At 54.9% G+C, this 57,671-nt stretch carries 45 protein-coding genes (1 of these 45 running past the window's edge); 30 read left to right on the top strand and 15 right to left on the bottom strand.

Translation table 11 applies throughout. The features are described from left to right. The 3 genes from A15D_RS00215 to A15D_RS17105 all read left to right on the top strand — a co-directional run. On the top strand, positions 1–395 hold the end of the coding sequence (locus tag A15D_RS00215; RefSeq protein ID WP_102790287.1) for a ribonucleotide-diphosphate reductase subunit beta. It extends 898 nt beyond the left edge of the window; only the last 395 of its 1,293 coding nucleotides appear in the window; its start codon lies off the left edge, out of view; it ends in the stop codon at positions 393–395. 475 nt (positions 396–870) lie between these two features. Beyond that, positions 871–5,064, top strand: coding sequence for an ATP-binding protein (locus A15D_RS00210; protein WP_158245768.1), 4,194 nt, complete (start codon positions 871–873; stop codon positions 5,062–5,064). 2 nt (positions 5,065–5,066) lie between these two features. Continuing rightward, entirely contained in the window at positions 5,067–6,185 is a 1,119-nt protein-coding gene (locus A15D_RS17105; protein WP_146026820.1) for a DNA methyltransferase, read from the top strand. Between the two features lie 72 nt (positions 6,186–6,257). Here the strand turns inward: A15D_RS17105 and A15D_RS00205 are convergent, their stop codons facing one another. Together A15D_RS00205 and A15D_RS00200 are read right to left on the bottom strand one after the other, a co-directional pair. After that, positions 6,258–7,178 (bottom strand): hypothetical protein, encoded by a 921-nt coding sequence (locus A15D_RS00205; RefSeq protein ID WP_102790285.1) that lies wholly within the window; start codon positions 7,176–7,178, stop codon positions 6,258–6,260. 20 nt (positions 7,179–7,198) lie between these two features. Further along, positions 7,199–7,777 (bottom strand): restriction endonuclease subunit S, encoded by a 579-nt coding sequence (locus A15D_RS00200; protein WP_102790284.1) that lies wholly within the window; start codon positions 7,775–7,777, stop codon positions 7,199–7,201. Positions 7,778–8,031: 254 nt separating this feature from the next. On the opposite strand from A15D_RS00200, the gene A15D_RS00195 reads away from it, so the two are divergent. The 9 genes from A15D_RS00195 (at position 8,032) to A15D_RS00155 (ending at position 16,472) form a co-directional block, all read left to right on the top strand. Then, positions 8,032–8,790: a hypothetical protein gene (locus A15D_RS00195; RefSeq protein ID WP_102790283.1), complete on the top strand. Its 759-nt coding sequence runs from the start codon at positions 8,032–8,034 to the stop codon at positions 8,788–8,790. A 16-nt stretch (positions 8,791–8,806) separates the two neighbouring features. Then, on the top strand, positions 8,807–10,786 hold the full coding sequence (locus tag A15D_RS00190) for a DDE-type integrase/transposase/recombinase (protein WP_102790282.1): 1,980 nt from the start codon (positions 8,807–8,809) through the stop codon (positions 10,784–10,786). 12 nt (positions 10,787–10,798) lie between these two features. Then, the gene (locus tag A15D_RS00185) at positions 10,799–11,770 is read left to right on the top strand and encodes a TniB family NTP-binding protein (protein ID WP_102790281.1); all 972 of its coding nucleotides are present in this window, start codon (positions 10,799–10,801) and stop codon (positions 11,768–11,770) included. Between the two features lie 2 nt (positions 11,771–11,772). Then, positions 11,773–13,839 carry a TniQ family protein gene (locus A15D_RS00180; protein WP_102790280.1) on the top strand — a complete coding sequence of 689 codons (2,067 nt, stop codon included), beginning with the start codon at positions 11,773–11,775 and terminating at the stop codon, positions 13,837–13,839. Next, on the top strand, positions 13,836–14,159 hold the full coding sequence (locus tag A15D_RS00175; protein WP_102790279.1) for a hypothetical protein: 324 nt from the start codon (positions 13,836–13,838) through the stop codon (positions 14,157–14,159). Before A15D_RS00180 ends, A15D_RS00175 begins: the two co-directional genes overlap by 4 nt. Positions 14,160–14,297: 138 nt before the next feature. Beyond that, the gene (locus A15D_RS00170; RefSeq protein WP_102790278.1) at positions 14,298–14,735 is read left to right on the top strand and encodes a hypothetical protein; all 438 of its coding nucleotides are present in this window, start codon (positions 14,298–14,300) and stop codon (positions 14,733–14,735) included. Next, the gene (locus A15D_RS00165) at positions 14,732–15,499 is read left to right on the top strand and encodes a metallophosphoesterase (protein ID WP_102790277.1); all 768 of its coding nucleotides are present in this window, start codon (positions 14,732–14,734) and stop codon (positions 15,497–15,499) included. The genes A15D_RS00170 and A15D_RS00165 overlap by 4 nt, the downstream gene beginning before the upstream one ends. Further along, positions 15,496–16,095 carry a 3'-5' exonuclease gene (locus A15D_RS00160; protein WP_102790276.1) on the top strand — a complete coding sequence of 200 codons (600 nt, stop codon included), beginning with the start codon at positions 15,496–15,498 and terminating at the stop codon, positions 16,093–16,095. The genes A15D_RS00165 and A15D_RS00160 overlap by 4 nt, the downstream gene beginning before the upstream one ends. 2 nt (positions 16,096–16,097) lie before the next feature. Then, positions 16,098–16,472 carry a hypothetical protein gene (locus A15D_RS00155; protein ID WP_102790275.1) on the top strand — a complete coding sequence of 125 codons (375 nt, stop codon included), beginning with the start codon at positions 16,098–16,100 and terminating at the stop codon, positions 16,470–16,472. Positions 16,473–16,704: 232 nt separating this feature from the next. Here A15D_RS00155 and A15D_RS00150 read toward each other — a convergent pair whose 3' ends face one another. From A15D_RS00150 to A15D_RS00135, 4 genes are all read right to left on the bottom strand, one after another. Further along, a complete protein-coding gene (locus tag A15D_RS00150; protein WP_146026818.1) occupies positions 16,705–17,631 on the bottom strand; it encodes a type II toxin-antitoxin system PemK/MazF family toxin in 927 nt (308 codons plus the stop codon). A gap of 21 nt (positions 17,632–17,652) precedes the next feature. Next, positions 17,653–19,104, bottom strand: a complete 1,452-nt coding sequence (locus A15D_RS00145) for a DUF4041 domain-containing protein (protein WP_102790273.1) — start codon at positions 19,102–19,104, stop codon at positions 17,653–17,655. Between the two features lie 3 nt (positions 19,105–19,107). Further along, positions 19,108–19,389 carry a hypothetical protein gene (locus tag A15D_RS00140; protein WP_102790272.1) on the bottom strand — a complete coding sequence of 94 codons (282 nt, stop codon included), beginning with the start codon at positions 19,387–19,389 and terminating at the stop codon, positions 19,108–19,110. Positions 19,390–19,503: 114 nt separating this feature from the next. Continuing rightward, on the bottom strand, positions 19,504–20,376 hold the full coding sequence (locus A15D_RS00135) for a hypothetical protein (protein WP_146026817.1): 873 nt from the start codon (positions 20,374–20,376) through the stop codon (positions 19,504–19,506). 715 nt (positions 20,377–21,091) lie between these two features. Between A15D_RS00135 and A15D_RS17100 the strand changes: the two genes are divergently transcribed. Continuing rightward, complete coding sequence (locus tag A15D_RS17100) at positions 21,092–21,367, top strand: hypothetical protein (RefSeq protein ID WP_146026816.1); 276 nt, start codon at positions 21,092–21,094, stop codon at positions 21,365–21,367. A gap of 124 nt (positions 21,368–21,491) precedes the next feature. Here the strand turns inward: A15D_RS17100 and A15D_RS00130 are convergent, their stop codons facing one another. Together A15D_RS00130 and A15D_RS00125 are read right to left on the bottom strand one after the other, a co-directional pair. After that, positions 21,492–22,901 carry a cytochrome P450 gene (locus tag A15D_RS00130; protein ID WP_102790270.1) on the bottom strand — a complete coding sequence of 470 codons (1,410 nt, stop codon included), beginning with the start codon at positions 22,899–22,901 and terminating at the stop codon, positions 21,492–21,494. Between the two features lie 32 nt (positions 22,902–22,933). After that, positions 22,934–23,254: a 2Fe-2S iron-sulfur cluster-binding protein gene (locus A15D_RS00125; protein ID WP_022983997.1), complete on the bottom strand. Its 321-nt coding sequence runs from the start codon at positions 23,252–23,254 to the stop codon at positions 22,934–22,936. A gap of 123 nt (positions 23,255–23,377) precedes the next feature. Here A15D_RS00125 and A15D_RS00120 point away from each other — a divergent pair, with 123 nt between their 5' ends. Both A15D_RS00120 and A15D_RS00115 read left to right on the top strand, forming a co-directional pair. After that, complete coding sequence (locus A15D_RS00120; RefSeq protein WP_102790269.1) at positions 23,378–24,412, top strand: AraC family transcriptional regulator; 1,035 nt, start codon at positions 23,378–23,380, stop codon at positions 24,410–24,412. A gap of 203 nt (positions 24,413–24,615) precedes the next feature. Continuing rightward, entirely contained in the window at positions 24,616–24,840 is a 225-nt protein-coding gene (locus A15D_RS00115) for a hypothetical protein (RefSeq protein WP_022983999.1), read from the top strand. Positions 24,841–24,957: 117 nt separating this feature from the next. Here the strand turns inward: A15D_RS00115 and A15D_RS00110 are convergent, their stop codons facing one another. Then, positions 24,958–26,682: an amidohydrolase gene (locus A15D_RS00110; protein ID WP_102790268.1), complete on the bottom strand. Its 1,725-nt coding sequence runs from the start codon at positions 26,680–26,682 to the stop codon at positions 24,958–24,960. Positions 26,683–27,000: 318 nt separating this feature from the next. Between A15D_RS00110 and A15D_RS00105 the strand changes: the two genes are divergently transcribed. The 8 genes from A15D_RS00105 (at position 27,001) to A15D_RS00070 (ending at position 38,104) form a co-directional block, all read left to right on the top strand. Further along, positions 27,001–28,641 (top strand): acetolactate synthase large subunit, encoded by a 1,641-nt coding sequence (locus A15D_RS00105; RefSeq protein ID WP_022984001.1) that lies wholly within the window; start codon positions 27,001–27,003, stop codon positions 28,639–28,641. A gap of 130 nt (positions 28,642–28,771) precedes the next feature. After that, positions 28,772–30,202 (top strand): aldehyde dehydrogenase family protein, encoded by a 1,431-nt coding sequence (locus A15D_RS00100; protein WP_102790267.1) that lies wholly within the window; start codon positions 28,772–28,774, stop codon positions 30,200–30,202. A 231-nt stretch (positions 30,203–30,433) separates the two neighbouring features. Next, positions 30,434–30,946 carry a spore coat protein U domain-containing protein gene (locus A15D_RS00095; RefSeq protein WP_158245767.1) on the top strand — a complete coding sequence of 171 codons (513 nt, stop codon included), beginning with the start codon at positions 30,434–30,436 and terminating at the stop codon, positions 30,944–30,946. 56 nt (positions 30,947–31,002) lie between these two features. Then, complete coding sequence (locus A15D_RS00090; protein WP_146026815.1) at positions 31,003–33,486, top strand: fimbria/pilus outer membrane usher protein; 2,484 nt, start codon at positions 31,003–31,005, stop codon at positions 33,484–33,486. Between the two features lie 12 nt (positions 33,487–33,498). Then, a complete protein-coding gene (locus A15D_RS00085) occupies positions 33,499–34,197 on the top strand; it encodes a molecular chaperone (protein ID WP_102790264.1) in 699 nt (232 codons plus the stop codon). Continuing rightward, positions 34,194–35,144 carry a spore coat U domain-containing protein gene (locus A15D_RS00080; protein ID WP_102790263.1) on the top strand — a complete coding sequence of 317 codons (951 nt, stop codon included), beginning with the start codon at positions 34,194–34,196 and terminating at the stop codon, positions 35,142–35,144. Before A15D_RS00085 ends, A15D_RS00080 begins: the two co-directional genes overlap by 4 nt. Before the next feature lie 155 nt (positions 35,145–35,299). After that, complete coding sequence (locus tag A15D_RS00075) at positions 35,300–36,091, top strand: endo alpha-1,4 polygalactosaminidase (RefSeq protein ID WP_102790262.1); 792 nt, start codon at positions 35,300–35,302, stop codon at positions 36,089–36,091. A 60-nt stretch (positions 36,092–36,151) separates the two neighbouring features. Then, on the top strand, positions 36,152–38,104 hold the full coding sequence (locus tag A15D_RS00070; RefSeq protein WP_102790261.1) for a monovalent cation:proton antiporter family protein: 1,953 nt from the start codon (positions 36,152–36,154) through the stop codon (positions 38,102–38,104). Positions 38,105–38,137: 33 nt separating this feature from the next. Here A15D_RS00070 and A15D_RS00065 read toward each other — a convergent pair whose 3' ends face one another. The 4 genes from A15D_RS00065 to A15D_RS00050 all read right to left on the bottom strand — a co-directional run bounded on the left by A15D_RS00065 (position 38,138) and on the right by A15D_RS00050 (position 42,941). Further along, positions 38,138–38,554, bottom strand: a complete 417-nt coding sequence (locus tag A15D_RS00065) for a hypothetical protein (protein ID WP_102790260.1) — start codon at positions 38,552–38,554, stop codon at positions 38,138–38,140. Positions 38,555–38,566: 12 nt separating this feature from the next. After that, positions 38,567–39,850, bottom strand: coding sequence for a porin (locus A15D_RS00060; RefSeq protein WP_102790259.1), 1,284 nt, complete (start codon positions 39,848–39,850; stop codon positions 38,567–38,569). 43 nt (positions 39,851–39,893) lie between these two features. Further along, positions 39,894–40,808, bottom strand: coding sequence for a glutathione S-transferase family protein (locus A15D_RS00055; RefSeq protein WP_102790258.1), 915 nt, complete (start codon positions 40,806–40,808; stop codon positions 39,894–39,896). Between the two features lie 87 nt (positions 40,809–40,895). Further along, positions 40,896–42,941, bottom strand: coding sequence for a M13 family metallopeptidase (locus tag A15D_RS00050; protein WP_158245766.1), 2,046 nt, complete (start codon positions 42,939–42,941; stop codon positions 40,896–40,898). 178 nt (positions 42,942–43,119) lie between these two features. Between A15D_RS00050 and A15D_RS00045 the strand changes: the two genes are divergently transcribed. The 4 genes from A15D_RS00045 to A15D_RS00030 all read left to right on the top strand — a co-directional run bounded on the left by A15D_RS00045 (position 43,120) and on the right by A15D_RS00030 (position 51,863). Beyond that, on the top strand, positions 43,120–44,289 hold the full coding sequence (locus tag A15D_RS00045; RefSeq protein WP_146026814.1) for a helix-turn-helix transcriptional regulator: 1,170 nt from the start codon (positions 43,120–43,122) through the stop codon (positions 44,287–44,289). Between the two features lie 108 nt (positions 44,290–44,397). Continuing rightward, positions 44,398–45,993 carry an AarF/ABC1/UbiB kinase family protein gene (locus A15D_RS00040; RefSeq protein WP_102790255.1) on the top strand — a complete coding sequence of 532 codons (1,596 nt, stop codon included), beginning with the start codon at positions 44,398–44,400 and terminating at the stop codon, positions 45,991–45,993. A 292-nt stretch (positions 45,994–46,285) separates the two neighbouring features. Beyond that, positions 46,286–48,784 carry a membrane dipeptidase gene (locus A15D_RS00035; protein ID WP_102790254.1) on the top strand — a complete coding sequence of 833 codons (2,499 nt, stop codon included), beginning with the start codon at positions 46,286–46,288 and terminating at the stop codon, positions 48,782–48,784. A gap of 37 nt (positions 48,785–48,821) precedes the next feature. Continuing rightward, positions 48,822–51,863: a parallel beta-helix domain-containing protein gene (locus A15D_RS00030; protein ID WP_233191979.1), complete on the top strand. Its 3,042-nt coding sequence runs from the start codon at positions 48,822–48,824 to the stop codon at positions 51,861–51,863. Between the two features lie 74 nt (positions 51,864–51,937). Here A15D_RS00030 and A15D_RS00025 read toward each other — a convergent pair whose 3' ends face one another. Together A15D_RS00025 and A15D_RS00020 are read right to left on the bottom strand one after the other, a co-directional pair. Next, positions 51,938–52,522 (bottom strand): helix-turn-helix transcriptional regulator, encoded by a 585-nt coding sequence (locus A15D_RS00025; RefSeq protein ID WP_102790253.1) that lies wholly within the window; start codon positions 52,520–52,522, stop codon positions 51,938–51,940. Between the two features lie 171 nt (positions 52,523–52,693). Beyond that, a complete protein-coding gene (locus A15D_RS00020) occupies positions 52,694–53,314 on the bottom strand; it encodes a 1-acyl-sn-glycerol-3-phosphate acyltransferase (protein WP_102790252.1) in 621 nt (206 codons plus the stop codon). Between the two features lie 283 nt (positions 53,315–53,597). On the opposite strand from A15D_RS00020, the gene acnA reads away from it, so the two are divergent. The 3 genes from acnA to A15D_RS00005 all read left to right on the top strand — a co-directional run bounded on the left by acnA (position 53,598) and on the right by A15D_RS00005 (position 57,389). Beyond that, the gene (gene acnA, locus A15D_RS00015; protein ID WP_102790251.1) at positions 53,598–56,348 is read left to right on the top strand and encodes an aconitate hydratase AcnA; all 2,751 of its coding nucleotides are present in this window, start codon (positions 53,598–53,600) and stop codon (positions 56,346–56,348) included. A 142-nt stretch (positions 56,349–56,490) separates the two neighbouring features. Beyond that, on the top strand, positions 56,491–56,766 hold the full coding sequence (locus tag A15D_RS00010) for a hypothetical protein (RefSeq protein ID WP_102790250.1): 276 nt from the start codon (positions 56,491–56,493) through the stop codon (positions 56,764–56,766). Further along, on the top strand, positions 56,766–57,389 hold the full coding sequence (locus A15D_RS00005) for a GNAT family N-acetyltransferase (RefSeq protein ID WP_102790249.1): 624 nt from the start codon (positions 56,766–56,768) through the stop codon (positions 57,387–57,389). Before A15D_RS00010 ends, A15D_RS00005 begins: the two co-directional genes overlap by 1 nt. The last annotated feature ends 282 nt before the right edge of the window (positions 57,390–57,671 follow it).

Genomic DNA, 57,671 nt, shown 5'->3' with positions numbered 1-57,671 from the left:
AGCAGTTCCAGTACATTCTGCGTGACGAATCCATGCACGTGAACTTCGGCGTAGACGTCATCAACCAGATCAAACTGGAAAACCCGCACCTGTGGGACCAGGCCATGCGCGACAAGGCCACCCAGATGATCCTGGAAGGCACCGAGCTGGAAATCCAGTACGCCCGCGACACCATGCCACGCGGTGTACTCGGCATGAACGCCGCCATGATGGAAGAGTATCTGCAGTTCATCGCCAACCGCCGTCTCGCCCAGCTGGGCCTGCCGGAGCAGTTCAAAGGCGTGAACAACCCGTTCCCGTGGATGAGCGAAATCATGGACCTGCGTAAAGAGAAGAACTTCTTCGAAACGCGGGTGACTGAGTACCAAGTGGGTGGTGCACTGAGCTGGGATTAAATCACCCTCAGATGTGAGTTGCCATTAGAGAGGGCACGTTTGCCATTAGACGGTAACGTGCCCTCTTTTTATATCAATCACTTACTGATTTCTTGCCATTAGAGAGAGCTCAGTACAGCAAGCCCGTACAACAAACATGACCTTACAGAAAAGGGCCCTGCTGCCTGATTCGCAGACATCCACTAATAATTCTAAACTCGCACTTCACCCCGAAAAACAAATAAGTGCATAATTAAAATTCGAGTTTAACCTTCAACATTGTCGAGGAAGAACCTGGCAACGCCAGCCCCAAGTCAAGAAACAGCGGCAAACAACAAAATCATTTAAGTTTCCCAAAGTACACAGAATGGATATCTGGAGATGGTCGCCCGCTAGAGACCTAACGAGCCACTCACTCCGAGAACAATCAAAAGGATCAAGCTGGATGCCAAACAGCAGAGCGTCACATCGAAAAGTCTCCAAAAGCACCCTGTCAATGTACTTACGCACCCGATGCGATAAAGAATTATATTTTTCTCTACATGAGAGACAAAACATCAGTGCTCTAGGGCTCCCTGAACCAGTTAAAAGGCCCGGGATCGGCACGCTCTCCTTAGCAGGCAAAGAATTAGAGCTCGAAAGAAATGACAAAATTGTGGGCGCTTTCGGCAAAGCGGCGGTATATAGCCGCGGCGAAAAAAAATTCAATAACATTGATCTTCAGAGCGCCCTAACCAACCTTCAAGCAACACCGAGCATCATCATCCAGCCGAAATTTTCAGTTGATTCATTCAGAATAAAAATTCTTAGTAATATTGGTGTGCCGTTGAACGATGCACCTTTAATACCACCTATTGCCGACTTCATACCAGATCTTCTTCTAATCATTCCTCCGCAAAAGGGCGATTATGAAGTTTTAATTAATGGATCCAGAGCCAAAATTGGGGATAACGAAAAAAGACAAGCCATAAAGGTTATGGATATCAAGCACACAAGCGAATCGAACCCCAGCTATTGTGCTGAAATAGCGATGTATAGCCTAATGCTTTCAAATTGGTTGGCTAACAACCCTAATCTGAGGGGCAAGTATTATGTGTCCTCTGATGCCTACCTATGGACACTAAAAAAACAAGGAGATAGCGCCCTGGATAGCGCAATCCATGCGAAAGGATCAACTCAAGACTTATTATCTGGGTTAATTAGTGATTGCGAAGAAACGCACCTTTACTACTATCTAGCAACGGTAAAGCAGTTTTTTGAGGATATTGCTCGGGTAATCAGGATAGGCGATGCAGACAAAGATTCCTGGAAGGATTTGGACTGGCATGTAGTTAGCTCGTGCGCGAACTGCGACTGGCTCGGTGACAAAAGACATCTAGGAACATCTACCCATAGCCTTATTGAAAATAACAGAGCGGGGTATTGCATTACTGCGGCCCAAGACTCAGGTCACTTAAGCTTGATTCCGGGCATTACGCGTGGCGCCAAAAAAACCCTCGAACGAGACGCGATTAACAATGCTGCAGCCCTTTCTAACTCAGCAGGCCACCCAGCCCTCCAGAAACATACATTTCTTAAAAAAGAGGCTGCAACCCTTCCAGCAAAAGCTAACGCAATTCTAAACCAACAGCTTGGGAACGATCCCGATGCAGTAATCGCATCACTTGCTGGCTACTCCAACTTGCAGCTGTTTCTTAGCGTTAATTTTGATGCTAGCGCAGGCTTATTAACTGGAATGTCCATTTCCGGACTTACAACAAGCTACACAACCGGAATCGCCCCAAATAGATTCCCGAACGTCGCTTTTGTTGTAGACGAAAAAACACTTGAAGCCGAATGGATAGCACTTGAAGGTTTTTTGACCCAAATTTCCGACTGCATAGAAATTGCCGAAAACAAGCTTGGTGCGAACAACCTTAAGGGGCAGATTCATATATGGGAAAAAAGACAGTTTATCGAGCTATGCAATGCCATAGGGCGTCACCTCCCCAGGGTTCTGGAACTAAGTAACCGAAAAACGAGAGCTCTTGTTTGGATTTTCACACCAGAAGATTTAGTCACTACTCCCCGCGCAGTGGAGACAGCTACAGTCGTTATAATTGAGGATATTGTAAAAAGGATGGTGTTCACACCAACACCTCACGTCATCACCCTATTTGATACAGCCGAAATATACAACAGATCACAGTACAACCCCTCCGTGAGGGATCCTTATTATAGAGAATATTTAAGCAATGGCATTCCACGAGAAAGAATTTATGAGATATGGAGTAACTCACCACGCATAAATCGCGGGCCGAATGTTATTCCTAGAAACAATCTCATCTCTGACTTCTCGGATGCTCTAAAAAGACAGTCTCGGTCGCTTCAGTCAGTGTGTGAAAAGTTAAGAGAGGATTATAGAGGTTCTTTCAAAGCCGTAGCACCCAAAATACCCACATCCACGCCAAGGGGAGCAACGGGAGTAGCTTTTGATGCAAAGCTTTGGATTTGGTGGGACGAACTTAATTTCTTAACATCACAGCTAGAGTCACATTTTCAACAAGTTCTAGAAGGAGCTAGGCTCGAAGCCACATACGAAGCCATCATCCTTAAGAACGGTCATTACATAGGTGATGAAAAATACCGCTTTGATGTTGCAGCAACGTCAGCCGAAGCAAAATTCAAGAACGATAGCATGCTAACCCTTGGAAAACTTGGACGACCAGGATTCCCCCTGGAAAATGTTAACCAAATTATATCCCCTGACGCACTACCATACACAGGAAACCAACCACCTCAGTACATGCCACTTTGGTCGGTACTGTCTGCTCGCCTAGTTGAATTTGACCGGCTCAACCTAACTGCGACTGTCAAACTATCGTTTTGGAGTGACCCTGATTTCATTCCATATCTGATAGAAAATTGTACAGAGAATTTACTGGATGACGTTTTCTTGCTAGAACCGAAAAGCCCGAAGGCATTCAATTGGGCGAATACCAGCTCCAAAATCCTAAGAGAAATTGGAAACCCTCCAATTGCTAAAAATGACGAGAACGCTGCTGCAGCAATGGGTTTAACCCCCCCGAGAAGACAAACCAGAAATAGCAACAATACGCCCGCTGCGGAAGTCTTATGGGATGCAGCAACCCCATACAATAAATCTATACTCTCAACAGAATCTGCTGCTAAAATTGCGGCCATAGCTGAATCTGCCGGCGCCCTAAATCCTTCTCAAAAAACAGCAGTCCAACGCTCAGCTGAGAAAGGACTAACTGTAATCTGGGGGCCTCCAGGCACAGGAAAAACGAAAACACTGGCATATTTGATTTATGCTATGTCTAAAACATATAGCTCCGCTGGAAAGCCCTTAAAAATTCTTGTCACAGGGCCAACTTATAAAGCAGTTGAAGAGGTTATAGATCGAACATACAGGGCTTTAGTTGAAGACGAAGAGGTTTTCTGCGACATCAGTTTCGGATACTCTGGTTCAAGAACCTCTGGAAGATTAAACTTACAATCATCTGCGAGCCTTGATTTTTCAAGCTTTTCATTTGATAACAATGACCCTGGCTACATACATTGCCTAGAAAACCTAAAGGGCGACTCAGGTGTTCACATCGTAGGATCTCAAATAAGGCAAGCTCGCCGATTATCTAGCGGAACCAGCGAATCAGAAAGATTGATTAATGACGTTTTTGATCTTGTTATCATAGACGAAAGCTCTCAAGTTCCAGTTTCCAATGCGCTTTCAGCACTTTGTGGATTAAAATCTGAGGGTCGCCTAGTAGTTGCCGGTGACGACCTCCAAATGCCACCAATCAGCGCTGTCGAAGCTCCCGCCGATGCAGCCTATTTGATCGGAAGCATTCAAAACTACCTTGTTTCCAGAGATTTCGGTGAAACAATAACACCATGCATTCTAGATCAAAATTACAGATCTGCTGGTGCGATAGTTGATTTTGCAAAAACAATTGGGTACCCAGAGGAACTTACGGCTGTGTACCCAAATACCTCTCTGTCATTCACGCATCCGATTCCGAGCGAATCCGATTACCCCAGCCAACTTCCTTGGTGCGACCAATATCAAGAGTTACTTGACCCAGATAATCAAGTTGTAGCACTGCTACACGATGACGAAATATCATCTCAAGGCAATCACTTTGAGGCGAAATTGGTTGCAGGAATAGTTTGGAATCTCAGGCAAGTTATAAGCCCAAGCTTAAAAGGAAGAGGAAAAGATGAACAACTCGCACTCACGGCCGATACATTTTGGAATGACTGTGTCGGCATTGTTACACCACATAGAGCTCAACGGGCATTAGTAATTCGAGAACTTGAAGAGCTTTTCCCCCAAGAAAAAAACCTCATCTCTGAAGCTGTTGACACAGTAGAGCGCTTCCAGGGCGGAGAGCGCCATTGTATTATCGTCACTTATGGCGTGGCTGACGTTGATGTAATTTCAGGTGAAGAGGCCTTTTTGCTACAACTAGAGAGAACCAATGTCGCCATTTCCCGCGCCATGGCAAAATGCATCGTCGTAATGCCTATGTCCTTAGCGAAACACATACCAGAAGACAAAAAAGCTCTTGAAACAGCACATGCATTAAAAGGATATCTTGATGATTTTTGCAACAGAAGGGTCGATTGCAAATTATCAACTCAAGATGGAGATAGGGCTGGTCAAATTAGAATTCACAACCAACCATAAAGATGAACAAATTATCTAGCTCAGCCCGATACAAGTTAAACGCCGTGTGCCCTTATTACACGATGTTTCCTCTTGAATTCCCGGTCACCATTCTAAAAAATGCCGATAGGGAATCGGTTATCTTTGATCCATTCTGCGGGAGAGGAACAACTAACTTTGCTGCTCAAACTTACGGCATGAAGTCATATGGGTTTGACTCGTCACCCATAGCAATTGCTATTGCAAAAGCCAAACTGTCTGTAACTAATACGGAATCAGTTCTAAACCTGCTTGAGACTATTTTACAGAAACCTGACGTAGACACCCCTACAGGAGAATTCTGGAGCTGGGCATTTCACCCCAAAACACTTCAGGATGTTTGCAAACTAAGACACTATTTAGCCGAAGAGCAGGAAACTGATACATCCGTAATGCTTAGGGCAATTGCTCTTGGCTGCCTGCATGGGCCTTTAACCAAAAACACAAAGTCACCGTCTTATTTTTCAAACCAAATGCCCAGAACATTTTCTTCAAAACCAGCTTACTCTGTAAAATACTGGAAAAACAACAACCTACCTCCAAGGCATGTTGATGTTAGAGTCCCGATCACGAAAAAAGCAGAAATGGTTTTAAGGCACTCCGATAAAAGCGAATCCACCCCCGCAAACATAATGTGCACAGATAGCCGAAAAAGCAGCAGCTACAGCTGCATTGATGAAAATATTGATATTGTCATATCATCCCCGCCCTACTACGGGATGCAGACATATGTTCAAGATCAATGGCTGAGAAACTGGTTGATCGGTGGATCCGAGTATGTTGACTACGACATTAGCACTCAGCTATCCCACGGATCACCTGAAGATTTCTCCCAATCGCTCGCAGATGTCTGGAATAACATATCTCAAAACGCCTCCCCTGACGTAAAAATGGCGATTCGCTTCGGCGGCCTAGGCTCGAGAAAAGGGTGTTATGACACAATCATCAGGCAATCTTTAGAAATGGCAAATGCCCATTGGGCCGTTTATTACAGCCGAAGTGCAGGCTCTTCATTCCAAGGGAAGCGGCAAGCGACGATGATGGGAACACGCGGAAGGTCAAACCCAATCGACGAGAAGGATTACTTTATCAGACTGTCCTGACTACAAGCATAAGTAGGCTCTCGCTATGCGATCCCTTGGCTCGCTCGCCGCCACCCCATAAGAACACACCCCCTAATCCTGAGGAGTAAACAAACCCAAACTTCGCTTGTAATCCTCATCCTTCCCGGCCATTTCGCACAATATTTTCAACCATGAGTCATATCTCTCCGTAGCATATTCAGTTAGATTCGATGCCTGATCTATCACCTCACATCTAGCATCTCTATACCTTAAAAGAGCATCATTAAACATAAAGGCGGGAACAAATCTGATAAATCCTCCTCCACCACAAGACACTATTCCAGCCAACTTACCTTCACCAACATCGTCACCCAAAAAGAAAACTCCTCCCCCGCTCATCCCATTAACCTCATTATGGGATTCATCAACGACCATCGTCCCACCAACTGCATCACCCGTAAAAGAGCCAACCACCACCGACAAATTAAAAGCTGTTGACTGGTTGTAAATAGGATCACCTTCTATGTTGTCATAATAATTGCTGCTCTCCGGGTACCCAAAGCAAGACAAAATCTGCCCCTCATAAAATTCTTCTTCTTTCAAAAAATCATCATCACCCGAAACTTTTACGAAGTTCTCTGGCAGATCCTGGGGGCCTACAGGAGGAAAAAATTCGATCAATGCAATATCCTGAGGATCAAATGTCTCTCTCTCAGCGTCAATCAATTCCCCTATATACCAAACCCTACGAGCCATCAAGAAATCTTGCAGCCCACTGAATTTAGGCGAAAATTCTTTAGGCACCCAAACATGCGACTCATTCCTCATCTCTTCCGGATACATTCTGTCTAGATTATGCCTGGCTGTAAGAAGGAAGAATCTAAAGTCCATATAGACCAGTAAGCCAGAACCAACACCAGACATAAAATCAGAACGAAAGAAACCTCTCTCGACAATGCCTTCATCAGATACGTTGTAGATAATCCTTCGTGTTGCTTTTGCAATTTCACAAAACTCACTTTCTTTACCCATTAGCACTCCAGCCAAAGTTTTTATGCGCTGATGTCGATCTCGAAGCCCTGCCTAAAACGACAGTCGATCATCTCAATTTCAGCCCTCAAGACCTCTATTTCTTCACACCTCTGCCGCCAGCGCTGAACCCACTGCAGCTGTTCCGGCAGAGACAGGCAAGGCACCTCAAAATCCTTCAGACCCCCCTGGTTCACAACCTTGCCAGTTGCACCTGACGCCCTCTCTCGAAAAAAATCCTGGGCCGAATCAGAGTTCAGCACCAGCGCCAGAAACCCTGGATCCAGCCACTCAGCATGCGACCTGATCAGTATGAAATGCTGATGGGCGATAGCTGGCGGGCCTTCAGGCACCCCCTCTACCCGATAGGCCGGGTGCTCCTTGCCTATCGCCTGGAACAGCACATCCCCATCCTGCAGGTAGCGGAGCTTTCGCTTTGGCGGCAAAGACGTACGCACCACGCCCTCCCAATCAATGGACAGCCGCTCATTCCCATTGGCAAGGCGCACTATTCGGACATTTCCATCAGGATCTGGCTTCACCGAACCCTGCACGGCAAATCCCAGCGAGATCTCAGCAAGATCGCCCAGTTTTTGCTTCATATCGCACAACTCATATTTTATATACTAGAAAATATATATTTTTATCTGCCAAATATCCACACGATAACGAACTTTAGAAGAAGTTTATGTTGACAACCAAAGCCGCAAGTGATAGGGTGTGGAAAACTGAGGCAACTATCCCTCGGCATATTAGAGAACTTAAAGACGATGAAGATACGAATACGCGTTAGCTAAAACGCCGTCGTACATCGGCGGCGCTCACTCTGGCATGTAAATGACTTGGAGCCCCGTCGATGACTTTATCGTCAGCGAAGCGCACCCGTGCGCCCAAAAGAAACACCAGCCACCAAAGTGTCTTCCCTGTCGAAGACATTCATAAGGCTATTGAATCCGCTAGGCGCTCGCCGCAGTTTCGCATTCCCCATGGCCGCCAAGGCGGCCCAGCCAAAGTCCTCCACTCCTCTCAAAAAGCCAGGAAGATGCTAGGGGACGAGAAGGACTACCTAAACATCCTAGAAGGTCGACTCGAAGCCGACTACTGCCTGACACTGGAGTTTGACCCCGAAATCGAAGTATATGTCTGCCAGCCCTGCAAACTGCTGGGAGGCTTAGAGCATGGGTTCACCTCATTTACTCCCGATCACATCGTTTTTCCACACAGCGCTCCTGCCTACGTGGTGGACTGCAAACCCAAACAAGTCGCAGAAGCCAGAATTCACCGCGACCGCCATGCGGTTCTGCGGCAGGCACTAGCGGCGCAAGGGGTCGAATTCCGTGTCGTCACCGATGAGGTTATTCGCATTCAGCCACGACTGGACGCCTACCGCTTTCTCTACGGATACCTCTCCGCCCCAGAGCATGACCTAAACAAATCAAAATTCACCCTAGAGCGTGAACTCAAGTTCCTAGGCGGCACAGCACAAATGAAGGAACTAAGACACCTGGGGCAGGACACTGTCCGTCACGGCATGGCCTGCGGCCTCGTTTCAGGCTCAATCGTGGCTTCATTTTCAACCACTTACGGCCCCAATTTCGAAATTTCCCTCGCTTAATTTAAGGAGAATTGCAATGGAAAGCACCAAAGCCAAGATTACCGATATCAGAGTTGGCTCTCGAGTGAACATTGATGGTATCGACTGGGAGTGCACCTACCTGGATGCGGGCGGCGTGGATGCTGTGCGCCTTCGTCAGGTCAATGGCAATCAAACGAGGAGCATTCCACGTTCGCACTTGGCTGAACTACGCGAAGAAGGCCGAGCAACCCTGACTCGCCATGTCGTACCGCATAAGCAAACACTGATGGATGCCCATGATCTTTCACCATCTGAAAGGCGAGATTTCGAACGGTGCTGCGCAGGTGTAAAAATCTCAATCGCACATAGTGGCTGTAGCAAGCAGATGGCCTACAAGGAATTCCTTAAATTCTGCAAGCGCCAGAACAAAAAATTCTTACGTAAGCACAAGCTGGATCCGAAGCCACCCCAAAAGCTTGCCACGGTTGAAAAGTGGCGACGTCAATTCATTCAATGCGGCGATTTCAGCTGCTTTATCCGGAGAGATAGCCGGAAAAACTATCGAGCAAGACAATACCCTAAGCACATCGAAAATCTAGTCACCAAAGTGATTTTAAATAGCTACAGCTGCGATCGCAGGCCACGCATGACAAAAGCCTATCGAACTCTTCTGGCCGAAGCTCAAGCAGAATTCAATGTTGGAGTCGTCGAAGCAAAAGCCTTGATCCCGTCATACCGAACATTCGTACGAAGGATTGAGGAGGCAGATCATTATGCAGTCATGACCAAACGCATCGGCAAACATCAACTTAGAAAGCTAGCCGGATATGGAAAGCATATTGGTTCACCAGATTTTATTGGTGGTCGAGTCGAGATGGACTGTACCAAGGCAGATGTAATGGTAAAGGACGACAGGCTAAAACTCTGCTACCGCCCTTGGCTGATGATCATGATCGACATCCGCACCCGCTGCATCATTGGCTGGGATTTATCCTCTACGGCCCCTAGCGCGGCAAAGTTTACGAGAGTCTTCAGACAAGCCATTGGCGCTGACGGTTACCCATATCGCTGCGTTCCTTCAATGCTTGTGGTCGATAATGGCGCCGAGTTTGTTAACAAAAGCGTCAAGACAGAGATCCAGACATTTGGCACTCGAGTCGAATATGCAGCCCCACGATCGCCAACCATCAAAGCGTTCTGTGAGCGCCATTTTGGAACATTCAATGAGTATTTCTTCCATTTACTGGCAGGCACCACAAAATCCAACCCCAAGGATCGAGGCGACTATGATTCCGCGAAAAAAGCGATTTACACAATCGAAACACTAAATAAACGTTGGGAGCAGGCCCTTAAGGTCTACCACAATGAATATCATAGTGGCCTTGAAGATATTCCTGATCGGTTCTGGCAGGAAGAAGTGAGCACACCAGAATTCGAGCCGCGTACGCTTCCATACGAAGAAGCACAAAAATTTGGAACCAAATCAAAAATGGTTCGAATTAACGGTAGCCGAGTTCGCCTGGACAACCTTTTCTGGACATCTCCAAGCCTTCCTGAACTCGACATGATGATGCGAAGAAGAGCTTCCGTTAGAGCAGACTCTAACGGACACTCACCTAAAGTTCTTCTCCGCTACAACGAGCATGATCTTACTCATGTTTTCGTCTCAGACCCTAAGGATCCTCATTCGTTCATTATCTGTGACCCCTTATATCCGGATTACCAAAATGGATTGACAATGGATGTCCACTCCAAGGTACAGGACTGCAAAAGAGCGAAACGCCGATCCCTCGTAGATCATGCAGATTTGGTAGGTCTTAGATACCAGCTAGAAACGGATATTGAGGGTGATGCTCGAGCGGGAAGATACACCAACCGCAAGAAGTCTCAGATGCGTGATTCCGCTGAGCGCTCATCAAAAGCCAATTTTCAATCTGATACTGACTACACCGATTTTATTGATCACTCGAACTCTGAAGACAATCCTGCTCTCGACGTCTTCGACGATCCACTTGATTCATATGAAAACTACTGAGGGAACTTATCCATGAGAAAGATCAACTTTACCGCCGTTAACACCCTGTCTGGACGTCGCATCAAACATCGCGATTACAGAAAATGCCTATCACTCCTCGAAGAGCTTTATGAAGAGGCTGACGTTCTTGCAGAAACTCCTCAGCGAACTCCTCCTGAGGGCTCAACGTATGTGGTTACTGCCGAAACGGGCGTTGGAAAGACCACCCTTCTTACAGATTTTGTTGCCGACCATCCCGCTCATGCAATTGAAACGGAAATGGGCACGCAGTGGAGAGTTCCTGTCGCCTTAATCAGAGTTCCCCCTGCATGCACCCTAAAGGGGTACATCTTTGAGATCTGCCACACCCTTAAGGTAGCAACCACTCGGGAGAACACCACAAGCCTCCTGACGCGCAAAGCAATTGACGGCCTGAAGAACGCTGAAACTCGGATGCTAGTCACCGATGAGACCAACATCATTCTTGAAAGCGCGAGTCAGAAGGAGATTATCCACATCAGGAACTTTATCAAACAGATTATCGATGAAGCCCAAATCCCTGTTGTCTTCTTCGGTCTACCTGCTGACTGCAATGAGTTCTTTAACAATGACTCCCAAACTGCATCTCGCATTGTGAAGAACATCTCACTGCAGGAATTTCATCCACCTAATTCCACTGATTCGCCAATGCACAAAACCGCTGAAAGGTACCTTCAATATCTCAAGGACGACTGCGGGATCAGCCTTGCGGATGATGTCAAAAGGATTGAGTTCTCACAGCGGCTCTATCTTGCCTCAAAGGGCATGATGCGGGAAATCCATCAGATCATCATTGAAAGCGCCAAGTACGGCATGAGGAAAGGTAAAACCACCCTTGCACTAAGCGATTTTCACGCTATCTGTCGCACCCTGAAACTTGACAGTAACGAGCAGCCATTTACCGCTGACCGAAAAGCCCTGGTAGCCCTAATGGCTAAAACCCTAGCCAAGAAGAAGGCCGCTTGACCATGACCAATCTCGCCTTTCTCCCCAAAGCGCTGCCGGGCGAGAGCGCCGGCAGCTTGCTGCTGCGCCTGAGCCAGGCCCATACAGAGCGACCTTCCGCGCTCCTTATGGCGCTTGGCCATAGCAACTGCTCCATTCAAGGGAGTATCCGCAAGCTGTACTGTGGCCTCCCTACACCTGTCTTATCGCTGGTGAATACCCAGAATTGGGCTCCGTCCAAGTCCACGACTGCCCTCGCGAAGGCGCGAAACGCCAAGAAGTGGCTGGAGTATCTGCATCCATCGGTATGCCCGGATTGCGCACAAGAAGGCTGGCTTCCGGATACCCATGATTTTCACCTTATTACCTGCTGTACCAGGCATGGCAAGCAGCTCCGCACGCACTGTAATCACTGCGGAGACCCCGTGCGGTGGAACCGCTTTGGGTTGAACCGGTGCCACTGCACCAAAGAGTTTGGTGATACCGAGGAGGCGAGCCCGGCCGAACTCGCGGTTGCCCGCCAGCTCGAGGAGTGGATCAGAAGCGGAAAAACAGACGCGCTGGCAGCCTACCAGGAACTGGAAGCGCTCCTGACGGAACGCATTTCTGCTGAAGAATGTTGGGCAGAGCCTGCCATTAGCTGGATCCTGGGAGATCCCCTGCCGGCAGCCAAACGGCTCAACGCATACCTGACTGGAGCGGCCCCATTAGGATCTCGAGCGCTTGTCGCAGCCCTCTCTTCAGCTTCTTCTCCACGACTTCAGCAGGCCTTACCCCAACTGCACGAGATGCTCGACAGCCTGCCTGATACCCATCACCCGGAATCCCTGCCAAATAGCTTTCATCTTGGCCACACGGAACTGCGCTTCGCACTTGGTTGCAAAGCCCTCACCGTAGAGATGCTGCTCAAGAATCAGGTGCTGGATAATACCCTGGCGAAAAGATCTCTGACGCAGCGGCAGGTTTTTCTGCCTGAGCTAAAACGGCTGTATAGCTGCTATACCCCCCAAACGAGCCCAAAGACACATAGCCTCACACTGACTCAGCTCGCAGCAAGCACCAAGCGCAAGACCCATGAGCTGATCTCAGACCTGCTGGCCGGTGACCTTACTGCAGCACCCGCCGATTCCTGGAGGCTTGAGGACTGGCGAGTTGTGGCACCTGATGGGTATACCGATGATGTCCCGGAGGGGTACTCCACCCTGGCTATGGCGCAATCCATTTTGGGTGTGAACAGCCAGTATATCGCTGGATTCAGGCGATCAGGCTTGCTCACAGGGCACCATCAGCGCAATAAAAACAATCGGTACTTGTACAAGACTGCTGAGCTGCATGCATTCCGGGAAAAATACATCTCTGCTGGAGACATTGCTTCTCTGACCAGCAGTTCAGTGACCGTTATCACCGACAAGCTGCGCTTTGCCGGCATTCAACCCGTCAGTGGGCCCGGGATCGACTCCAGTCCGGTTTTCCTATTCCTTCGACAGGTCATCGAGAACGAAGACCTCAGTGCAGTGCTCTCCATCAAGGAGGGCTACTCCACCTCGGGCCGCAGACCCAAGTCCGCTCCCAGAGTGGATAGCAGCCTTTGGATGACTGGCGGTGAGGCCGCAGAAGCACTAGGACTCACTGCCCAGCAGCTCTATCAGCTGGTAGATAAGCAAGACCTCGTGGCAACACGTCCAGAGCATGCCTCCTCCAAAGTAAGTAACTACTTCCTTCGCAAGCAGGTCAGCAAGATGAAGGGGAAGCTGGCTCGCATGGTGACGGTGGATGACCTCGCAGTTAAATGCGGGGTTACCCCCAGAAGAGTCTTGGGCCGTCTTTGGCGATTGCTCAAAACCAAGCCATTAAATTACCAGGGGGCGGCCTGTATCGACCATAAGGAAGCCGCAATCCTGGAGGTGCATTTCTCCCGGTACTGGGACGATCAACAGGCCGCCGCATTTCTGGGGGCTACCGCAGCGGACATCCATAACTGGAAACGGCTAGGCCACCTTACCCCTCTACCTGAAGGACACCCTGGCTTCCTTGAGAATCGCGTTCTGTTTGATTGCGAGCAAATCAAGACATTCAGGAGGCCGGGATGAGAAAGGTACCCACCACCCTGGAGCAATACGAGGAGATCGTGGCCCATTTATACAGGGAGTTCCCGACGCTACTCAGCTGGGAAAGCGGGGTTTTCAACCTGCGATTCTATGCCAGTTTCACGATTGATCCTTGGTGGTTCCCCCCTGTCTGGCAAATGCTTGAGAACCTCGCTGCGCTTGACTCAATGAACCTGATTGACCCACCCATCTTTAGAGACTTCAAAGATAAGCGAGGGCTGCTTTGTATTTACTACGACGGGGGTGACGAGCTGTCAGAGATGCTGATTGAGGGTGTCGAGAAGCTGATAAATCGTCGCTAGAAACTCCCTTCTGAATCAAAGACTAACAAGCGAGCCAATTACTTTTAGGTTTATTAAGTCATTGTTTTAATTGGATTATTTGACTTTTTCAAACCCGAAGAATAGCGTCAAAAGGCACTCACCGATTAAGGATTGACCATGCTGCCATTCATTCCCATCTTCGACCTCCAGCACTTCAGATCACAGTTTGATCTCAATGGCTCGGCGGAAGAGATTCTGTTTTCCAACTACGAAGGCAAGGATGTCGAGACGGTTATCGCTGAGGCTCAGTCCGTTTCCAGCAAGCCGCCTTGCATCGTGGGAGCCTGGGTCATCATCGACCTCGACCTGGATGAGAGACAGGCGGCCCAGCTAGAAGCGAATGGGATTAACCCCACACTTCTGTACTCACAGTTTTTGATTGATGACTTCCGGGAGCGCTGGCCACTGGGTAGCCACGTGTTTAGCACTCCTGTCACGAAAGATCTCGGAAACGGGCTCATTGAAACCGGGAATACACTCTATGTGCTTTGGGGAAAGGGCTACCGCATGCGAATGACCCTGGATCATGCCGCAAGGATTCAGGATTCCGTATGAAGGCTCATTTGTTAACGGACATTCACAATGAGCACAGGGATGCTCCGTACCGGGTGAAGGATCTTGATTTCGACATCCTGATCCTTGCGGGAGACATTGATACTGACTTGGCCGGGATCAGATGGGCGGCGGAGGAGTCACAACGGCTTGGAGTACCCGTCATCTACGTTCCAGGCAATCATGAGTACTACGGCAGCGAGCTACTGAGTCACGATATAGCAATGCGTATCCTGTCGACGAAGCTCGGGGTGCACTACCTGAACAATGAAGCCCTGGTACTTGATGGGGTTCTATTCCTCGGTACCACCCTCTGGACTGACTTCCAGCTAACGGGGGAACACCCGTATTTTGTTGAGCACCAGATCCGCCGCGTTATGTCTGATCACCACCTGATCAGGTGCGGAGAGGCACTATTTTCTCCCGGCCATGCGCAAATGCTTCACGGCAATGCCATTGATTGGCTTGAAGAAAGTCTTCAGGAACACGGCGACTACGAAACCACCGTTGTCGTAAGCCATCATGGCCCGTCCCAACTATGCGTCCATCCGAAATGGACAGGGAGCATCGTCAGTAATGCTTACTGCTCACACTTAGACCACCTAGTAACTCAAGCAGACTACTGGTTATACGGGCATACGCACGCTGCGCTAGACACACATGTCGCGCAAACTCGCCTTGTGACCAACCCCGCAGGCTATCCAGGCCAGGAAACAGGCTTCAATCCTGACCTGGTTATCGATCTGAAAGAGGGAAAGGCCCAATGAGCCGCCCAATCCTGATCGTTGACCTGGAGGCAACATGCTGGAGGGACAAACATACTGCGCCTGCTGATAAGGAAGTCATCGAAATCGGCTGTGCTCTCGTAGCGTCGGATGGCAAGGTACTGGATGATTTCAGCACTTTCGTGAAACCGCTCCTCCATACAAATCTCACTTCATTCTGCACAGAACTGACAACCATCACCCAATCAGACGTAGATACCGCCCCGGGTTACCCGGAAGCATGCCAGCTCGTGGATGAATGGCTTGGCCAACGGGTCAGAGGGCTAGTTTGGGGGTCTTGGGGAAACTACGACAGATATCAGTTGCTTGAGGAGAAAAGCAGGCATTGCGCGGCTCCAGCATTCCTGGGTGTACCGCACATCAACTTGAAACGCCTCTGGGCGAGGTCACAGGGCATCCCTCCGAGAGGAATGACTCGGGCTTTGGCGTATGCAGGCATCCAGCCAGAGGGAACGCATCACAGAGGCATCGATGACGTCAGGAATATCGCAAAGCTACTACCCGGTATCTCCCGACAGCTGATCAACCATGCTGTAGCCTCGTGGGCACCATATCCAGAGCCAGGCAAGAGGACATAACCATGTCTGAAGCTCCACAAGAGTCACTAAAAGAGAAATATCCGAGCCTGTTCGATCACGATCAGTTTATTTACCCGGTTGCCGTGGGCCCAGGCTGGATCCCGCTCGTCGACACCCTATGCTCCCTGCTTGTGAAGAGTACAGAGCAAGGAGCATCGGAGGTTAAGGCACTACAGGTGAAGGAGAAATTCGGGAAGTTACGCTTCTACGCGGTGGCTTGCTCAAGTTATCACGGAGGGCTCATCAAATTGGCGGAGGCATATTCCGCACGAATTTGCGATGTTTGCGGGGGGATTGGGAGCATGGTTTGCATTGATGGTTACTACGCCACCAGATGCAAGTTGCACGAGACAAAACCTGATGAGCAACAATTGTAGTGGAAGGTAGTGGCAGAGGTAAAAAAACACATTTGAAAGAGAATTACCACCAACAAAAAAGCCAGCATAAATATGCTGGCTTTCGTATTTGCAATGTATCGTTAGCGCTATTGATTAACTAAAGAGCTAACCCTTCCTGCTAGTCGCCTAGGTCGGTCGATACACCCTTTCCAAGGCCAGTGGTGCGATATTAGCACCAAGCGGATGGGCATTGCAAGCCCCAAGGGGACTGTCACAACGCATCAATCTCATTACATATATCCTCAAAATTCCCTTTAGAACCAACAAGTTGCCCGCATTTCAGCACCAACCCTTTCATGGTCTCAACCTCAGAAGAAAGAGAATCATTCTCACCTCTGATGCGTTGATTGGCTTGCACCAAACGACGCTTCTCCTCTTCCAAACGCTCTAGGCGTTGCTCAAGTGCGACCTTTTCAAGCTGAATTTCACTATTATATTGGCTCGCCATCGCACTTACGATAGCAGCTTTATCAGTTGAACATAGCTTGTATTGGGCATACTTCGGATAATGCTTCCCATCAGGTGCTTGCGGAGGAAAAACTCGTCCAGCAGAAACAGTCTGAACCATATCTAAAAGTGCATAGGAAGTGCTTTCCAAATATCGCCGATGCATCCCAGAAAATGATGCTTCACTCATTCTTATCTTCTTGGGGTTTTGGGGTGCGACATTAGAAGTCGTCATAGGTAAAACTTGAACTCTGTTCCCTCCATGTCCAACTACAATGCATGGCCGTCTCTTGTGCATTTCTCCTGGGAGTAGGGCCGAAGTATTCCAGTTATTTTTCGTTAGAGAGCGATCAGAAACACTAAAACAATTTGAATAAAACCCAAAATCCACCTCAACAATCCGAAACTTTGACAAATAAACTTCAGGATGCTTCGATTGGTTCGCGGCGTACTCAAGTAGAGAAATCGCCACGCGAGAACTTGCCGTAATACCTACTTCAAGGGTGTTACCTGAGCAACTTACATTCTCAACCAACCACCGACGCACCCCTGGCCGAGCTGCGAATTTTGATGAGAGAAAAATATCATGACCATCCTCAGAGAATGCCGGCAGCAAGATCTCAGAAATCCCCGAATGCTCCAAAGCACCTACTTCGTCCCCTGATTTCATTTCGTTAAACGTAATTTTCATAATATTCACAGCTTAAGCCGATTACTGGAATGCTGGCTCCTTCAACCTTTTAGTTTCAAAATATTCTTCCGCTGCAATAGTCGTTGTGAAATCCGCTTCATCGTCGCTCAGCTTTTCAACGGCCGTCTTAATATGCTTAAGATCCACTCTGAAAAACTCTTTTCGAAGATTCACTGCATTCACCCGATGATGGCTAAACTCGCGATGTAGTGCGGTTTCCAAGGCTGGAGCATCATCCGCAAAGATAATGGCATGTACATCAAAGGAGAACGGGACACTGGCATCTCCGAGTTCCTTTACCCTGTCCATGGGGTCTAGCCGGCGGGTCATGCCAATTTTGTACACATTTTCACCAAACGAGCCGATATTGCTGATCACGTAGACATGGCCACGACGGGTTTGTTCAGCCAGGCTCTTGGCTCGTTCACCTCTAGCTTCGGCCTCTTCAAGTTGAGCCTGAAGCTCTGCAATCTTCGCTTCAGCAAGTGATCGCTCTTCTTCTGACGCCTTATCTAGCTCCTTTCGCGCCTTATCCAGCAAGTTCTGGTACATCTTTTCTTCTTTCTCTGCGGCAGCCAGAGCATCTTTGAATTCCTTCTCTGCCCGGGCCTCCTCTCGCATCTGCTCCCGGATTAAGCGCTGTTCTTCCTGCTCCTCCTTCTTCTTGAGCGTGAACTGGTACTGAACACCGCATTCTTCGTACTTTGCCGTGACGTAATCGATGCTAATCCCACATCGGAGGCTGGCTACCAGCTTCTCCAGATCATTAGCCAGTTTCTCAATCCTGCCCAATGTACGGTCAAAGTTTGAGGGTGAGACCTTTGCGATTAGAAGGTCACTCTCAATATTGAAGGCTCTCATCAGGAGCTTCATTTGCCCATCAATGATCTTTTTGTCTACCCTCGGATCCCCAGTCAGGCTAACCTGACCTTCCTGCGTAAACGCACTGCCATCCTTGATCATCGCCTTTTGCTTATCCCTGAGGGACTTTATCTCAGCTGCAAACCTTTCACTGGTCTCATACAGGTAATCTGGTGTCTCGAAGTGACCATAGGCGACAAAGTCATCAACCCGAGAGTAAAGATCGATTTTTGCCAACACTGATTGCAGTGCTTCCTCCCGCTCTACGGCTTCTGCCTCACTTTGGGCCAACGCGGTCTTGAGTTCTTCAAGAGCTAATGAATCTGCTTTTAGCCTCTCCGCGATAGTGTTCGCGTTGGCTCGGAGATCCTGCAAATCCTTAGTTGCGAGATCCAGGCTATTGAATTGGGCCTGCGAAGCCTGAACTTTGGTGTTCATGTCCTGGAGATCGGACTCTGCCTGATTGGATTTCTCTTTCGCAGCCTTAACAGCAGCTCTAAGGGTGTTGAATTGCTTGATTTTGCTGTCACCTAACTTCTTGGTCACAAAGAAGGTAACAAGGATAGAGACTAGATAGACGCCCGCGAGCACGGCCATGATCTCGATGGTCATGTGCTACCTCATATATTCGTTGATGATTTCTTCTTTGGTGATCCGGCGCTCTTCTACGCGATCTTGGTAGAGCTCTTTGGCGTACTCTACCTCGTCCTTGATCGCCTGCTTCTCAGCTCGGATTCTGGCGCGCTCGGCCTGTTCGGCCCGGCGGATGGCAGCCCGTTCCTCTCGTTCGCGGGCTTTGATGCGTCTATGCCGGTCTCTCTCGGCATTCTTTGATGCTCTATCTATAGCCTTGGCGACTTTAATAGCCGTCCTCAGGCCGCTCGGCTTCCTAGCCATGCCCCCTCCGTTCCATTTGCACCCATTGCGGGCGTCTGATTGTTCTTACCATGAACAATATAGAACAGGGTTCATTAGTCAATTGTCGCCAATTTCAAGGGGAGCCTACCAATGTCAGGAATAATACGGCTTTGGCCAGTCAAAGCCGTCATCACTCGCGTCGGCACCTTTGAGGCGCTCTATAGAAATGCAAATATCCCTATCAGATGCTGAATATCGCTCCACAATGTCCAGATCAGGCACTACTAGCTTTCCTTTCACCCATTCCAGCCACTCGTGGTGCTCCGCGAACCCAACAGAGTCGATAAACTCTCGATCCAAGCGGTTCCTTTCAAGCTCCTGTCTCATTTGATTGAAATTCTCTAGGCGCTTACTCTCCAGCTCTTCAACCCATTTTCCCCGGTGATCGTTCCGATACTGGATCTGCCTTTCCCGCGCCTCAATCGCTCGTTGCTTCTCTCTCTCAACGGCCCGCTGAAAGCAAATGTTCAGCGCTGTCGCCATATCTAGCAACCGAGACTCAATCTTGAGATTGCCCTTGTCCTTGATCGTTTTCTTGTTCCCCCAGCCACACTCAAAGGAGATTCCAAGCTCTCCAGTCTGCTCATATCTATATTTGTCCCCATAGTCATACCGTCGTTCTGCAACTGGAACATCTCTGCGGGTAACACGCTCTTTGATCTGAATACTAGCTTTGATACCTTTTTTCTCTAGCTTGATCTCAAAATCACGGCCATACCCATTGCGCTGTTCCGCAAGGACAAATCCCTGAAGAACAGACATCTTTATGACCCAATCAGCTAAAAGTAGAGCTCTCTGGAGCGTAGCCTTTGTAGCAACTACAGGGACTGGGAGCGGTTTTCCGCTTCTAAGAAAGCCATAGCGATCCACAAAACCCGATTTCAGCAGTCTCTTTGTTTCCCCAGATTCAGCAGTAACCGATGCGCGAAGCCCTTTCGCTACATGCTTCAAAACCACTTCGGGCAATTCAGGGGGAGTCTCCTCCGGTTCCACTTTCGGGGCGGGAGGACTGATGAAAACTTGCCCCCCCCATTAAAGCCTGGAAGAACAGGCCTAGGCCGCTTCTGGAGTCTCTCCGATAACCAGTAACCTTGTGGAGGACGTGGAATCTTCATCTTGACGCAGACTTTCCTGACAGCAACATCAGAAACGCCCAATTTTTCACCCACCTTGGTCATGGGCATTGACCAAACCAACTCGTAAAGATCCTCTCTGGTAAGTTCCATCTCCGGCACTTCCATCAGCTCATATATGGCGAGTATAGTTCACAAAATATACTAAAAATCTTATACTTTTATTTAGAATTCGAGGCTTAATTGCGAGCAAGACCAGCATCTCATTTCGCAATTTTGTTTTTTCTTATCATGAGGTTACGGAATAATTGCTTTTTCTTGTGTCAAAAACTGCGATTCAAGCGTGGCAAGAACCGTCTAACTTATTGATTTCCCTACAGAGGGTGTGACGCCACTAATGGCAACTCACACAGATGCAGTACAAAAAGGGCGCTTCGGCGCCCTTTTTTATTTTTACACATCACGTTTCACGCAATAGGCTACACGCAAAAAAACCAAAACCGTGAAAGCGCTTTACCACAGAGACCCCTGAGTTTACTGAGGAAATACCAAAGGGAAGTTGTGATCTCGCAAACCTCACAGCACCGCAGCTGGAACAACCTTTGAGGTTGAAGTGCAAACATCGCCGAAGGAGCGTCGCTAGTGGTGCGACCCCGGAACACAAAGCGCAGATCGTCACAGCAACGGGCTTTACCTACGATCTGCAGATTGATGACAATGCCGATTTTTCCTCGCCCATCGTCGACCTTTCAGGCTGGCGACGTAACTACTATGAAATCGAGCACTCTTCGTTGGGTAGCGGCACCCGCTATTTCCGGGTCAGAAAACACCATGACGATGGCCAGCTTAGTCTATGGTCAGAAACGGATTTTGAGACCCCCTGAGAAGTCGTCATACATCAAAGTCATCCTTCATCACTACCTACAGTCATGAAGGGTGACTTTGCAGTGAGGAGTGCCTCACCACAACCTCAACCACTCCCGATACGGCGCGGCGGTTCAACCGCTATCACGGTGACTTTCCCTCAGTTTTATTATTCTTTCTGCCCGAAAGCCGAACCATCATCTTGCTATATCCACGCACAAAGTTCGATTGCACGCACTCGGGCTCCTCCAGTACTTTGATGTCATCAAAACGCTCAAGCAGTTCCTCCCAAAGTATACGGAGTTGCAATTCCGCCAGACGATTCCCCATGCAGCGATGGACGCCAAAGCCAAAGGAAAGGTGATTGCGCGCGCCTTTGCGGTCGATCTGGAAGACATCCGGGTTTTCAATCTTGCGCTCATCACGATTACCCGAGGCATACCACATCACCACCTTGTCGCCCTTGCGAATAGTCTCCCCGTTGAGCTCTACATCCTGCTTCGCGATGCGCCGCATATACGCTAACGGCGTCTGCCAGCGGATAATCTCAGATACCATGTTGGGAATCAGGTCAGGGTTTTCCTTGAGCTTGATAAACTCCCCAGGGAACTGATTTAGCGCCAGCACCCCGCCCGTCATGGAATTACGCGTGGTGTCATTACCGCCCACGATCAGCAAGACCAGATTCCCCATGAACTCCATGGGCCGCTTGACCATGTCTTTGGTTTCTTCGTTGGCCTGCATCAGGCTGATCAGATCAAAACCCGGCGCTTCTCCCGCTGCTTTTCGGGCAGCCTTCTCATGCCACAAGCTGACAAAGTGCTTCCCGGCATCCGCTGCCGCCGCGAAGATCTCATCCGGGCCAACCTTGCCACCGGTGGTTTCCGGGCTGGCAGTGGATACATCTGACCAGTACACCAGCTTGTGGCGCTGCTCATAAGGAAAATCAAGCAGCGTCGCCAGCATACGAGCCGTCAGCTCAATGGAGACTTGTTGTACCCAGTCGAAAGGTTGATCCACGGGCAGACTGTCCAGCACTTCCCGGGTTCGCTCACGGATCAGCGATTCCATTTCCTTGAGATTCTTCGGTGCCACCACATTCTGGACCGCCTTGCGTTGCTCATCATGTTTTGGCGGATCCATGGCAATAAAGGTTTCGATTTCCAGCCCTTCCGGAGTGCGCCCAAGGGTAATGATGGGCTCTGCCGAAAACAGCTCGTGATGCTTGTCGACAAACACGATGTCGTCGTAGCGGGTAATGGACCAGAACGGACCAAACGGACTGTCTTTCTGGTAATGCACCGGTCGTTCATCACGCAGCCGCTTGAAATAGGACTCCCATTTCTTCTGCCGGAAAAGGAACGGACTACTGACATCGATATCCTCAATCGCCAGCGTCTCCACGTCCGGAAGCGGTGTCTCGACAAAGGTCGGCACATAAGGCCCTTTGAATAGGGCGTTCTTGAGTTTCAAGAAACGGTGCACGGCGCGGATTTGCCAGTGGGCAGGAATCACGTTGGCCGTGACATTCATGGCGGTAGATTTCAGTGACATGGGGCTCTCCCTGTGAATGACGGTGTCGTGCCTTACATCTGGAATTCAGGCAACTGAACCACCAGACCATCCAGGGCCTCTGAGGCCTCAATCTGGCAGGCTAGCCGGGAGGTATCAGCACGCTCCGGAGTCATACCCAGCATCATGTCTTCTTCGTCACTGGTGGTGCCGGTTTTGGCAAACCATTCGCTGGAGACAATCACATGGCAGGTGCCACAGGCACAGGCACCGCCGCAGTCAGCATCAATACCGGGAATCAGGTTATCCACGGCGATTTCCATCAGCGACTTGCCCGTTTCAATATTCACCTCGTGGGCAGTGCCGCCATGTTCGATAAAGGTCATCGTTGCCATGTCAGAACTCTCATTGTTGTTGTGTGACTGACACAGTGCCGCTGCTCCGCCCCGCTGAGCAGGTCATTTTTTGACAAAGGGGAGTCATAAAAAGACAATAAGCCGTCCCACGAGGAGAACCGCATGGCGCAAGCCCCCTACCCACAACACACCCAGGCAACCAACCCAGCCAGTTACTCACGCCTGATTGCCCGGGAACTGGGGCTTCCCCCCACACGACTGTGGATGCTGCTTCAAGGCACCGAGGTAACGCCGGAACAACTGCTGGCTGAAGACAGCCTGCTGACCACCCAGCAGCAAGTGCAAATCCTGCATAACGCCATGGAGATCAGTGATGACCCCACCTTTGGCTTTCGCCTTGGCCATCGCCTGACCCCTGCCACCCACGGAGCCATGGGTTTCCTGACGCTCAGTAGCGCCAATTTATTGGAGGCCCTGCAAGCGATTCACCGCTATGCTCCCACCCGCCTGAACTTCGTGCGCATCGAGGTACAGGATCACGGAGAATGGCTGGGTTGCTACGCTAACTTCGATGCCCCTTTGAGTGACGAGACACGGCGCTGTTTATCCGAAGCTTTCATCATGATGTTCTTCGAAACCGCCCGCTCGATTCTTGGTCGGCCGGCCCACGAGGTAGAAACCTTTTTCAGTCATCACATGCCCGCCCACCACGAGCAATACCCGAAGTACCTGCCCGGGGCTTACCACTTTGGGGCAGAGCATTTCATGGCCAGGATTCCCAAAGCGCTGTGCCTTTTCCCCAATAATGCAGCCAACCATGAAAGCTATCAGCTAGCCCTTCAGCAATGCGAAAAAATGCTCTCGCAACTGGTCACTGACAGCGACAGCTATCGCTACCGGGTAGAGAAAATGATGCTGTCATGCCCACCCGGAACACTCACCGAAGAGGAGGCCGCCGCTGCCTTGTTCATGAGCAAGCGCACCCTTGCCAGAAAGCTGGCACAGGAAAACAGTGGATTCCGGAAAATTCGCGAACAGATTCTGTCCCGACAAGCGGCAGACTACCTGCAAGACCCTCGATTAACCGTCGACAGCATAGCCGCCCTGCTCAACTACCATGACAGCGCCAATTTCCGCCGCGCATTCAAACGCTGGTACACCCTGACACCGGAGCAATTCCGCATGGATCAGCACTAATTCTGACGACCCGACTGCCCCTTCTGGCGGCAGACCATGCCGATTTAGCCACCGTTTAACAAAAGCCTGTGACCACCCATCACAAGCGCTCAAACTTTAATCAATTCCCGGGAATTCCCGTTTGTTTTACGCCGGCATCGTTGGCAACATGGAAGTGAGCTGTGGCATGGCCCGGCTCTCTCAATACCATCAGGAGGCTTCGCATGAGCGATTACGAAAAAGACGAGTACCTGAAAGAAGAGTACCTGCAAGAAGCCGAGGATCTGCTGGAAACCATTGAGCAGGTGGAAGAGACCCTGACCGTGATGTCAAAGGTCGTGGGTCAGTTGAAAGAACAGGTGGCCTCTCACCTGGACACAGACACCATTGAAATGAGTGCCGAAGAATTTCTGGAGCAATGCGAAAACCTGGAAGGGACCTGGCACTGATACTGATCTCCCGCTAACGGGACATCACTGCGCGGGACACCCCCGCCCCTGACAAGGGCCGCACCGACGGCCCTCTTGAATCGCGACTTGCGACACCGTCGCCGACTCACTGCCTGCCTACTGCGCAGACAGTGCCGGATCTTCCACCCCATCCGGGTAGCGGCGTACCCCACCGATCCAGGTGCCTCTCACCTGAATATCTCTCCACTGCGCGATATTGTCCCGGGGATCCCGATCCAGCCACACCAGATCGGCCAGCATCCCCGCCCGCAGCTGACCGACCCGGTCCTGCACCCCCAGCTGTCGCGCTGCATCGATGGTCACCGCCTGCAACGCCCGCTCAACATTCACCGACTGCCCCGCCCCCAGCGTTGCCCCCGACGAGGTCTCGCGGTGCACCGCATTCCAGACCATCAGCAACGGCTGATACGGCACGATGGGGGAATCTGCATGCAAGGTAAAACGCAATCCCAACTGCTCAGCCTCTGCCAGCGGGCTGATCCGTCGCGCCCGCTCCGGGCCAAGGAAGATGTCGCGGTGGCGGTCCCCCCAGTAATAGACATGGGCATTGAAAAACGAGGGGATGACCTCCAGCGCCTTCATGCGCTCCAGCTGAGCCGTTGTACTGGTCTGCGCATGAATCAACACCGGTTGTTTGCGGATCGTCGGGCACTGCTGTCGGGCAGCGGCCACGGCGTCAAGCGCCAGCGTTATTGCCGCATCGCCATTGGCATGAATCGCCACCTGACGATCCTGGCAATGAAAACGTGTTACCTGTTCAGTCAGATCGGCACCCGACAGGGTCGGGAAGCCCAGATAATCCGGCGGATAATCCTCCGGGACGGTGTAATAAGGCTCGCTGAGAAAACCGGTATAACCCTGCAGGGAACCATCGGCCACCAGTTTGACCGGCCCAAGGTGGATGCGGTCGCTACCGGGCAGAGTCAGTGCACCCGACCCGCGCAAGGTTTCCGCTTCAGCATCGGGCCAGAGACTCAAACGCAAGGGAATGACCCCCAGCCGCAACGCCGGTTTCAGCGCCCGCAGGCTCGCTGGATCCGCCAGCCCATTCTGGGCAAAGGTGATACCACGGGCCAGGTACTGGTGTGATGCCCGGTTCAGTACGCGCAAGCCGTCCATGCCGGACAACGCCAGCATCGACGCACGCACCGGTGAAAAGGCCGTTTCTGCCAGCAGGCCATTCAGACGTCCATCTGCGTCGCGACCGTAAAACCCGCCCTGCGGGTCCTGCACCTCTTCCGGGATCGACATGGCCGCAAGCCCGGCACTGTTTAACACCCCCAGATGCCCGGAAATGTGCATGACCATCACCGGCCGGCTATCGCTGACGGCATCCAGTTCATCCCGGGTGGGGTAACGCTGCTCACCGATAGTGGTGTCATCAAAACCGTAGGCCAACAGTGGCCCCTCTGGCCGGCGCTGGGCCAACAATCGCAAACGCTCCAGCAAGGTATCGATGCTGTACAGGTCACCAATGGGTGGGCTATTGGCATCCACCGCCACCGCCGACAGCCCCTCGCCCGGAAAATGACCGTGGGCATCGATAAAGCCGGGCATCAGGATGCCGCCTTCCAGATCAATCACCTGCACATCACGACTGACCTGCTGACGCAGCACGTTCACCTCGCCCAACGCGACAATCTCGCCACGCTTGACCAGCATGGCTGATGCCTCTGGCTGTGCCGGGTCCATGGTGACCACGGTGCCGTTAAAAAATAGCTGCGCGGGGGGCGCCGGCGGGTTGAACCAGCGGTAAACACCCGCCAGCCCGACCAACACCACCGCCAGCACGGCACCCAGAACCCAGAGCCAGATCTTCATGGGCAATTGTTACTCCGACCAGACAAGGTTGATGCGCAGACTGTGCACCGCCTGTGCGGCGTGCACAACCCGGCACACACATTCCCATCACATTTGTTAATGAAACGGATCAAGCAACTGCATACCGATGGGCATGTCGACGCGCTATAGTGAACCTCGCAACGATCGTGATGCATCCAATTGGTGCGCAATTTATGCACCAAATAAAGGAAAAGGCGGCATTATCCTTGCATTAACCGCGTTGACACTTGATTGCCACCCTATGTGGAGCCCGCAACGGCCAGGGAGCCGGACGGGTACAACCGGAGACAGAGAAACATGAAAGCATCAGATTTGTTCGTCCGTGCCCTGGAAGCCGAAGGCGTAGAACACGTGTTCGCCATCCCCGGCGAGGAAAACCTGGACCTGCTGGAATCCCTGCGCGGCTCGAAGATCAAACTGGTGATTACCCGTCACGAACAGGCTGCCGGCTTTATGGCCTCCACCTATGGCCGACTGACCGGCAAGGCTGGCGTATGTATGTCGACCCTCGGCCCCGGCGCCACCAACTTCGTGACCGCCGCCGCCTATGCCCAGCTGGGCGCCATGCCCATGGTGATGATCACCGGGCAAAAGCCGATCAAGAGCAGCAAGCAGGGCCAGTTCCAGATCATCGATGTGGTCGACATGATGCGCCCGCTGACCAAGTTCACCAAGCAGGTGGTCAGCGGTGATTCCATCCCCACCCGTATCCGCGAAGCGTTTCGCCTGGCCCAGGAAGAACGTCCCGGCGCCACCCATCTGGAACTGCCGGAAGACATCGCCCGCGAGCACTCCACCATGCCGGTCACCGAACCCAGCATGACTCGCCGCCCGATTGCCGAGGACAAGGCGATCTGCAAGGCCATCGAAGCCATCCAGGGCGCACGCAAGCCCCTGCTGCTGGCCGGCGCCGGCGCCAACCGCAAGCTCACCAGCAAGATGCTGCGGCAATTCGTGGAGAAACTGGGGATTCCGGTGATTACCACCCAGATGGGCAAAGGCGTGGTCGATGAAACCGGCCCGCACTTCCTGGGCAACACAGCCCTGTCCTCCGGTGACTTTGTCCATCGTGCCATCGACCAGGCCGACCTGATCATCAACGTCGGTCACGACGTGGTAGAAAAGCCGCCGTTTTTCATGCGCCCCGGTGGTGCCGAAGTGGTTCACATCAACTTCAATTCTGCCCAGGTCGACCCGGTGTACTTCCCGCAGATTGAAGTGATCGGCGACATCGCCAACAGCTTGTGGCAATTGAAAGAGCGTCTGGAGCCGCAGGAGCACTGGAGTTTTGCCGATTTCCATCGCATTCGTGATGCGCTGCAACACCACATCCGTGAAGGCATCGTCGACGACAGCTTCCCGATTCGCCCGCAACGCCTGGTCGATGAAATCCGCAAGATCATGCCGGAAGACGGCATCCTGACCCTCGACAACGGCATGTACAAAATCTGGTTTGCGCGCAACTACCCCGCCACCAAACCCAACACCGTGCTGCTCGATAACGCCCTCGCCACCATGGGGGCCGGTCTGCCTTCCGGCATGGCCGCCAAAATGGTCTACCCGGACCGCCGCGTGATGGCCATCGTCGGCGACGGGGGGTTCATGATGAACAGCCAGGAGCTGGAAACCGCGGTGCGCATGAAACTCGATATCGTCATTCTGATTCTGCGCGACGACGGCTACGGCATGATCAAGTGGAAACAAAGCGACATGGATTTCCAGGACTTTGGGCTCGACTTCCAGAACCCGGATTTCGTGGAGTACGCCCGCTCCTACGGTGCCAATGGCCACCGCGTGGAATCCACCGACGGCCTCGCCCCCTTGATCGAGCAGTGTTATCAGGCTGGCGGCGTACACGTGATTGATTGCCCGGTGGACTACCGCGACAACAACCGCATTCTCAACCAGGAAATTCGTGAGTTGAGCGGAAAGCTCTGATCTTCATCCCGGACGGCTTAAGCAGCCTGCGCCGTCCGGGGTTTGATTGTAGCGTCGCACGTCCGACGTCCGACGCTTTAAAAGATAGCCAAACACCTCATGGCCCCACCAACGCCATCAAGGAACAAACATGCTAAAAGACGCTTACCCCTACTATCTGGCCAACGAGGCCGTGTTCGCCAACCAGGATCTGGAAGTCACCGACAAATACAGCGGTGATGTTGCCACCCGCGTGGCCATGGCTGATGCCGCCACCATTGATCAAGCCATTGAGGCGGCCGACAAGGCCAGTGCCGCCATGGCCGCACTGGCGCCCTACGAGCGGCAGGAAATTCTCTATCACTGTGTGAAACGTTTTCAGGAACGGTTTGACGAACTGGCCGAAGCCCTGTGCATCGAAGCGGGTAAACCCATCAAGGATGCCCGTGGTGAAGTGACTCGCCTGATCGACACCTTCCGCGTCGCCGCTGAAGAAGCCGTACGCATCGAGGGAGAAGTGCTGAACCTGGAAATTTCCGCCCGCGCCAAAGGCTACCGGGGCATGGTGAAACGGGTCCCCATTGGTCCCTGTTCCTTTATTTCACCGTTCAACTTTCCCCTGAACCTGGCGGCCCACAAGGTTGCCCCGGCCATCGCTGCCGGCTGCCCCTTTGTACTCAAGCCAGCCAGCCGAACCCCCATTGGCGCCATCATCATCGGCGAAGTGCTGGCGGAGACCGCGCTGCCCAAGGGCGCCTTCTCGGTACTGCCCTGCCACCGCGACGGCGCCGACCTGTTCACCACCGACGATCGTTTCAAATTGCTGAGCTTCACCGGTAGCCCGGATGTGGGCTGGGACCTGAAAGCCCGTGCCGGCAAGAAACCGGTGATTCTGGAACTTGGCGGTAACGCCGCCGTGGTAGTCGATGAAGATGCCGACCTCAACGACGCGGTCGAGCGCATTGTGTTTGGCGCTTTCTATCAGTCAGGCCAGAGCTGCATCGGCGTACAGCGCATCATGATCCACGACAAGGTCTACGACGCCCTGAAAGCGAAACTGGTGGAAAAGACCGCGTCCCTGAAAATGGGCGACCCGAAGGATGAGGACACCTTTATTGGCCCGGTGATTTCCGAAGGCGAAGCGAGCCGCCTGGAAAACTGGATCAATGAAGCCGTGGACGCCGGCGCCACCCTGCTCACCGGTGGCAAGCGCAATGGTGCCATGCTGGAAGCCACCCTGCTGGAAGATGCCCCGGCCGGCACCCAGATTGTGGAAGAAGAAGCCTTTGGCCCGGTGGCCGTGATCAGCCGCTTCAGCGATTTCGACGCCGCCCTGCAAGCCATTAACGATTCCAAGTTCGGGCTACAGGCGGGCATCTTCACCCGTGATCTGTACAAGGCCCAGAAAGCCTGGGATGTATTGGAAGTAGGAGGCGTGGTGATCGGTGACGTGCCGAGCTGGCGGGTCGACAACATGCCCTATGGCGGCGTGAAAGACTCCGGGCTGGGCCGCGAGGGGATCCGCTGGGCCATCAACGACATGACCGAAGAGCGGCTACTGGTGATTCGTACACCGCAGTAAGCCGTCGTATCAGCGGCCGGCCAGCCTCGCCGGTCGGCCGCTGATCCCATGATATCCACCGATAAAACCAACCTGAATACCGTTCATCCCCTTTTTGCTCAACTACACCCCCCGTCCGTTTACCCCCCTGCGCCCCCTGCTTATCGTTGCACGGTGTTAACAATAAACCGTGACAAGAATCACGGAGCAATTGCGACTAATTTCATCCTTGTACCGGGATCGGAGAATTCAATGAAAGCCTCAATCAAGCTTGCCGTACTGGGCTCTGCCCTTCTTGCTTCCCCCCTGGCCAGCCAGGCCGCCACGGATACTGCAGATTTCGATGTACTGCTGAACCTGCGTGCCTCATGCACCATTGATCAGGCCACTGATCTGGATTTCGGCAATGCCACCGAAGCCCAGGTTGTGACCGGTGGCATCACTGGCACCAGTACTGTCAGCGTGACCTGCTCCAATGGCGCGGCCTATGACATCGGTTTGAGCGGCACCAACGCTACCCGGGCCATGACCTCCGCCAACGGTTCTTCAGTCAGCTATGAGCTGTATCAGGACAGCGCCAACAGCACCGCCTGGGAAAACACCACCGGTACCCTGGTGTCCGATACCGGCGACAGCAACCAGCAGGACTTCACCGTATACGGCCTGATCCCGGCTCAGACCCCGACCATCAACGCCGCGGATTCGCTTGACGGCGACACCGGTGTGGACCTGAGCGACACGGTCACTGTGACTGTCACGTTCTGATCTGAACCACGTCCTGTGCTGCCCGACGGCAGCACAGGCGCGGAGTCTCCCCTGCAGTGCCCAGGCTGTTCGCATCGCGATTCCGCCCTGCCGCCCCGTACGCTGCAAACCGCCAGGTTTGCCTGAGCGCGGTATTGCTTGTCTGTCTGTCGACAGCCAAGGCAGAGGAAACACACCTTGCCCAACTCAACACCGATAACCTGGTTTCCCTGCGCCAGCAATACTCCCTCTCGGATATCGCCCAGCTGCGCGCCCAGGCGCGGGGGCAAAGCCAGCACGCCTTTATTGCCTACCCTGCCCTGATCCTCAATGGATCCACCACCAGCCAGATGCTACCGGTGCAGGTCTATGGGGAAGAGCTTGCCGTGGATACCGAAGCATTGGCGGCGCTTGGTGTGGCCCTGCCCGCCAGCAGCGAGCAATGGCAGTCACTGGATGATCTTGGCATTGCCGGTCGCTATGACAATAACGCGCAGCAGATCAGTCTGGTGGTGCCAGCAGATTGGTTGCCCGAACAGTCACTGAGTGCCGGTCTGAATGCCAGCACCACGCCACTACAGCGGGGCCGCGGCGCCTTGCTTAACTACGATGCCTACGGCACCTGGTATGAGAGTGGCGGGCAGAACACCTCCGCCAGCCACGAGCTGCGTCTATTCGACGATTGGGGGGCCGTCAGCAGTAGCGGTGTCGTGCGCTGGGACGATGCCATGCCTGACAACAAGGGTGATTACGTCCGACTTGATAGCTACTGGCGTTATACCCGTATTGACCGAATGCAGACCTGGATAGCCGGCGACACCCTCAGTGGCGCACTGGCCTGGACACCGTCAGTACGGTTGGCTGGGCTGCAGCTATCAAGAAACTTTGCGTCCCGCCCTGACCTGATCACCTTCCCCCTCCCGTCAATCAGCGGATCAGCCACACTGCCATCAGCGCTCGAGGTCTTTGTCAACGATCTGCGGCTGGCCGACCAGACCGTGCAACCCGGGCCCTTTGTGTTGGAAACCTCGCCACGCATTACCGGACTGGGTGAAGTACAAGTGGTAACCACCGATACCCTTGGGCGCCAAGTCACCAACACCGTCCCGTTTTATGTCAGCCCGACCTTGTTGCGCGAAGGGCTGTGGGATTACTCAGCCAGCATCGGCACCCCGCGACGCTTTTATGGGCAGCGCTCCAACGATTACGACGGGCAGCCTGTCGCTACCGGTATCGCCCGTTACGGGATGACCCCGCAATACACACTGGAAAGCACAGCCAATGTCAGTGACACCCTGGTCAATGCCGGCCTTGGGCTGGTCGCACGGCCGGGGCTGTGGGGCGTCAGCAATATAGCCCTGGCCCACGGACAAGATGACGATTCACAGGGCATTCAGTGGAACATCGGCCATGAGTTTCGTACCCGGCGATTCGGCGTAAGCGGCCAGTACACACGCCGCAATCAGGGATACCGCGATCTAAGCAATAGTCTGGATGTTCGCCCCTCCATCAAGAGCACCTTGCAGCTGAACGGCAGCCTGAATCTGGACCGTTACGGCAGCCTCAATGCCACCTATCTCGATACCCGGCTGTTCCGCGGCGAACGCAGCCGTTTTCTGGTGCTCGGGCATAGCCGTACCCTGCAAAAACGTCTGTCTCTGACACTCAGCGTTAACCAGAATCTGGATGACAGCAGTGACCGAACCTGGAGCGCCGGGCTCAATCTGTTCCTGGACCGCCCAGGCAAGCGCCCGCTGCAGAGCGGCCTTCAAGTCACTCATGATGAAGAAAGCGGTGACACCCAATCCATCGCCACCCTCAGCCAGCGGGTAGACGAATTCTGGGATCTCGGCTGGGACCTGGCCATGAGCCCGCAAAGCGATGGGGCACACCGTGCCAGCGCCCGCTGGTGGACCCCCTACGCGGATTTGCAAGCAGGCGTGTATGGCGATAATGGCCAGACCAACAGCTTTGCCAACCTGAGCGGATCAGTCGTCACCAACTACGGTGATCTGTTCGCCGCCAACACCATGAACAACAGTTTTGCCATCGTGGATGCAGGCGGCTTTGCCGACCTGCCTGTGCGACGCGCCAACCGAATCATTGGCCACACCAACCACCGTGGGCGCCTGCTGTTACCGGACCTGATCCCTTACACCGATAACAAATTGACTATCGACATTGACGACCTGCCCATGGATGCCCAACTCAGCGAGACCGATCTGATTATCAAGCCTGCGGAACTAGCTGGCGTCACTGCACGGTTCGCCATTGAACAACAACACAGCGCGATACTGGTATTGGTTCGCGAAGACGGCAGCCCGGTACCGGCGGGTGCGCGGGTCTTGCACAGCGATGCCAACGCCACCCTGGTTGGTTATGACGGCGAAGCCTTCCTGCAAGGTTTGCACGAAGGTGAAAACGAAATTGGTATTATCAGCAACGGTAGCCTGTGTACGGTTCGACTCGACTTTGTGCCGAACCCGGGCACCTTGCCTCGCTTGGGGCCCTATACCTGTCTGTCGCCGTCCTCCCCTGCACAGCAACAGACCACCCCGTGAACGGAGAATGGAATGAAGACCCTTAGCGCCTTGCTTGCCCTGCTTATCCTGCTGCCGGGCCTGTCCTGTGCTGGCCAGCTCACGGTTGCCCCAATCCGGCTGACACTGGCCCCCAATCAGGCCAATGCCACCTTCACACTGACCAACAACGCATCGTCAGAAGGCTTCTACCAGTTGCAGTTACTGGCCTGGGATCAGGTGGACGGACAACAACAACTGCGTCAGCAACAGGATCTTGTGGTCACACCGCCGGTCACCATGATTCCTGGCAACACCGATCAGGTAGTGCGCATCATCCGCCAGCAACCCACCGTCAGTGACAAGGAAAAAAGTTACCGGCTCATTATCAGCGAGATTCCTGACACCGAATCCGACAGCGGAGCCCAACTCAAGGTACTGCTGCGTTTATCCGTACCCGTGTTTGTCGGCGACGATGCTCAACAACCTGCACTGAGTGCCCACTGGGCTGCCGATGGCATCCGCATTGATAACCATGGCACCGGCCATGCCCGCCTCAGCGATGTGCAGGGTCAGGGGCTGGCCAGCGCCCCGCCACTGGAATTGAAGCCCGGATTGGCCGGTTATGCCTTGCCGGATCGCTCCTTGTTATTGTCGCTTCCCAAAGGCATCGACCGCAGCACATTGCGGCAATTGCACTTTAACGTGAATGGACAACCTGCGAACCTGACCATCAGTGGGGACCCCACATGAAAAGGGCAATCCTGTTTCTCTTGTTCGCCACGACGCTGTCTGCCCCGCTGCACGCAGCAGTCGAGTGTTCCGTGCAGGGCGCCCCGGTGCTGGATTTCGGCACCGTTGACCCATTTACCGGCGGCGCCGTCACCAGCCAGGTGACCCTGAACTGGAGCTGCAGCCGTGGCTGGTTCGAGTCGCAGCAAAATACGATATGCATTCACCTGGCTAACGACAGCAGCAATAACCAATTGCCCCGCTATCTGGATGCGATCAGTGGCCAGCCCCCGGCAATCCCTTTTAACGTCTACACATCACCCGCCCACGCTACCGTGATCGGACAACCGGGAACGACCACTAACGCCGGCATGGGCATCAACGTAGACATGCCCTGGTTCACCTTTAACACTAGCGGCACCGTAACCCTTTACGGGCAATTACCGCGCCCCCTCCCCGCCACTACCCGTGCCGAGACCCACCAGACACTGATGACGGGTTCGCAGGTGCGTGTGCGAACCGGAGGTCTTAACCAGAGCTGCAACAGCGGTGCAGGTGCAACCACCGGCACCTATACACTCACCGCCCGTGCCACCATTCCCGACCAGTGTCAGGTGAGCGCCACCGATCTGGATTTCGGCACCCGTAACACCCCGCTAACCCAAGCCGACAGTGAATCCACCGTTTCCGTGCGTTGCAGTAACAGCACAGATTTTCTGGTGGGGCTGAGCAACGGCAGTCACGGCCAGCGCAACTTGAGCAATGGCAGTTATCTGGTCAGCTATGAACTCTACCGCGACGCGGGCCGCTCCCTGCGCTGGGGCAACAGTGCAGGCGAGCGCCAAAGTGGTACCGGTCAGGGTCCAGGTACCGGACTGTCATTCACCGTGTTCGGCCGGGTGTTTGCTGACGCCAATGCCGAAGTCGGCAGTTACCGGGACACCGTCACAGTGGAAGTCACGTTTTAAGCCTCTTGATCACTCGCACGGAATAAGCGCGCGCGCAGTTATGCGTAATTGCACCAAGGCGTTACAAAAATAGCGCGAATCGACCACATTTTTTCTCCCCCCGCCGACCTACCATCAGTGGCATTCGTTATCACCCGTCACTGTGGACGTGCACCATGAGCTCCTCCCTAGGCATGTTGTCAGGCGCCATTTCAAGCCTGCTGACTCCCCAGACCGAGACCCCGCCCGCGTGGTACCAACCTGCCGTGGATGTGAACTGGCAAATACAACTTCAGGGACCGCCTAACACCGGCTACCCTGCCGACCTGTATATTCTCGATCTGTTTGATACGCCTCAGGCAGTGATCAATGATCTGCAAGCCAGTGGCCGCAAGGTCATCTGTTACTTTTCGGCTGGCAGCTTCGAAGACTGGCGGGACGATGCCAATCGTTTCCTCGCCACAGACAAGGGCCGCCGTCTGGGCAACTGGCCCGGCGAACGCTGGCTGGATACCCGCTCAGCCAATGTGCGCGACATCATGGCAGACCGCATCGCCCTGGCGGCCGAGCGCGGCTGCGACGGGGTAGACCCGGATAACGTGGACGGCTACAGCAATCGCACCGGCTTTGCGCTGACCTACCAGAGCCAACTGGATTACAACCGTTTTCTGTTTGATCGAGCCCACGCCGAGGGGCTGGCCGTGTCCTTGAAGAATGACCTCGGCCAGGTGCAAGAACTGCTCCCCCACGTGGATTTCGCGGTCAACGAATCCTGCCACCAGTGGCAGGAATGCCACCTGCTGACACCCTTCATCGAGGCGGGTAAACCAGTACTGCATATCGACTATCTGTATCTGGATAGCGGTGCCCGTGCCGGGCATTGTGAAGAAATGGCTGCGTTACAGTTCCGTTCCCTGACCTTACCTTTGGCCCTGGACGACAGCTTCCGTTTCACCTGCAACGACTGACACACCCCGAAGCTTCAACTGCTGGTACACTGGGTATTCTGAAGAAGGATATCCAGAAACATGCAGGATGCTCTCACGCTGATTGTTGTACTGCTGGGCTCTGCGGTTGCCGCCGTAGTGCTATTCCGGCGGCTACACATGCCCCCCATTCTCGCTTATCTGATGTGCGGCCTTGCCGCAGGCCCCTTCGGCTTTGGCTGGGTCCAGGATCTGGAAAACATCCAGCATCTCGCAGAATTCGGCATTGTCTTCCTGCTGTTTACCTTGGGGTTGGAGTTTTCCATCCCGCAATTACTGACACTACGGCGAGTCGTTTTCGGCGCGGGGCCCCTGCAGGTACTGCTGACCGGAGGAGCTGTTTTCCTGGTGATGCAGTGCCTTGGATTCTCTTCGATCACCTCTATTATCACAGGCTGCGCGCTGGCGCTTTCTTCCACTGCCATCGTGATACGGGAAATCATTGGTCGCGGCGCCGTCAACACCAGCTATGGTCGCTCCGCTACCGGGATCCTGCTCTTCCAGGATCTGGCGGCAGTTATCATGTTGGTCATGCTGCCGATCTTTGCCCAAGGCGACAGTGAACAATTGGGGCAAATGGTCGGTGTAACCCTGGGAAAATCGCTACTGCTGTTCGCCGGGATCTTTGTTGCCGGCAAGTGGGTGCTGCCACGCCTGCTGGAAGAAACCGGCCGCACCCGCTCGGACGAAGTCTTTGTCATGACGGCCTTACTGTTGGCACTGGTGGCCGCCTGGGTGACTCACTGGATGGGATTGTCCATGGCGCTGGGTGCTTTTCTGGCTGGCATGATGCTCGGCGAGAGTCATTTCCGTCACCAGATCGAAGCGGACCTTCGTCCCTTTCGGGACCTCTTGCTGGGGTTGTTCTTTATCAGTGTAGGCATGCTGGTAGACCCGGATCTCTTTGCAGATCAATGGCACTGGATCCTGCTCGCCGCAGCCACCATCATGTTGTTCAAGGCTGCGACAGTGACGGTTCTACTGAAACTCCTGGGGGAAAGAACCGACAACGCACTGCGTAGTGGTCTTATCTTGTCCCAGTGCGGGGAGTTCGGTTTTGTACTGGTGGCACTGGCGGTATCGCACCAGATCATGACACCGGGCAAGGCAGGCTTGCTGGTGTCCATCACCGTACTCACCATGGCGGTCACCCCCGCGCTGATCCAGAAAAGTGGACGACTCACCCGCAGCATCCTCAGCCCATGGATGCAAGTTCCCAAAGAACACCCGCTTCCCCCCGAAGTATCTGGCCATGTCATTTTGTGTGGCTACGGCCGCGTCGGCCAGAATCTGATGCGTTACCTGACTCGCTTTCATCATCAGGCAATTGCCGTCGATATGGATCTGGTGCGGTTACAAGAGGCCAGCGCTGCAGGAGAACGCATCCTGTTCGGCGACGCCAGCCGCAAGGACATTCTGGAAAAAGCGGGCATACACCGTGCCCGGCTGCTGGTCGTGACCTTCGACAATGCCAGACTGGCCGAACGAATTACCCTCACTGCCCGCGACATTAATCCGGATATCCAGGTGTTGGTCAGAACCCGTGACGACACCCATCTGGACGCATTGACCGAAGCCGGTGCTGCAGAAGTGGTACCTGAAGTGCTGGAAGCATCCTTGATGCTGGTAGCTCACGCGCTGATGATGCTGGACGTACCGTTCGATCGGGTGCTGGCCACGTTGAGAAAAACCCGTCGCGACCGATATCGGATGCTGCAAGGCTACTACCATGGCGACAGTTTTCCGACAGCAGATAGCGCCGGCAACCCCTACCGTCTGCTTCATGCCGTCACTCTGACCGAACAGGCTCGCAGCATTGGCAGAAGCATCGGGGAGTGTCCGTTGAAAGACGTGGAAATCCGGGCCATCAAGCGCGATGGGCAAACCCGCGAAAACCCGGCAGGGGATGTTATCTTGCTCAAGGATGACACCGTGATTCTTTACGGCGCACTGGATGCGGTAGAGGCAGCCGAGAGCAAATTGCTACTCGGCTGACTCCAGAGGGGAACGCAACACCCCCTGTTCAAGCTAGCGGATCTGGTGAAGCACCCGCAGATTGCCGGACACCTGATTGGCCGGTAAATAGCCGATCAGTTCCGGGTTGTTTTCCAGCATGACTTTCATGGCAGAAACGCCAGACACACTGCGCGGCGGGACACCGCGGCCGGTGAAGATCATCCGCGCCCAGTAAGACTTCATCTGTGCCGGTGTCTTGCCAACCGTATCCTGATAGAAACGGTCACGCAGCTTGTCCTGCTCAGGCAGATCCAGAGGCTTCACATACACCCCATCGACCTTGCCGCCGCCTTCCAGATAAACCTGCCGGATCTGGTTCTGACTGATGGAAGTAATCGGTGAGTCCTTGTCGACGACCACAACAATATCCGCCATCACTACCATTGGCAGAAACAGGATAAGGGAAGCCAGCCATTGTAATTTTTTCATGATGTCGCCCCCTTAAAACACAGCATCAACAGTGATGCGATAAACCGTAGGATCATCGCGTTCAATGGCTCCCGCCGACGTGCTGGTCGTAAACATACCGTTCACGTTGCTGCCGGTTTCCAGGAGCTTGTCGTTGCTCATGTCGTAGAACTGCTGGGCTTCGAGCTTCACATCCACACCCGGGGCAATATCGTAACGCAGCCCCAGGGTCCAGCTCTTGGAGCGAACCATATTGGCCTGAGTCAGTGAGGCATTGACCGGATTACCACTGCTGAACACGGCGGAGTTGTCGTGGGAATTGGTGGCCCCCCAGGTCACATGCGGCATCCACTTGCCAAACCGGTAACCGGAGGTCACGTACCCGCCCCAGCGCTCCGGGAACCAGGCATGCGGCACCAGTGATGAGCGTTCCGCCATAAACACCAGCGAACCATTGTCGTACTGCACGCCAACACTATTGCCATGGATCGGCACGCCATCCAGCGAGGCAGAGGCCAGCCCACCGGCAGACAAATCTGCACTCAATTCCGAATGGCTGTAGCTCAACCAGGTAGAAAAATCGTTCCAGCGCGAACGAAGATTGATCCCGGTGTAGTTGCGCCCTTCATACACCACCGTGAACGGCAAGGTGTTATCCGGGACATCCAGGCTACCGTAGAAGGCGCTCAAATCATGGGAAATGTTGCCGGTTCGGAAACTCCAGGTGAGATCCATGCCATCCATGGTATCGAACGGCACAATGTCATACACCTCGCTGGGCAGTGCCGCCCAGTGATAGGCATAACCTACATTCAGATACTGGGAATGCATTGAGTTGGGCAGCATCAAGCGGCCACCACGCCAATGCAGGGACGGCGTAATGGCGTAATCGATATAGGCCCACTGAGCTTCAGCATCGTAGTTGTCACGACCCCGTGCCAGAATCTGCATTACCGCCTTGGTGCGCTCATTGATCTCGGCATTGATCTGCACCCCCACCCGGGACAACTCCCGATGGGAAATATCGTCAGTGGTCCGTTCACGATAGAAAAAGGGTTCGCCCGCGCTGGGGTTTGCCAGCGGACCGGGACCGCCCGGCCCCTGATTCTGGTGAACGTTATGGCGGGTTACCCCGTAGGTGATAAACCCGTTAATGCTAATGCGGTCGGACACCGAACTCGCGGCAGATGACGCGGAGCTTTCTTCCAGCGAGGCCAGCCGCCTGTCCAGTTCTTCCATGGTGAGTGCCTGGTCCGCACACACCGCCCCCGATGCCGTGAGCGCCAGGGCCCCCAGCCAATATCGCCTGTTTCTCATTATTTCCCTCTTTTTATTGTAGTGCGGTCCCTGATTTTTCCTGTCAGGCCGATTCCAGTTGGAACCCCTGTCTGGGAAAATGCACGTGAACCGTTTCGACAGCTAAATTATTGATTGCCAGCACCCATTCGGATTCAGTGACCGCAACCAGAATGCCTCTTGTGGGCACCTGGGCATAATCATCCGGCGCCACAATCACTTCACGCCCCAATAACGGATCCTCTTTGCCTTCAAGCGTTTCAGGTTCTGCCTGACGCGCCATACTGAGTGCCGCTTCACCCGTGATTTCAACACTGACTCCGTGGCCAAATGCGCGTATCCGCTGCATCCATTGCTCTACCGCAGGGTAATCTTTGACCAGCGAACTTTCCGCCACATCGGTCAAAAACCATAGCCCGTGGTAGGCACTGAAATCCGCGATACAGGGCTCATCTGCGAACAACCATTGGCGACGGGCCAGCCGCGCTTCCATATCGGCCAGATGCTCACGCACCCGGCGCCGGGCCTCCCCCAGCCCCATACGCGGCACTGAAGACGTGCGACCAATCTGTATCCTGTCACGGAAGAACCGAAACAGAGACAGCAAGGAAAAACTTCGAAACAGTTTGATGTTCAGCTTGAGGCTGGTGGAGGAAAGAATACAGGCCAGAAACAGGGTCAGATCGGCCTCTTTCACAAACGCCCGAATCTCGTCATCCACCCCTTCCAGGCTGAGCAGAGGACGCCCTGAGAGCATCGCGATCTGCTGGGTAATGGTGCGGGTGTCACAAAACACATCCGCGCCTATCTGTGCCACGGGTATCTTGCGGTAGCCTCCCGCCAGCGGCGCCAGCAAGGGACGCGGCGGCATTTCGCTGGTGATTACCGAACACCACTGCAAGCCGGTGTAGCCGAGCATGGCGCGAATTTTTTCCGAAAACGGTGACAACGGATAATGATGCAATACCAGTTCAGACATGATGCCCCCCAAAGACTGATCCCAGCGTGGGCCTCTGACTGAAAACCGTCAATGTCCCCCACTATCAGTAATTGACCTGAACGGTCATCACTGCCAGAGATCCACCCGTTGCCCTGGCGGAAGGAACAACACTTGCTGCTCCGTCACCTCAAAGGCCTCGTACCAGGCATCCACATTCCTCACCACACCGTTTACCCGAAACTCATTGGGGCTATGGGGATTGGTGAGTACTAGCTGGCGAAGGTGTTCATCCTTGTACAGCGCACGCCATAGCTGGGCATAGCCCAGAAAAAAACGCTGACGCGCGGTGAAGCCATCTTTCTTCTGATCCACTTCCGGATGATCCACCAGCATTTTTTCCAGGGCAGCATAAGCCACGGAAATGCCCCCCAGGTCACCAATATTTTCCCCCAGTGTCAGGCGCCCATTCACCGTCAGATCTGGCAGCGGTCGATACTGGTTGTACTGCTCGACAAGACGATTGGCACGAGCCTCAAACTGTTGTCTCGACGGAGCACTCCACCAGTTATCCAACTGCCCCATACCGTTATAGCGGCTACCCTGATCGTCGAAGCCATGACTGATTTCATGACCGATCACCATACCAATGGCGCCGTAATTCACGGCCGGGTCTGCGGCAGGATCAAAAAACGGTGGTTGCAGAATCGCCGCCGGAAACACAATCTCGTTATGGCTGGCAGAGTAATAGGCGTTAATGGTCTGCGGGGTCATACCCCACTCCCAATCACGAGCCGGCTCATCCAGCTTGCTGATCGCATCGGTCATCTGCCATTCGCGAATCCGCTGAATATTGCCCACAAGGTCCGCCGGATCAATGCGGATACCGCTCAGGTCATGCCAGCGGTCGGGGTAACCGATATGCGAAGTGAACGCTCCCAGTTTGGCAAATGCCTGCTCACGGGTAGCCTGATCCATCCAGGGGTTTTCCCGGATCCGCTCGCTGAAGGCTTCCCGCAGGTGAGCCACCATGGATTCCATCGCGACCTTGCTGTCTGCAGGAAAATAACGCTCCACATAGAGCTTGCCCAACGGCTCCCCCAGGTAATGACTGAGGAACTGCAATGCCTGCCGATCCAGTGAGCGGGGCTTGCTGATCCCCGCCAGAGTGCGCTGGTGAAAATCAAAATGCGCTTCACGCCAGGCGTCTCCCAAATACTGGGCAAACCCGTCCAGGTAATGAAACTGCATCCAGGCCCTCACCGTCTCCAATGAGGCAGAGGCAAATAACTGCGCGCCGTCTCTGACCGCCGTATCGTTAGAGACAATCATCGACGAAGGCTCTGGAATATCCGCCGCGGCCAACAACGCCAACCAGTCGATCTGCGGCGCATAGGCTTGCAGCTCGGCCGGTGTCATCCGATGGGTATTACGGATCACGTCACGACTCTGGGCGGGTGTCCAGTGCACCCTGGCAAGCGCGGTTTCAAAATCCAGCACGGCACGCGCCGTGTCTGTTGACGCCCCTGCTCCTGCACGCCCCAGAGTCGCGGCGACATAGTCCACGTACGCATCGCGCAGCGCCGGATAAGGCGCCTCATCACTCAAGTAGTAATCGCGGCTGGGCAAGCCTGTGCCTGACTGGGACAGAAACAGCCGGTAGCCGGACGGGTCATCCGGATCCAACAGAATGGAAAAATCGGCCACCGCAGGAAACCCCGGCCGGGCCATTAAGGGTAACAAAGCAGCATGATTCGCCGCGTCTGCAATCATCGCGAGCCCCGCTTTGAGCCCCGTCAGCCCCTGAGTTTCACGCTGTTCCAGATCCATGAAACTGGCATGCAAATCGGCCAACTGCTGTTCGCTGCTGCCTGGCGCCCGCCTCTCGGCAGGAAGATCTTCGATGATCTGCTGCAGCTGCTGTTCGGTACGCAGACTAAGAGAAATAAAGGAATCCATCCGCGGCAACCCTTCCGGAATCACCGCGCTCTCCAGCCAGCCGTCATTCACATAACGAAAGAAATCATCGCCGGGCTGAATCAGCGGGTTGATAAATCGGGTTTCCACCCCCCATGCCCCCAGCGACGCTGTCTTGGGGGCTTTATCCTGCCCTGTGTCCTGGCAACCCAACCCGACCAGCGCCAAAACCGCCGTGATCGTTACCTGCTTCCACATCCTTGCCCCCAATTCGGTCCAGCTATCCATGTCTGCAGGACGATTAAAGGCCAGCAGCGGTCAATTTGCTAGCGTGTTAACAGACAAACGGTGACCTGATGCCTAACCAGCGTCATTGGCGTGCATTTCATGACAGTGGATAATGTCATTGTCTACCGCCATCCCCCATGGAAGTCGCATGAAACTGGTCTCCTCAACCCCTCAAGATTACCGCTCCGAAGAGGCCAGCCTAACCCCGCAACAACTCCAGGCCTACAACAGGCTGGTCGGTACACTCTATGCCTGCCTGCATGACAGCCAGGGCTTCCAGCCTTTTTTTGATGCCTTCCAGGCGCATTTCAACGCTCTGCAAGGGGGGATCCTCGGCGTCAGCGACAACCCGCAGAGGCTGGTATACGGCTGGACGTTTGGCTACCCGGAAGGCTTCGAGCAGTGGTATATCAACAGCGACCTGCCGGAGCGAGACGAAGCCCTGACACGTTTTCGCCACCTGCCGCCCAGGCAGTTCGATTCCTTCCTGCGCGGCGACGAAAGCAAGACCATTCTCGACATGCTCAATCCGGAAAGCCGGGCCTGGGCAGAAGCTGTAGGCATGGGCGACAGCGCCGGAATGCTGGTCACCCGTCAGGCAGACACCAATGTGGTCTTCATGGCTAACCGCCACAAGGATTTCGGCCCCTACAGCGAGCTGGAAATCCTGCAGATGAACCTGCTGGCCCCGCATATCGAAAATGCCATTACCCTGCACTTCAAGCTCTACCAATCAAGCAGCGATAACGAAAGTCTGGCCATGGCGCTGGACCATGTGAATAAACCCATGATCGTGTTCAATGCGTTGGCCACCATCGCCCAGGCCAATCAGGCCGCCCGTACCCTTATCGACAACAGCCAAAGCCTGCAAATCAGTGCCAGTCACCGACTGACCAGCAGCGATGACAAGCTCAGCCGGCAGCTGGCCGATGCCATCACCACCAATCTGGTCAATGCCAATCAGGGGCGAGCCGACACGCAAACCCTGTTTGTTGAAAATCGTGACGAACGCATTGCCATCTGCCTCACCCCGCTGCAGTCCGAACGCGCTGAGCACAATGGCTTGCTGGCCGAGCTGTTCAACTACCGCATCGACATGACACCGGACCTCGGCAAACTCCAGTCCCTGTTCCTGTGTACCCCTGCTGAGGCCGCCATTGCCGCCGAACTGGTACACGGCCTCGGCGCCACGGAAATCGCGGACAAAAATGGCATATCCGTTCACACCGCACGCCAGCACATCAAGAACCTGTTGAGTAAAAACGGCTATAGAAAACAAACAGAGCTGGTGGCAATGCTGGTAAAAACGCTTTCATAACAATTAGTTAATAATATTGACCGACAGCTGACACTTTTTTCTTGCAGGTCTTCCATTCAGCCTCTATCTTTGTGAACAACCATTCACAAGGTAGCCGAGAGGTGCCGAATGAAACACCCTGAACCTGTCGAAGTCAGCGGCAAGGACCGCACGCCTAGCTGGCAACCCCTGAATGACTTCGCTACCCAGAAACAGAAAGATAGCGGGCTCAAAGCCTGGATTGCCGTTGTAGAAGGCTGCATCCGTGCGATTGAACGCACCGCCTGGCAAGGCCGCGGACTCGCCGATCAGGCCATCACCGCGTGCAAGGCATTCGGCCGTGGCGCCCAGGCCGTCAACGAGGAAATGCAGCTGTTGGCCGATGAAGCCCGCCGCTGGCCGATGCGCCTCAAGCGACTGACCGTCACCGGCTGGATGCTGACACGTGTGGTAGCAAGCTATCGCCTGTGGGGCACTCGTTCCGCCTTTCTGCCTGCCAGCATGCGAGACAGTGCCCTGCAGGCCCTGCATCAGCGTAACGCTCGCCGTTTCTGCGAAACCTCCCTGGAGCAAGGTGGCGCCTTTCTGAAAATCGGCCAGCTGCTTTCCAGCCGTCCCGACCTGCTGCCGCAAGCCTGGATCGATGAACTGGCGGTACTGCAGGACCAGGCCTCCCCCCTGCCCTACGAGACAGTCCGTCAGGTGCTGGAGGAAGAATTCGGCAAACCGGTAGAACAACTATTCGCCCACTTTGATCGTGATCCGCTGGCCGCCGCCAGCATCGGGCAGGTCCATCGTGCCCGTCTGCTGGATGGCCAGGAGGTCGCCGTCAAGGTACAGCGCCCCGGCCTGGACGAGCTGGTGGAGCTGGACATGACCCTGCTGAAAGTCTTCATGGACGCAGTGAAGTCGGCCCTTCCGCCCATGGATATCGACACCATCGTCAGCGAGATTCAACGCACAGTACGCGAAGAACTGGACTATCACCGCGAAGCGCGGGTGATGCAGCAAATCCGCCAGCAACTGGAAACGGTAGAAGGGATCACCACGCCCTCCCTGATCCCCGGCCTGAGTACCCGGCGAGTGCTGACCACCGGATTTGTCCAGGGCAGCAAACTGACCACAGTGCTTGATCGCCTGCATGGCACGCACCCCGAGCGCACCAGCCGTATGCTTGGCAACCTGCTCAATGCCTGGTTTGCCCAGGTACTGCACGGAGGCCTGTTCCACGCCGACCCGCACCCGGGCAACATTCTGGTCAACGAGCATGACGAACTGGTACTGCTGGACTTTGGCTGCGCACAGGCGCTGACTGATGACGCCCGTCGCGGTTACTTCCGGGTGTTGCAGGCTTGCGTCGTGGATGACCGCCAGGTGATTGGCGACACCCTGTCGCAACTGGGATTCCACACCCGCAGCGGCAATCCCGACACCCTGTTGGCCTTTGTGGCGGCGATTCTGGATCAAGTCCGTGACAGCATCATCAATCCGTCCCCACAACAGGGGTGGCCCAGTGCCGAGCAAGTCATGGAACAGGTCACGGCCCTGCTCGCCCGTCTGGAGCATGACCCCGTGGAAAAGATGCCCGGCGACTTCATCATGCTGGCACGGGTCTTTGGCACCCTGGGAGGACTGTTCCTTCACTACCAGCCTACCGTGGATATCCCTGCCATCATGCTTGGCTACCTGACCCGGCCTCTGGATCCGCCCCGCCTGGCCGCTTGACGTCACAGCGGTGAGCTATCCGCGCTTACCGCTTCATTAAACTGTTTACATGGAGGGGACGATCGCTCAATCGCGATGCGTCCCCTCCACGTTTACGACCTCCCGGTTCCCTCTCCTCCCGGGCCGCTTCCCCTTCATCTATGTTGCACCCCTCTTACCGATGCAAAGAAACACTCACCAACACTGACAATAACGCTACAGCCCCACGCCGCCCCAAAGTTGTACAAACGTACTAATAATTCATAAGACAAGAATGCGGTCCGCACAGACGGGCCCACCAAAGGGGTTAGCCATGCTACAACTCAGCCAGACCTCCACGAGGTCATTCCTGTATCTGTTGCTTCTGGCCACTACCGCAAGCGGCCTGCTTGCCGGCTGCGGCGGTGGTGGCAGCAGCAACACACCTGCCGTCAGCAATAACAGCGAACAACCTCGAGACCCGTCTTCCGACACACCCGACGACGGAGAGGAAGACGACGATCCCGCCCCAGTCGAGCCCACCCCGCTGAACCGCTACGGTTTCGCCAACGGTTGTTACACGCTGCAAAGCCAGGGCAACTTCCTGCAGGCAGACAACGACGCTCAGCGCTACCAGACCACACGCGACGCCAGCGAGGCGACGGCGTTCTACATGAAACCAACCGCGCTGGGGAGCTACCTGCTGCTCTCCGACTATCAGCGAGACAGCGGCGACAGCGGACAAAAACAACTGCTGGGCATCAGCGACCCTGCCGGGGAGCTCCTTGATCAGAGCGGCAATTTCGTCGGCGAACTGAGTTACCTGGTCTCCGGTCTCGGCGACACCTTGAATCTGGTACTGGATCCGGTCGCCCCCCTGGGCGGCCTGTTGCGCGAACTGGGGGAAACCCTGGGCGGGATCGGCGGCGGACTGGGGGATATCACGGTTCAACCCCGCCTAGGGATCGTCAATCAGGCCAGCGATCTGAGCGTGTGGAACCTGAATCCCGGTGGCGAGGCGCAATTCACCCTCGCGTCCCAGGTCACCGGTCTGTTACTGACCGCCACCGATGACGGCCTTACCCTGACCTCCCCCGGCCTGGAAGCGGAAAACACCCGCTTTACCCTGCACGCCGCTGACGGCTGCGCCAGCTACCCCGAAGCCAGCCTCAGCGCCAGTGTGGATGCCGCAGGGCCCGCTATTTACCTGAAAGACGTTGCGCGTTTCCAGCAGGCCGAGGGCATTGATGACGACGACCTGTTTGGCTACGTGGACGCCCACAGCCATATCTCTGCCTATGAATTTATCGGTGGCCGTATCAATTACGGGGACCCTTTCCACAAGTTCGGGGTGGATCACGCGCTGCATGATTGCGCCGAGAACCATGGTCCCCAGGGCCTCACCGGGGTACTGGAGCAAGTGACCAGCACCCCCGGCCCCCACGAAACCCGTGGCTGGCCGGATTTTCCCTACTGGCCAAGAAGCAACTCCCTGCAGCACCACCAGAGCTACTACAAGTGGATTGAACGTGCCCACCTGTCGGGCTTGAAAGTGCTGGTCAATCACCTGGTGCACAACGAGATTCTCTGTCAGCTCAACCCGCAAAAGCAGAATGACTGCGACACCATGGCGGCCATCGAAATGCAGGCCACGCTGATGCATGACATGCAGGACTATATTGATGCCCAGAACGGCGGCCCCGGTGAAGGCTGGTTCCGTATTGTCACCAGCCCCAGCCAGGCCCGCGAGGTCATTGAAGACGGCAAGATGGCCGTCATCCTCGGGGTCGAGGCCTCCAAGGCACTTAACTGTGGAGAGTTTCTGGGGGTCGCGGAGTGCTCCCGGGACGAGATCGTGACTCGGCTGGATCGACTCTATGCCATGGATGTGCGCAGCCTGTTCCCGGTGCACAAGTTTGATAACGCCTTCGGCGGCCACCTGCCAGACCTGTCCAGCGGCATTGGTATCGGCGCCATTCTCTACGGCGGCAACCTGCTGGAAACCGGCCATACCATTGAGTTCGAAGACTGCCCGGATCACCACCACAGTGATAACGAAAACCCGCTGGCCGATGCCCTGCAGCCACTGGGCATCCTCGACCAGCTGCTGTTCCAGATTGACTATATCGGCGACCGTTTCCCCGCCACCCCTGAAGGGCTGGCGGAATACGACCCGCGTCGTGGCACCGACCACCTGTGCAACACCCGCGGCCTCACCGACCTGGGCTTCTTCCTGATTGAGGAGCTGACCCAGCGCGGGATGATGATTGAAACCGATCACATCAGTCGCAAGGCCGCCACCGAAATCCTTGATCTCACAGCACCGCGCGGTTATCCGGTCATCAACAGTCATGGCGGCTGGGGTGGCACCGAAGCGTTGCGCGATCGTGTTGCCAACCAGGGAGGGGTTACCGCCTCCTTCGGCAGCGTCCGCGGCGATTGGGTGGACCAGCTCACCCGCGATGGCAACCGCCCCCGCCCGGCCAGTTACAAGGTCGGCCCCTTTGGCGGTGCCGCCTTTGCGTCAGACGTCAACGGCATTGCCAATTTGGCCGGTAACCCCGGCACGCCCGATCAGGAAAATACGCTTTACCCGTTCACCTCCGTGGACGGCCGCGTGGTGTTCGACAAACAACTCACCGGTGACCACGCCTTCAGCCTGTACGAAGGCCGGGGCGTGGCGCACTACGGGCTATACCCGGACCAGATTGCCGACATGGTGGCCAACAGCGACCGGTCTCAGGAGCAGGTGGACGATGCTGTGAACCAGTTATTCACCTCGGCGGAAGCCTACATACGGATGTGGGAACGACTGGAGCAGGCCGTTCGCTAACGGACACCTGCTGATTTCATAATGAGGGGAATCCATCATGAAAAAGACACTATGGCGTTTGCTGGCGATGACAATGCTGGCAAGCACGTTGGCACTGGCAGGTTGCGGGGGCAGCGACAGCAGCAGCCCGGCACCCAATAATACCCCCACCGGCAATACCGGCGATGACGGAGGAAACGGTGACGGTGGTGATAATGGCGACGACAACGGCGGGGGTGATGACGGCGAGACCCCGCCCGACACGGTCGGTCGTACCTTTATCATCAGCCCCGGCGACAATGCCACCGAGGACATGGTCAACGCCATGGTACAGCTGCGCCCTAAAGATACCCTGCAATTCGAGTGCGGGTACTTCGAACTCGACCAGGGGTTGCTGATTCAAGCCACCGAAGACGTGCTGATCAAGGGCTGCGGCAAGGACGAGACCATCCTGTCATTCAAGGACAGCGTCAACGTCACCGGGCTGGAAGCGTTGAACATTCGCGGCATTACCGTAGAAGACCTGACCATCCTCGACTCCCCCGGCGATGCCTTTAAATTGAAGAGCGTCAAATGGGGCACCCTGCGGAATGTGCGGGCCATCTGGTCCGGTGGTGGCGAGCCCATCACCGCTGATAATTATGAGGAAAGAATCCACGTTTCCTGTACCCATCCCCCCTTCAATGAAGGCGACCCCACCCCGGACTATGTGCCAAGCTCCGCCAGCGGCCGCTACGGCATCTACCCGGTGGAATCAGAAAACATTCTGGTCGAAGGCAGCGAATCCATCGGTGCCAGTGACGCCGGGATTTATGTCGGTCAGACCAACACCGCCATCATCCGTGACAGCCGTGCCGCCTATAACGTCATGGGATTTGAAATCGAAAATGTTCAGGGCGGGGAATACGACAACAACCTGGCGGAATGTAATACCGGCGCCTTCCTGATCTATGACCTGGAGAACATCACCCGTTACGGGGATACCTCGGTGATGATCAATAACGTGGCACGTAACAACAACACCTATAACTTTGCCCACAGTGGGCTGGTATCGGTTGTTCCCCGGGGAACCGGTTTTATTACTCTGGGTTACGACAATATCGAGGTGCTCAACAACACGTTCGAAGATCACAGCACCGCCGCCGTAATTTACGTCAGTTATGAGTTGATCGACGGCAAGGACAATACCGCAGACCGGAAACTGGATCCGTATACCGAAGGCTTGCACATTCACGATAACGTGATGAAAAACTCTGGCTACGACCTGCCTCCACCGGATCTGGAAAAAGTCGCCAATGGCGAGGTCGAAAGCGTTCTGCCTTTCCTCATCGGACTGAAAAACCTGCCCACCCTGAACGACCCGACGCAATTACTGGGCAGCCTCACCAATGTGCTTAACCTGGGTAAAGGGGCACACATTGTCTGGGATGGCCTGCGCGATGAACTGGATGAAGACTGCCCTTATCCGGTAGACAGCAATGGCGATCCGGTGCCGATGTGGGACAGCGGCAAACCGGTCCACACCAACGAGCACCCGAACCCCAGCTGTCACTACAACGCCTACAAGTTCGACGAAAACAAGCAACGTATCCAGCCGGAATGGGGCTCCTGCATTCACAGCAACGAGCTGTCTGAAGACAGCGCCCCTTACCTTAACTTCCACGGCACCGACGGCCTGGAACTGGTACTGGCCATTGCCGACCAGGATCTGTCGATCCTGTCGCCTGCCGGTCTGCTGGACGTACTGGAAGGGTTGCTCAATATGCCGTCGGATACCCGACTGTCTGACCATGACTGTCAGGCCCGTTTTGGCAAGACACTGGCTTCGCTACCGCGAGTTAACATTCCTCCCTTCGAGCCCAGCGGCGAGTTCGATCCGGCACCCTCCGATGAAGTGGTCGATTTCTATTGTTCCGCCGACGTGGCAGAAGGTGAAATCAACCGCGAGGCGCTGAACTACAACTGCCCGACGCTGGACCAGTACAACCTGTTTGCCGATCCGCAAGACCCGCGCAGCTTGCCAAACGAAAGCGGCCAGCCCTTTGTCCTGAACAGCAAACTGTTCTCCGACTACGCCACCAAATACCGGGTTGTTTTTGTCCCACCCGGTGAGCAAGCGGTGTATCGCGACGGCCAGCAAGGCAACAACCTCAACGGGGGCATTCACTTCCCGGACGGCACCGTCATCGCCAAGACCTTTGCCTTTACCGATGAAAGCAATGGCACCGAGGTGCCGGTGGAAACCCGCCTGCTGATCAAACGCAAAAACAGCCAGGGCAGCGCGGTATGGACCGGTCTGCCCTATATCTGGGAAGAGGTGGATGGCAAGCAGGTTGCCCGGCTGGCCATGAATGGCGGAACCGCATCGGCATCCTGGCACTACCGGGATGCGGATTCCGGCACCCTGCTCACCGGCAGCACCGCCAGCTATAGCATTCCCAACGCCAACCAGTGCATCACCTGTCACGGCAATGATGACCAACCTGCCGGCAGCGCCCCGATCGGTCCCAAGCCTCGAAACCTGAATCGCGCTTATCAGCCTGAGTCGGCGTTCATGGGCAACAGCGGCCAAGGGGGATTCCCGCAGATCAATCAGCTCAAACAATGGCAGGATCTGGGCATATTGAGCGGCGTACCGGCCCTGACCATCAGCAATGGCGTTGCCACCAATATCGAGCATCTGCCGCGCTGGAATGTCCCGGGTGACAGCGGTGAGACCGCCCACTCAGCGGCGGATATCGAGAGCCGGGTCCGAGCCTATCTGGAGGTGAATTGCCAGCACTGCCATAACGACAAGGGCGCCGCCTCCAATACCGGTTACTACCTGGATCACTTCCGTGATGTAAATGCCAGCTACGGCGTATGCAAGAAACCCACTGCCACCGGCGGCGGTTCCTGTGGACGTCAGCATGTACTGGTGCCCGGTGATGCTGGTGCCTCCATCGTCTCCTGCCGGGTCGCGGCAGAGAACGACCCGCAACGGATGATGCCCCCCATCGCCCGCAGCGTGACGCACAGCGAAGCCAGCGTTCTGCTGGATCAGTGGATCAATAACGTGGTCGATGGTAGCTACACCAACGCCAATGGCTGCAGCAACTAAACGTCCGTTACCCGTCCCCCTCCGCCTCCCGTTCGCGGGAGGCAACCTTCCCTCCCCGCTTGCGGGGAGGTTTTTCAGTACCCGCCCAGCAAGGTAATCAATGCGGCTTGGCGACGGGTTCCTGTCTTCTGCAACAGCGACTTGATCTGGCTCCTGACGGTTTCACGGGAACTGCGGCGAATCGCAGCAATGTCATTGGCGCTTTTTCCTTGCAGCAAATAACTCGCGACATCGGTTTCTGCCGGGGTAAAACGGTATTGTTGAGCGGCCAGGGCAAGCGGATCAGTGCCGGCAACCAAAGCGCTGCAGGACACCAGCCGCAACCAACGTTGCTTGCCGTCCAGAAAACTCACCTGAAAAATGCAGGGCCGCCCGCCAATTTGTAACTCCAGCCCCTGCGGCTGATCCGGGGCATCTCTCAGCGCTCTGACAGCTCGCTTGAACCGCAGGCCATTTCCTGTACCCGCCAGCCCCAAACGATGCCCTTGCAAATCCAGGCACAGCTGCTGCTCCGCGGCCTGGTTGGCGTACTCCACCCGCCCACCAGGCTCACACACGATAACCGCCCCGGAAAAACTATCGAGTAGTGCCTCCAGCATGCCGGAGTGCTGGCTGACAGAAGGATGGTGATGATATTGAGATGATGCGACCGCTTGCATGCCCTTTCCCTTCTCGTTGATGTCATTCAATGAGACGGACAGGACCTTCGAATACGACACACTTACTTGAGGACAGTGTGCGTTACCGGGACAAACAGCCCTGACGATAAGGAGGCAGTAAGACAGGCAAAGTGTTTTTCTGATCGAAGGGGCTACGCCCCCTAATCCTGATCAACCCTGTTTGGTCTGGTCCTTTGCTCGCAACGCTTTCAACGGTGCTGAGAGTTTGCCCGGGTGCCGGGGATGCACAGAGGCGTAGGTAGAAAAGATCGTTGCCAGATCTGCATCCAGATCATCACCGGGCTCCACCACCAACGGAAAATCAATTTCCTTTTTTCGGTAATCGGCCGTCGCAACGATAATGGGTACACCCGCCTGATGAGCGATACGATGAAACCCGGTTTTCCATTGTGTTGCACCACCGCGCGTGCCTTCCGGGGCCACAATCATGAACAGCTGCTCGGCGCCGTTGAACTGGGCGACAGTCTGCTCGACCACTCCCCCGGCCTTGTTACGATCAATGGGCAGGGCTCCCATCCAGCGTAACAGGGAGCCCAGCGGTCCCTTGAAGGCACTGTCCTTGATCATCACATGCGCATCCAGGCCCAGTTGCATCATGGCGGCCAGGGTCACAATGCCATCCCAGTTGGACGTGTGCGGCCCGCCAATAATCACCGCCTTGGGCAAGGCCGGTAACGGACTGACCACCTTCCAGCCAATCAGCTTCAGGAAACCGCGCGCGCACGCCCGGGAAAATGCATTACCGCGACGCGGATAATCGCTGGTGGCCATAAACAGGATCCTCGACAAAAGTGCCGCGATCATACGCAGGGCGCCGATGACTCTCATTGACCTTGAAGACCAACGTGCGTCCCAGTGGACAGGCGGTGCCCATGGCCTATGACAAAGATTGAAAAACCCCATTCGCCACACATTTCATGTGGACGCCATAAGCGCGTAGTATGAGGGTATTCATAACGCAGGGTCCTGGTGTCATTGTGTTATGGGCCCTGCGGTCCCGCTTTACGCCGTGACACCACGGCGGCGAGCCCATTCTCGACCCAGGAGGTGTGCAGTGACACGGATTGGCCAGGACACCCTGAACAGCAAGTCATCGCTGACAGCCAACGGCAAGACCTACCATTATTTCGACCTCAACGCGGTCGCCGACAAGGGCTGGGGTGATCTCAGCAAGCTTCCCTTCTCGCTCAAAGTGCTACTGGAAAACCTGCTGCGCTATGAAGATGGCGAGAGCGTCACCGTGAATGACGTGGAAGCGGTCGTGCGCTGGCTGGACAACAAGCGTTCCGACAACGAAATCAACTACCGCCCGGCCCGGGTCCTGATGCAGGACTTCACCGGCGTTCCCGGTGTAGTCGATCTTGCCGCCATGCGCGATGCCATCAGCAAGGCCGGTGGCGATCCCACCCGCATCAACCCCCTGTCACCGGTGGACCTGGTCATTGATCACTCGGTCATGGTGGACAAATTCGGCAACCCGCAGGCCTTTGCTGAAAATGTGGATATCGAGTACCAGCGCAACCGTGAACGTTATCAGTTCCTGCGCTGGGGCCAGAAAGCCTTCAATAATTTCCGGGTGGTGCCACCGGGCACCGGCATCTGCCACCAGGTCAACCTGGAATACCTGGCCAAGGGTGTCTGGTCCGAGCCGGCCCAGGATGGCAACACCTATGCCTACCCGGATACCCTGGTGGGCACCGACTCCCATACCACCATGATCAACGGCCTCGGCGTATTGGGCTGGGGTGTGGGCGGTATCGAGGCCGAAGCCGCCATGCTCGGCCAGCCCATCGCCATGCTGATCCCCGAGGTCATCGGCTTCAAGATCAGCGGCAAGCTGCGCGAGGGCATCACCGCCACCGATCTGGTACTCACGGTCACCGAGATGCTGCGCCGCCGCGGGGTAGTCGGCAAGTTTGTGGAATTCTTTGGTGACGGCCTCGCCGACCTGACCCTGGCCGACCGCGCCACCATCGCCAACATGGCCCCCGAGTATGGCGCCACCTGCGGTTTCTTCCCCATCGACGAGCGCACCACCGAATACATGGAACTGTCCGGCCGCGACCCCGACACCATCGCGTTGGTCGAGGCCTACTGCAAGGCGCAAGGGCTGTGGCGCTCCAGCGACGATCCGGACCCGGAATTTACCGATGTGCTGGAACTGGATCTGGGCGATGTGGTGCCCAGCCTGGCCGGCCCGAAACGTCCCCAGGACCGGGTTCCCCTCACGTCCGTCAAACGCACCTTCATTGACGTAGTGACCGAGACCCTCAAGCTCAACGACGATGAAATCAGCAAGCTGGAAGGGGAAGGCGGTCAAACCGCCGTGGGCAACCACGAGCCCAGCGGTGGTGACGTTCCCGTCACCATCGACGGCCAGAAACACCACCTCAGCCACGGCGATGTAGTAATTGCGGCCATTACCTCCTGCACCAACACCTCCAACCCCAGCGTCATGCTGGCGGCCGGTCTGGTGGCGAAAAAAGCCGCCGAAAAAGGTCTCAACCGCAAGCCCTGGGTGAAGACCTCACTGGCCCCCGGCTCCAAGGTGGTGACCGACTATCTGGACGTCACCGGCCTGCAGAAACCCCTCAACGACATCGGTTTCGATCTGGTCGGCTACGGCTGCACCACCTGCATCGGCAACTCCGGCCCCCTGCCGGACGCCATCGACAAAGCCATTGCCGACGGCGATCTGGTGGTGGCCTCAGTGCTGTCCGGCAACCGTAACTTCGAAGGCCGGGTCCACCAGAGCGTGCGCACCAACTGGCTGGCCTCACCGCCGCTGGTGGTGGCCTACGCCCTGGCCGGCACAGTGAAAATCGATTTGGACAAAGACCCTATTGGCAAGGATAACGATGGCAACCCGGTCTACCTAAAGGACATCTGGCCCAGCTCCGATGAGATTCAGGCGGAGCTGGTCAAGATCAACAACGACATGTTCCGCAGCCAGTACGCCAGTGTCTTTGACGGTGACGAGACCTGGCAGAGCCTGCCAATCCCGGATTCCCAGACCTATGACTGGGACAGCCAATCCACCTATATCCAGAACCCGCCTTTCTTTGACGGGCTTACCGCCGAAATCGATGATGTGACCCCGGTGAAAGACGCCCGGATTCTCGCCTTGCTTGGCGATTCCATTACCACCGACCACATCTCTCCTGCCGGCGCCATCAAGGCCGATTCCCCCGCTGGCCATTATCTGCAGGGCCACGATGTGGAACCCATCGACTTCAACTCCTACGGTTCGCGCCGGGGGAATCACGAAGTGATGATGCGCGGCACCTTCGCCAATATCCGTATCCGCAACGAGATGACCCCGGATATCGAAGGCGGCTTTACCAAACACCTGCCCCAGGGCGAGGAAATTTCCATCTACGGTGCCGCCATGCGTTACCAGAAGGATGGCGTCCCTACGGTGGTGGTCGCCGGCAAGGAATACGGCACCGGCTCCAGCCGCGACTGGGCGGCCAAGGGCACCAACCTGCTCGGGGTGAAAGCGGTGATTGCCGAAAGCTTCGAGCGTATTCACCGCTCCAACCTGATCGGCATGGGGGTATTGCCACTGCAGTTCCCGGAAGGCACCGACCGCAAGACCCTGAACCTGGACGGCAGTGAAATCGTCGATATTCCGGAGTTGGGCAACGGCCTGAAAGCAGGGGAAACTGTAAAGGTGGTGTTCCGCCGTGATGGCAAGGAACAGACCGTGGAGGCGCTCTCCCGGCTCGATACCGCCGCGGAAGTGGAGTACTACAAACACGGCGGCATTTTGCACTATGTGCTGCGTCAGATGATGAAGGGATAACCCGACCCTCTGCTGTGGGAGCTCCACCGCGATGGCGGGCCACCGTGGCCTGCCCCGCTCCCGCAATCACCACCGGGCTTTCCCTTCCGCGCCCGGTTTTTGCTATGCTGACTCTGCTTCACAACGAGTTTTGGGGAACTCCGTGCGCTCTGTACTCCTGATCTTCTGTTGCGCCCTGGCACTGCCAGCGGCGGCGCAATCGTTTGACGACAGCGACCTGCTCACCGCCGAGCAGCGCGATGCACGCCTGCGCGAACAACAAGAACTGGAAGCCAGGGAGCAAGACCTTCTGCAGCAGAAGGAAACCACCCAGGAACTGCTGGAGCAGCAAGATGCTTACCTGGAAGCACTGAAAGCCCAAATCGACGCCATGAAGCAGCCCTCACAAGAATCACAACAACACGGGCCCCCCCCCTGATGCTGCAATGGTTACGCCGCCTGTTTCAGGGCCCGGCAAAAGACGCGACGCCTCAGCAGGCACCCCGCCCCGAAGACGATGCACCGTCAGTGGAAACGCCGCAATCTGAGGTGCCAGCCCCTCCGCCTGCCGACCCGATGGCCCCTTTTCTGCCGTTCCAGATCCGGCCGCTGGAAGTGGCCGACCTGAACCGTCTGCTCGGCGTCTTCCGCGATGCCATACAAGTGGGCAGTGCTGGCGAATACGATCAGCAGCAACGTGATGCCTGGAGTCGTGGCCAGAACTACGACAGCCTGATCTCATTGCTGAGTGAAGGGGAAACCGTGGTGGCGCAGTGGGATGATGAACTGGTGGGGTTTGCCCAGCGCATTGCCGACAACATCAATATGGTTTACGTGCACCCGGACTCCGCCCGGGTGGGCATTGCTACCCTGCTCTACCAGCATCTGGAAGACAGCGCCCGGGTCGAAGGCATCCCCAGCCTGACCACCCACGCCAGCCTGACCGCACTGGAATTCTTTCGCTTCATGGGTTTCGACAGTGAAGGGGAGGAGCAAGCAGATCGGGGTGGCGTCAATCTGAAACGCCACCTTATGCGCAAATCATTGGGTAACTTTCAGTAAATAAACCGTATATTCATCAAAAAATCTGATCAAACCCGCCAAACCGGTGCCGTGGGTTCGGCCTCCCCGTGCCACTAGAATGATTTCATCGGCAGCGCAGAATGCGCGGCCTACCCAACACCATTTGCGCTCATTCTGAACACCCGGGGTCACGGATTGACCCCACACTTCCCCCCTTAAGGCCGTCTCCCCCGACGGCCATTTTTTTGGCTCATCGCGGATTTCCGGGAAAGGCCCGATTTCCCCCCCTCACTTGCCGTAGGAGATTCTATGTTGTCCATC

The sequence above is a fragment of the Alcanivorax sp. MD8A genome, assembly GCF_002888555.1.
Lineage (GTDB): Bacteria > Pseudomonadota > Gammaproteobacteria > Pseudomonadales > Alcanivoracaceae > Alcanivorax.
The sequence above is the reverse complement of the archived record's forward strand: the minus strand, read 5'-3'. Positions and strand labels throughout refer to the sequence as shown.

Bases quoted from the DNA above. Each gene is read 5' to 3' on its own strand.
- A15D_RS00210 (WP_158245768.1), top strand. From the start codon at position 871: ATGTACTTACGCACCCGATGCGATAAAGAATTATATTTTTCTCTACAT.
- A15D_RS17105 (WP_146026820.1), top strand. From the start codon at position 5,067: ATGAACAAATTATCTAGCTCAGCCCGATACAAGTTAAACGCCGTGTGC.
- A15D_RS00205 (WP_102790285.1), bottom strand. From the start codon at position 7,178: ATGGGTAAAGAAAGTGAGTTTTGTGAAATTGCAAAAGCAACACGAAGG.
- A15D_RS00200 (WP_102790284.1), bottom strand. From the start codon at position 7,777: ATGAAGCAAAAACTGGGCGATCTTGCTGAGATCTCGCTGGGATTTGCC.
- A15D_RS00195 (WP_102790283.1), top strand. From the start codon at position 8,032: ATGACTTTATCGTCAGCGAAGCGCACCCGTGCGCCCAAAAGAAACACC.
- A15D_RS00190 (WP_102790282.1), top strand. From the start codon at position 8,807: ATGGAAAGCACCAAAGCCAAGATTACCGATATCAGAGTTGGCTCTCGA.
- A15D_RS00185 (WP_102790281.1), top strand. From the start codon at position 10,799: ATGAGAAAGATCAACTTTACCGCCGTTAACACCCTGTCTGGACGTCGC.
- A15D_RS00180 (WP_102790280.1), top strand. From the start codon at position 11,773: ATGACCAATCTCGCCTTTCTCCCCAAAGCGCTGCCGGGCGAGAGCGCC.
- A15D_RS00175 (WP_102790279.1), top strand. From the start codon at position 13,836: ATGAGAAAGGTACCCACCACCCTGGAGCAATACGAGGAGATCGTGGCC.
- A15D_RS00170 (WP_102790278.1), top strand. From the start codon at position 14,298: ATGCTGCCATTCATTCCCATCTTCGACCTCCAGCACTTCAGATCACAG.
- A15D_RS00165 (WP_102790277.1), top strand. From the start codon at position 14,732: ATGAAGGCTCATTTGTTAACGGACATTCACAATGAGCACAGGGATGCT.
- A15D_RS00160 (WP_102790276.1), top strand. From the start codon at position 15,496: ATGAGCCGCCCAATCCTGATCGTTGACCTGGAGGCAACATGCTGGAGG.
- A15D_RS00155 (WP_102790275.1), top strand. From the start codon at position 16,098: ATGTCTGAAGCTCCACAAGAGTCACTAAAAGAGAAATATCCGAGCCTG.
- A15D_RS00150 (WP_146026818.1), bottom strand. From the start codon at position 17,631: ATGAAAATTACGTTTAACGAAATGAAATCAGGGGACGAAGTAGGTGCT.
- A15D_RS00145 (WP_102790273.1), bottom strand. From the start codon at position 19,104: ATGACCATCGAGATCATGGCCGTGCTCGCGGGCGTCTATCTAGTCTCT.
- A15D_RS00140 (WP_102790272.1), bottom strand. From the start codon at position 19,389: ATGGCTAGGAAGCCGAGCGGCCTGAGGACGGCTATTAAAGTCGCCAAG.
- A15D_RS00130 (WP_102790270.1), bottom strand. From the start codon at position 22,901: ATGTCACTGAAATCTACCGCCATGAATGTCACGGCCAACGTGATTCCT.
- A15D_RS00125 (WP_022983997.1), bottom strand. From the start codon at position 23,254: ATGGCAACGATGACCTTTATCGAACATGGCGGCACTGCCCACGAGGTG.
- A15D_RS00120 (WP_102790269.1), top strand. From the start codon at position 23,378: ATGGCGCAAGCCCCCTACCCACAACACACCCAGGCAACCAACCCAGCC.
- A15D_RS00115 (WP_022983999.1), top strand. From the start codon at position 24,616: ATGAGCGATTACGAAAAAGACGAGTACCTGAAAGAAGAGTACCTGCAA.
- A15D_RS00110 (WP_102790268.1), bottom strand. From the start codon at position 26,682: ATGAAGATCTGGCTCTGGGTTCTGGGTGCCGTGCTGGCGGTGGTGTTG.
- A15D_RS00105 (WP_022984001.1), top strand. From the start codon at position 27,001: ATGAAAGCATCAGATTTGTTCGTCCGTGCCCTGGAAGCCGAAGGCGTA.
- A15D_RS00100 (WP_102790267.1), top strand. From the start codon at position 28,772: ATGCTAAAAGACGCTTACCCCTACTATCTGGCCAACGAGGCCGTGTTC.
- A15D_RS00095 (WP_158245767.1), top strand. From the start codon at position 30,434: ATGAAAGCCTCAATCAAGCTTGCCGTACTGGGCTCTGCCCTTCTTGCT.
- A15D_RS00085 (WP_102790264.1), top strand. From the start codon at position 33,499: ATGAAGACCCTTAGCGCCTTGCTTGCCCTGCTTATCCTGCTGCCGGGC.
- A15D_RS00080 (WP_102790263.1), top strand. From the start codon at position 34,194: ATGAAAAGGGCAATCCTGTTTCTCTTGTTCGCCACGACGCTGTCTGCC.
- A15D_RS00075 (WP_102790262.1), top strand. From the start codon at position 35,300: ATGAGCTCCTCCCTAGGCATGTTGTCAGGCGCCATTTCAAGCCTGCTG.
- A15D_RS00070 (WP_102790261.1), top strand. From the start codon at position 36,152: ATGCAGGATGCTCTCACGCTGATTGTTGTACTGCTGGGCTCTGCGGTT.
- A15D_RS00065 (WP_102790260.1), bottom strand. From the start codon at position 38,554: ATGAAAAAATTACAATGGCTGGCTTCCCTTATCCTGTTTCTGCCAATG.
- A15D_RS00060 (WP_102790259.1), bottom strand. From the start codon at position 39,850: ATGAGAAACAGGCGATATTGGCTGGGGGCCCTGGCGCTCACGGCATCG.
- A15D_RS00055 (WP_102790258.1), bottom strand. From the start codon at position 40,808: ATGTCTGAACTGGTATTGCATCATTATCCGTTGTCACCGTTTTCGGAA.
- A15D_RS00050 (WP_158245766.1), bottom strand. From the start codon at position 42,941: ATGTGGAAGCAGGTAACGATCACGGCGGTTTTGGCGCTGGTCGGGTTG.
- A15D_RS00045 (WP_146026814.1), top strand. From the start codon at position 43,120: ATGAAACTGGTCTCCTCAACCCCTCAAGATTACCGCTCCGAAGAGGCC.
- A15D_RS00040 (WP_102790255.1), top strand. From the start codon at position 44,398: ATGAAACACCCTGAACCTGTCGAAGTCAGCGGCAAGGACCGCACGCCT.
- A15D_RS00035 (WP_102790254.1), top strand. From the start codon at position 46,286: ATGCTACAACTCAGCCAGACCTCCACGAGGTCATTCCTGTATCTGTTG.
- A15D_RS00030 (WP_233191979.1), top strand. From the start codon at position 48,822: ATGAAAAAGACACTATGGCGTTTGCTGGCGATGACAATGCTGGCAAGC.
- A15D_RS00025 (WP_102790253.1), bottom strand. From the start codon at position 52,522: ATGCAAGCGGTCGCATCATCTCAATATCATCACCATCCTTCTGTCAGC.
- A15D_RS00020 (WP_102790252.1), bottom strand. From the start codon at position 53,314: ATGGCCACCAGCGATTATCCGCGTCGCGGTAATGCATTTTCCCGGGCG.
- A15D_RS00005 (WP_102790249.1), top strand. From the start codon at position 56,766: ATGCTGCAATGGTTACGCCGCCTGTTTCAGGGCCCGGCAAAAGACGCG.